Consider the following 50,958-nt stretch of genomic DNA (forward strand, 5'->3'; position numbering starts at 1 on the left):
GTTCACGGTCGCCTGCAACATACTGGTCCTGGCGATCCCGATCTATCTGTTCCAGATCTCGGATCGCGTTCTCACCAGCCGTTCCCCCGACACGCTGGTGATGCTGACGGTGGTCATCGTCGGCGCGGTGATGCTGCAGGCTATGTTCGATGCGCTTCGCCGCTTCATCCTGATGCGCACGGCCGTCGAGATGGCGGCCCAATTGGGTGCGCCGATCCTCAGCGCGGCGGCCAGAGCCTCGCTTCACAGCAACGGCAAGGAGTACCAGGTCCTGGGCGACCTGCAGCAACTGAGGACCTTCCTGACCTCCGGCACGTTGCTGTCGTTCCTCGATGCGCCGATGGCTCCATTGATGGTGCTGGTGGTGTTTCTGATCCACCCGCATCAGGGCTTCATCGTCATGACCTCGGCGGTGCTGCTGTTGATCATCACGCTTCTCAACCAGCGCGCGACGGCCGCGACCTTCGGCGAGGCGAACGCGCACCAGAGCAAGGCCAACATCCATCTCGATTCGATGTCGCGCAACTCGCAGATCATCAACGCGCTCGCCATGATCCCCGAGGCCGTGAAGATCTGGGGCAAGGACACCGCAAACTCGCTCAGGGCGCAGGTGATCGCACAAGACCGCAACATCGTCTTTGCCTCCATGTCGAAGGCCGTTCGGCTGCTGACCCAGGTGACGATGCTTGGCTGGGGCGCTCATTTGGCGATCGAAGGGCATCTCACCGGCGGCATGGTCATCGCCGCATCGATCATCGCCGGCCGGGCGCTCGGCCCGATCGAAGGCGCCATCGAGGGCTGGAACCACGTCGTGCATGCCCGCGCCGCCTATGGCCGGATCGCATCGCTGCTGCAATCGTCGCCGCTCAATTTCGAGCGGTTGAACCTGCCGCGTCCCGAGGGCCGTCTCGACGTCGAACGGCTCCTGTTCGTGCCCCAGGGAACGAAGCGGGTTGTGCTGAACGGCATTTCGTTCGCGCTCTCGCCGGGCGATTCGCTGGCCATCATCGGCAATTCGGGCGCCGGCAAGACGACCTTGGGCAAGATGCTGGTCGGGTCGATCCTGCCGACGTCAGGCAACGTACGGCTGGATCTGATGGATCTTCGCAACTGGGATCCACGCCAGTTCGGCGAGAATATCGGCTATCTGCCCCAGGATGTTCAGCTGTTCCCGGCGTCGATCAAGGCCAACATCGCCCGTATGCGTGACGATGCGACCGACGCCGAGATCTACCAAGCGGCGGCGCTGGCCGACGTTCATGAGATGATCTCCACCTTGCCCCACGGCTACGAGACCTTCGTCGCCGCCGACGGAGCGCCGCTTTCAGGCGGGCAGAAGCAGCGCGTCGCGCTTGCGCGCGCCTTCTTCGGCAATCCCCGCCTGGTGGTGCTCGATGAGCCGAATTCGAATCTGGATTCGGCCGGAGACGCGGCACTGGAACGAGCCCTCCAGCACGCCAAGGAAAACAAGATCACGGTGATCACCATCACCCAGCGGCCATCGCTGCTGAAGAGCGTCGACAAGATACTGCTGCTTGTTAACGGCACCGTCGCCCTGTTCGGCATGCGACAGGAAGTGCTGCAGGCCCTTGCAAACCGGGGCTTGAGCATCGAAGGCGGCTCGTTCGGCCATCAGATCCAGTAGCGGGGCCGCAAAGATGACGACCGACATCGCAAAAGTTCACGACATAGAGTGGTATTCCGAGGTGCCGCGCTCGATCTGGAAGCAGACCGCATTTGGCGCGCTGTTGATCACGGTGGCCTTCGGCGGCTTCGGCACCTGGGCTTTCACGGCGCCGCTCGCGTCCGCCATCATCGCCCAGGGCAGCTTTGTCGCAACCGGGCAAAACAAGATCGTCCAGCATCTCGAAGGCGGCATCATCAAGGAAATCCTGGTCAATGAAGGCGACCATGTCAGCCTCGACCAGCCGTTGATAAAGCTCGACGAGACCGCCGCGCAGACCAACGAACGGCAATTGTTCCTGCGCAAGGCGCGGCTCGAAGCGATCGCGGCCCGCCTCAATGCCGAGGTGCAGGGCAGCGGCAAGATCCGATTTCCCGCGATCATCCTCGACAACCGGTTCGATCCGGAGGTCTCCCCGATCATGGAAAGCCAGCAGGCCAACTTCGAGGCCGCGGAACGAAAGCGCGACAGCGACATAGCGCTGTTCGACCAGAACAAGAAGGCCATGGAATTCCGCAACGAAGGCATCGAGGAGCAGATCTCGTCGGTGCGCCGGCAACTGCAATTCCTGAAGGAGGAATATCAGGGCAAGCAAAGGCTCCTCGAGCAGGGCCTGATCCGCGGCACCGAGGTAAAGGCGATCCAGCGCGCGATGGCCGACGCCGATGGCCAGATCGGCAAGATGGTGGCGGAAGTCGCCGAGAACCGCGAACAGATCGTCAGGTTCGAGCAGCAGATCACGCAGACCAAGGATACCTATCGCCAGGCGGCGCTCCAGGAACTGCAAAGCCTGGAGGCCGAACTGGACGCCGTGCGAGAAAAGTCGCGCGAGGCGGAGAACGTGCTTCGCCGCGTAACCATCAAGGCTCCCGAGCCCGGCACGATCATACGCATGTACTATCACACCGCCGGCGGCGTCATCGAGAGCGGCAAGGCGATCCTCGAGATCCTGCCCTCGGATGTGCCTCTCGTCATCGAGGCCCAGGTGCCCCGCACCGACATCGACAACATCAAGGTCGGGCAGCAAGCCTCGATCCGGCTGATCGCGCTCAATCGCCGCACGACGCCGGTTCTGGAGGGCGAAGTCTACTATGTCTCGGCAGATGCGTTGCCGGAGATGAGCGGCCCCACGCCCAAGGAAGTCTATCTGGCGCGCGTGCGCGTGCCGGCAAGCGAACTGGCAAAGGTGCATGGTTTTACGCCGACCCCGGGGATGCCCGCCGAGATCCTCGTCGCGACGGAGTCGCGCACATTCTTCAGCTACCTGACGAAGCCGATCGCCGACAGCATGGCGAGAGCCTTCATGGAACAGTGAGACCTACGAACAGGCAATGATTTCGGGGGAACCATGCAGATCGACGTCATCACGAAACGGGAGGAGCTGAACCGGCTCAAGGAGAACTGGGATGATCTCTACCAAAAGGATCCCGAAGCGCAGTTCTTCCTCTCCTGGACGTTCCTGTCGTCCTATATGCGACGCTATGAAGACGCCTGGTCGGTCCTGGCGGCGCGCTCGGGGCCGCCAGGATCTTCCTATGTCGCCCTATTGCCTCTGCGACTGCGCACCAGGCTGAACAAGAAGACCGGTATCTGCCACAACGAGATCAACATGGCCGGCAACTACGCGGCCGACTATGCCGGTATCCTGTGCGCACCGGGCTTTGCCGAGCGCGCGATCCCGGCTCTTGCCAGGCATCTTCTGAAGATGAACTGGGCCAAGCTGCATCTCGAAAATCTGCGCATGTCGGAGAAGCGACGGCGCCTGCTCATCGACAACCTTGCCGACAAGCGGCTGACGGCCCACAAGATGCCGCGCGTCAACAAAACCGACAATGTCGACAATTGCATCTGCCCGGCCGCCGCACTGCCAGGCGATTGGGACAGCTATCTCGAACAAAAGACCAGCTCGAACACGCGCCAGAAGATCAGACGCTTCCTGCGCAAGCTCGATGGATCCGGCGAGTTCCGCATCACCCATGCAGACGCCTCCACGATAGATCGCGACATCGGCATCATCCTCGAAATGTGGCGGATCAAATGGGCGCCGCGGAAGGGCAACCTCCTGCCTGGCCTAGTCAGGTCCAACCGGATCCTGTTCAAGGACGCCTTCGAAAGCGGAACGCTGTTCCTGCCGATCCTGTGGCAGGGCGACAAGCCGCTCGGGGGCCTGGCATTCCTGGTCGACCGGGTCAAAAAAACGATGCTGTTCCATCTCGCGGGACGCGACGAGACCGCGAACGACATCCCGTCTGGACTCGTGCTGCATGGCTATTGCATTCGTCATGCGATCGAACAGGGCTTCCGCAGCTACGACTTCCTGCGCGGCAACGAGCCTTACAAGTACTCCTACGGCGTGGAGGAGACCACCATCCATTGCGTCCTGGTCAAGACCAGGACCGGTCGCAATCTCGGCGACCGGATCGACGAGAGGTCCGTGGGGAGCGTGCTGGAGCAGGCGACCAAATTCCACGAAGCAGGCAACCATGCCATCGCCGAAAATGGCTACCGCCAGATCTTGGAGGTCAACCCTCGCCATCCGCGCACGCTTTACGGATTGGGCCAGCTGCTGGCCGCCAAAGGCGACCACTGGTCGGCGGCCGATACTTTCGGATCGCTCGTGGAGATCGCACCGAAATCGGTCAAGGCTTGGTCAAGGCTTGCCGTCGAACTTCAGCTGCTCAGCCGGCACGCGGACGCCGCCGACGCCTTCCGCAAATTGCTTGAGCTCAATCCAGACCTGTCGGGGGCGCGATATGGTCTTGGCCGCAGCCTCGCGCAGCTTAGCCAGGTGGATGAGGCCACCAGGGTGCTGAGCGCCGTCGAGGACAAAGCCGACCCAATGCTTCGCGCCAAAATCCGTCTACAGCTGCGAAAGCTGAAGTCGGACGTAAGTCCGTGCTACATAAAACTGGAGCCGGCAAACGCAGGCGTCTCCAGACTGGAGCGGATGGACGCCTAGCCATAGCGACGCAACCCGGAGATTCGCTTCTGGTGCGTGCACATGCTGCTATCGGATTTGAACTAAAGGGTTGGATCTGATCGGTGTTGGGGGCGAACGGCGCGAGTCTATCCAGGTCCGCCGTTCCGATGAACGACGTCGCTGGCCCTCGGAACGAGCAGCAGGAAGAGACGACAAATTTCGCGCCACACAATCAAGCTGCGTTTGCTATTCTTGCGTATCTTCGCGCGCACGCGAAAACGGAAAAATCGACTCTAGCGTTCCTTGCGTCCTAACCTGCTGTTTGTCTGTGGCTTTCAGTCAGCATCCTCCGGCCTCTACCGTCCCTTGCGCATCGAAGCTCGACGGCGGGCGCGGTCGATAGAGATGTTGCTGGGCGCGCATCCGTACGCCGCCGCGTATCTGCGCCTGCCCATCGCCCGCAGCCGGCATCGAGACTTATTACATTTTTGACCTTCGGCTCGAAAGCAGGAGGGGGGAACGACTGGGCAACACCGTGGGACTTTCCGTGGGACTTTGCGTGCCGAACTCTGCCAATGTACGCCGTTCGTTCCGCTCTTCCATTTTGGGGCTTGCTCAAAATGGTTCGGAACCCTATGGGGATGCCGTTCGGAGTGTAGCGCAGCCTGGTAGCGCACCTGATTTGGGATCAGGGGGTCGCGTGTTCGAATCACGCCACTCCGACCATTAAAATCAAATACTTAGCGACTGCAGAAAATGTAGCCACGCATTTTGTAACCACCATGCAGCCACCACATATAAAGTCGCCGCTGCTGAATGGGTGAGGATCTTCGCTGTTCGTCGGGCTTGCCCCAGGTCAAAAAGCCATGCGCGTTTTGCGGATTACCTTGACCAGGTCGATATCACCGTCCTGCAGAGCGCGGGATATGGCTTTCGCGTTCACCTCTTTCGAGCCGTTCACCTCGATAATGTAGTAGCGCTCAACCGCCACTCGCAGATCTTCTTTCGTACGAGCAGAAATTTTGACGTCGTATATCATGGCTCCATCCTTTTCCTGCGAGCAGCGGAAGCTGTTGGGTCGGGCCCGCCGAATCGCACCGTAGGACGCGCCTGCCGAAAAAAGTCTTCGCGCACGAAAAAGCCCGCCTCCCTTTCGGAAAGCGGGCCTCGCGCGGCAACCGGTCGGTTACGGTGGTCAGTTTCTTGCTTCTTCGATGATTGCCCGAATGAAATCATCGGCATTGGCAAAATGCCGGTGAAAGCCGACCTGCTTCAGAAGTTCGGACTCAACTTCCACCACGCGGTGGGCGACATCGCTATTCCCGAGCGATTCATATTCAGCCACCAATTCGGGGTCGACGTCGCCAGCGTTGAACTGAGCCGCCAGGCTGTCCAATTGAGCGGCCGCCTCCAGGTTTCTTGCTGCGTCGTCGGGATACTCAGATGCCTTCTGCCGGCGCCAGTCAGCAGACCCTTCGAACGATTCAGCCCAAACCGACAGATCAACTGCGTTAAAACTAGTCATATTCTCACTCCTCAATGCGCAAAGCGCGAGTTGATGCCAGCCACACCATTGCAGCAGACACAATCAGTCGTCCCCGCCTTCGCGGGCATACGTTTTAAGCTGAAGTCTCGCTCAAATGGGCTGGCCCGAAGGCTGCGCGTGCGAGACATGGCCAAGCCAGGCACCGATCCAAGGACCAGCGCAGGACTTTATTAGGACCGCTCTACCAAATTAATGTCAAGCCAGTCTGGCCGATCGCCAGCGAGCCCGCAAATGTACAACTCGTCAGCATCCAGTTCCGCCGGCTCCAAATCCTCCTCGGCAACTATCGCGAATGAGCCGTTGTCGTCATAGACATTCTCGACCTGCCAAAATCCTGCCGCATACGCCGGAGCCAGGACAAATGCTTTCCATCCGTCGCCGTACTGGACGGTCTGGCCAGGGGTGAGTGATGTGCGTTGGGCTGCGTTAAACATGTTGGCGACTCCTCGTTGCGCTTCGATGTTGAACGTCATATAACGATGTTCAACAACCGTCAACAACAATGTTTAACATCGTTCAACAGGAGAGCAAGAATGGTCCGCGCAACGAGCATCGGGATCCGGTTATCTGAAGAGGTCAAGGCGGCGCTCGACAAGGCAGCCAGGGCGGACCGCCGCACTATCTCTGCGTACGTCGAGCTTCTCATCGTTGCTGACCTTGAGGCTAAGGGTCTCTTGCCCAAGGCTGATTAAAATGAAGGCGCGCCCTTATTATCAAGTTCGGGGCGCGCCTGACTGCTGAAGCGTCAGCAGTCGGTCCTCTCGAAAACCAGTCAGCCCGATCCCGGCCGACTGCTGAACAGCCTAGTGGTTCTGCCCGGATCCAGCAACCTTTTTCGGTAGCTAATTCGCCTCACAAAATTGGTAAATTGGTAAGAGATTCAATGGCTTGACCGCGCATCGTATCTTGACCGCTTATCGTATAACGTGCCATTCCCTTCCGTTATGGGTGGGTTAGAAGACAAAATTTTCACAGTGGACGAAGCTGCCGAATACCTGCGCTGGACAAGGCGCGGGCTAATCAAGGTCGCAAAACGACATGGCCTGTGCATGGTTCGCGGACGGGAAGTGACGTTCACCAAGAGCCACATATTGGGCATCATCGAGGCACTGCAGCCCGCGCCGAACAAGCCGCTTGCTTTGACAGTGCGCGGACACATCGATCGTCAGCCATCCGGTTCGGCTTCCCCTAAGATTCGCAAGCTGTTCCTCCAGCGGTCCAACAAGCCATGGGCAAAACGGCTCCTTAAAGAGGAGTTTGGCGAGTGACCGGCCGGCCCGACTGCCCCGATTGCCAGGGCGCCGGCGTTGTCTTCGTTTGCTCTGAATGGAGGCGCTCTGGCGGCGAGTGCTGCCCAGATGGCGCGGTCCGGATCGGCTGTCCTGGCGAGACCAAGAAATGTGACGAGTGCGACCACAAGGCACTTGCAGAACCGCAGCCCAAATAGGAATATAATCCGCAGATGGGGCGATCACCACGTTGGAGGCGATCGCATGGTACGACGCAGTAAACCGAAGGCTTTAGCCCAGCCCGATCTGGCTGCATTCTTAGCCGCCGCAGAGGCGCTCCATAATAGCATCGTCGGCCCGCGGATTTCGCCTCAGTGCGATCACTACAGATCGATGCAGGACTTACACGAAGTGCTGCTTAAGACCGTAAAGGACGTCACCGGCAAAGATGCCGCGTTCATTCGGTGGTTTGGGGCGGGATCGAAGTGAGGCGAGCCGCCTTACCAGCAGGAAGAGATCTCGAGACGACGCTGGCGCAAGCGCACCATGTCGCGTAGGAGGCTGCGGCACGCCCAGCGAGTGGCTTGGCATCCCGGTGGGTTACTTCGTGGGAGGGGATATCATGCTTAAGGGCGAATTCCATGCGGTAGTCCATTGCCCGAGTTGCCGCTCGCGCACCGATGTCTGGCTCTACGACGTCCCGGAGCAAGACGAGGTGTCCGGTGAGACAACAACGCAGGACATAATCGAGGAGTGCGAGTTCTGCGGCTGCGAAATGGATTTAGTGATTGCAGCTTACGGAGGGGGATGGACAGCGTTCCTAGCGGAGGATCCCGATGCAGCGTTCGAAATTGAACGTCTAGACTCTGGCTACGATGGTTGGCTCGAAGAATTGCAGCCCGAGCCACATCCGAGCGCCATCTTCTATCAGGCGATGCACGACTGGACGGGGCTCTTGTACTCAATGGGCGACAGGAGATCAGGAGCAGCGGCTGTTAACAGGATGCTGCTTATTCAGCTCTTTTCCATTGTGGAAGCATATTTGTCAGATGCCATCATCAAGCTCGCTTTCGACGATCCTAATGTGACCCAAGCCATTGTGAGATGGCATCCGGATCTGAAAGACGAGCGCGTCTCTCTTCAAAAGGTGGCGTCGGAACCGAATTTGGTTCGTGACATGCTCGTCAGCCAACTTCGCGTGAAAACTCAATTCCACAGGTTTGAGTTTCTTCACGGTATGCTTCGCGCGGCTATTGGGCACCACCTGTTGCCTGGCGACAAAGCCGAGCGGGATCTGATACTACAATCGGTGCACTATCGACATTACTGCGTGCACAGAAACGGTCGTGACACGGATGGCAATATCTTGACTGTCCTGACGCTCGCATATCTGGATGAGTTGGCGGCCCGCTTCAGAGCTCTTGTGGGCCACCTCGCGACAGCAATCAGCGACAGGAGGTAGCTGCCACCGGCCAACCGTAAACACCCGCCTTCTCCATCAGCTATGCAAGACTTCATAGCCCCGGCTATATAAGTTTCCGCTCCATGAACTCGTCAGAACGGGCAGAGAACGAGGGCGAAGGTTCAGGTAGCCCACTGGCTTCATTCGATAAGGAAAAGCCCGCCGCCTCGGGGGAGAACGACGGGCTTTTTGCTTAAGGGAGCGGCAGGGGGACAGGCCGCTCGGAGCATATAACTCCCGTCTGACTATTTAGTTCCTACTGAATTTCGCGTTGTGCCGCAGTGCCGGACATAGCGCCGATGACCGCCATCCGGTCTTATCGCATGATTTCTCCTTTTGCCAACGAGGCGCAGAGCGCGGCAGCGCGAAGCCGTTTCTCTGTATCGGTGAGAGGCAACGTTGGGGCGATTGACACTGGCGGATCTGGCGGCGCTGGGACGCTTAGAACGACTTCATTGGGATGCCGCGCTTGGCTTGGGCCTCGACCATTTCGTCTCTTGCGCTGGCGCTCTGACAAACTATGCCTCCATAGTCACAGCAACTTCCATTCTGCTTCTGTTGCGGATAACGATTGATTCTCAAACGGATTTAACGGATCAACGCTAAACGCGTGGTGCATATCCAACAGTTCGGGAAGTTGTAACCGCCAAACTGCGTATAAGCTACTAGGAGCTCATAAATGACAGAAGAAACAGATGCCCAAAACGTCGATCTAGTCGGCCTGACCGCCGACATCGTTTCGGCCTATGTGGGCAACAATCCCCTCCCCGTCTCCGGATTGCCTGAACTTATCTCATCCATCCATACATCGCTGTCCGGCGTTGGCCAGGCAACCGCAGTCGCGCAACCGAAGCAGGAGCCGGCCGTCAATCCGAGGCGTTCGGTGTTTCCCGACTACATCATCTGCCTCGAGGACGGCAAAAAGTTCAAATCCATGAAGCGGCATCTCGACCTGCACTATGGCCTGACGCCCGACGAGTATCGCGAGAAGTGGGGCTTGAAGCCGGATTACCCAATGGTCGCGCCGAACTATGCCGCTCAGCGGTCGACGCTTGCAAAGGCTGCAGGGCTTGGGCGTAACGCTCCTAAGAAGTCACCAGCGAAGTCAAAACGGTAACCCATCTGCCCGGAGCTTGTGCAAAAGGGTTGCAACTCCTTCACTATAAGCCGCTGCGGGTCTTGCATCCGGGCCGCAACAATGATTTGGTCGCGCGAGATTACTTGGGAGGGCAATATGAAAGCAGCAATTCTGGCCGCTTTGACGTCGGTGGCGATTTTTCTGTCGATCAATGCTTACGCGCACAGCGGCGGCACAGATTCGAACGGGTGCCACACGAACCATCAGACCGGTGAATACCATTGCCACTAGGCTAGCAGCCAACCTTAGTCGCTGGTCGGTTGCGAGGCACGCAAGCAACCTAGGTACTTGCGAATGAAAACTCGCGCGTTGCTGCCTGTGGCCGTTGCGGTTGCGACAGTAGCAGTGTTTATCACACCTTCCTTTGCTCAGCAAACCTTCGGAGGGAATGACTGCACTGTCGATTGTTCTGGTCACAAGGCCGGCTACGATTGGGCCGAGAAAAACCAAATTTCAGACGGAAGCGATTGCAGTTCCAACAGTCGGTCCTTCAACGAGGGATGCCAAACGTACCTCGATGATGCGAACCGCGGTTCTGACGAGGACGATGATGGCAACGAAATCGAGGACTAGGCCGGCGCGAGTGCCCGTTAATCCGTCACTCATCCCGCCAGTTCACCCACCTCTCCCCAACGGATCTGCACCAGGCGCCGAAACCGAGCACTGTGTGGAAGGCAACGGATGATCCGACCGCCAACGAGGTGAACTAGGCCCGCCAAGATGCAGCGGCGGGCCTAGCTATCCGGTTCGCTTCTCAAGTCGGTGACACCATCGCCGCAAACCGAACTATATCCCCGGCATCTAAGCAGCTCATTGGCAGACGCATCAACAAAAATTCATAGGCATTGGCCGTCATCCGCGTAAGCAACCTGTGTAATCGCGCAGGTTGCGGCACCGGCTTTGATCGGGCAACCTCAGGGTGCACGCAACTGAGGATCAGGTTTAGCTATGGCCGGGAAAAAGAAGATTATGAATCCGAGCGACGTTCCTGACTTTGTCGACGCTGTGATCGAAGCCGGTTGCGATATCTGCGCTATCGATGATTTTGGTTACGTCATGGTGGACATTCGTCCGAGGCGGCGGAGAGAGGTCGACCGGGTATGCGAAGAATTCGGCGAGAGGCGACATCTGAAGTTCGCGATCATTGCCTACCTTCGCTCAATCGGCCGTTTTGTCGATCTCGATTCGACGGCCGAACACTGGTCGGAGAATTTCCACTAGGCCGCCAAGCCGCCCTCGCGGTTCTGCATCGCCTGGAGAATCACCTCGAACAGGCTGCCGACTTCCTGGCTGATTTCGTCGGGATCGATGCCCTCGGCCTCCGCAGCGTTCATCGCTTCGTCGACTAGGTAGACGATGGCCATAGGATCATCAGTAATTGCGTTTGGCAGATGCTCTGCCATCCACCGGTCTAGGAAATTGATCCCACGCGTGCTCATGGCGAGAGAATCCGGGGGTGGCTTTAGGTTCCTTCATCTCGGAAAGCCTGCACGGTCGCATGGCGCAACTTGTGCTCACCGCGGAGAAACTTGACCCGCGCCTTGATACCGGGCTTGACCCACTCCACCTTGGCGCCGTCGAAAGCCACCGGCACTGGGCGCTGCGGCTTGACCGCCCTGCTCCGCTCTACACGGCGCCACAGACGCTCCTGCGCTTGCCGCGTGAGCGATATCGCAGCCGCACCGGCATACTTGCCCTCGCGAGCCATTAGCGCCGCCGTAGGCTTGCCCGGCTCGCGTTTGATGCCGAGGATCTCGAAGTCTCCAACCTCCCAGCATTTTGTCTTCACCCACGCGTCGGACTTGCCGCCGCGGTACGGGCTGCTGGCGCGCTTGGACACCATGCCCTCGAGCCCCATCTTGTCGATCGCCTGGTAGAACTCGGCGCCACCACCAACGACATGCTCGCTGTATTGAATGAGGCCGTCCGCCGGCTTCACCAGATCCCAGAGTATTGCCTTTCGATCCATCGCTGGCCGTGCGCGCAAGTCCTCACCGTCCAGGTGCAGGATATCGAAAGCCACGAACGCGAGCAGTTCGGCGTTCCACGTCAGTCGTGAGTGCAGCGCGTGGAAGTTCGGCCGGCCATCAGGTTCGGGCGCAATCATCTCGCCATCGAGGATAAATGACTTAGCAGGAAGCTTCTCCGCCGCCGCGACAACCGGCCAGTAGCGCTTTGACCAATCTATGCCCGTTCGGGTGAATGCACGGGCGCCAGCCCAATCGAGGATCACCTGCGTGCGGAAGCCGTCATATTTGATCTCGTGCAGCCACTCGTCGCTGACGGGAGGCGTCTCGACCTGGACCGGCTCGAGCTGACGAATGAACTTCAGCCGCTCAGTGGTGTTAGGCATGCACACACTCCAAAACCGGGATTCAAGCTGCCACGAGGATATCGGTTCCGGAGCATTTTAGCGGAAATTGCATGGAAGAGAGGTCATGACGAAGCTTTCCGACCTCGGGCCGCCCATAACCGGTAAACGCCACGGCGGACAACCTCCGTCGCCCAGAGACCATTTCTACAAATGCAGGAGGTGCGGCCAGCTGGTCGATCGCCAGGATCTCCGGCAGGTCATCTGGCATGAGCAGCCGGAGCACGAGCCGCTTGAAATGGATGCTTGAAACAAAAAAAGACCCGCTGCCGAAGCAGCGGGCCGTGGTGAACGGGGTTAGTCGTTCACCTGTCTAGGCAACGCTCGGAACATGGTCGACAGCGCCTGACTGAGACCTTAACCGGACCGATAGAGTTTTAACGATTGCCGCTGTGCCTGTGGAAATTCAGCCCAACAAAAAACCCGCCAACCTTTCGGATGGCGGGTCGTGTTGTGTGCGGTGCGTTCGGTGAACGGCGGAGGCTAATCCTCTAGTGGCACCACAAACTCGGCAAACTTTGCCTCAAAGTCGCCGGCTGTGACCCCTCCGGTTATGACCTTCTTGAAGTCGATGGCGATCTGAACGTCGTCAACGGCGGCATAGTCGAAGCCGTTTTCGTAAAGAAAAGCCAGACCGGACGTGAAGCCGGTACGCTTGTTTCCCTGCTCGAAAGCGTGAGCCTCAGCGATGCCAAACATAAGGGAAACCGAGAGCGTCACGATGTCATATACACCCTCATAGTAAAACCGGTTTTGAGGCCGAATAATTGCGGACTCGAGCTTTTCGGGGAACAGGAGAGCGTGATTCTCCCCTGTCTCCTCAACGTGCGCACGATTTATGTCTAGGACAGCCTGGTAACCAAGCCAGCGCGGCTCATTTGGCAAGTTCGGCGATTACCTTAGGAAAGCGCTTGATCACACGGCCCGTAAAAGCGGCGTAGTCTATCGGGCCAGAGCGCGGACGAGCAGCCAACACGGCGCGGGAATCCTTGCGCTTTGGATCCGGCCTTTTCGTGATGATCTTACCAGTACGCATCTTCGCGATCCTGTCCCCGTCGCCCGATATAGCGCGCATCCCTACCCGTTTCAACGTTTTCGTGAAACTACCCGTAGAGCAGTGAATTTGGCCCTAATGGGCATTTTTGAGGACGTATCCTCCCTACCCTGCCCGCCTCACCGGCCGCTCGAATGCGCGGTCGAGCCGTTCGTGCAATCCGTCGATGCGGCTGCCGACGCTTTCAATGGCGCGAAGCAGTTGCGCCGTCTGCTCCTGCATGCCGGCCTTCGTTGCGAATGTTTCTGCAGCGTGAAGTTTGTGCGCGGCCAGGTCGCGCTGCGCCTTATCGCCCTTCTCGCCCGCTTCCTTGATCAATCCCCACATTCTCCAGAATGCGCCAAAGATGAAACCAATCACGGTAATGCCAAAGGCGACCGCTGCCATGATTTGCTCAGCGGTCATTGGCCCACCTTCACGCCGACGATCGCGGCGTCGCGCTCTTGGTAGAAGTCGCGCAAGGCCTTCTTGCTGCGACCGCACTCAATGAGCGCCTTGCGGTCCGAAATCCAGAGCCGCTCCACCGTGACCTGCGTCAACACGCCATCCGGCGCCAGGCGCACTGGACGGAGGCATGCCGCTACCAACTTGCTGTCGGGCTGCGCCAGGACAGGAGGCGGCACAGTCACCTTAATGGACTGAGTCGATGCGCAGCCGGCTGCTGTCAGACAAAGCAGGCCGATCGCGATCAGGGTCAGCGTCCGCTTCATCTGATAGTCCCTTAATACGCTGTTCTAGTGCGGCGTTGTCTGCCGTGAGTTGCTCGAGGTGCTTGGCCTCGATGGCTTTGGCCATTGCGTTGGCCTGCGCCTGGCGGCTGATTTCCGATGCAGTCGCCTTGGCGATCTCCGCTTCCCGGTGCTCGTACTTGGCGGACCACGCGCAGGCCGCAGAGGCGTAGCCGGCATGGTAGGTGTAGCCAAAAGCGCCGACGATCACCGCGGCGACTAGTCCGTAGACGATAAGGCGCGCGTATCCGCCGGTGAGTTTATCCAAGATGGCGATCACGGTTGCGAATCCCCAATGCTTGTGCTGAGTTGCGCCGGCGCAACTTCGGGTGCAAATGTTCGACAAGGCCGAAATCGAGATTCCTTGCCCGAAATGCCGTCACAAGACGAGCAAGACTATCGCTTGGATAAAGGCCCACAGCGATTTCGTTTGTGCCGGGTGCGGAGTGACAATCGCATTTGAGAAGAAAAAGCTCCTCGCCGGCCTCAATGAAGTCGACAAGAGCCTCGCCAAATTCAGGAAAACGCTTAGCGGCCTCGGCAAGCGACGATAGGAAGATCGTCGCCGCCTCACCGTCAAAGGTGAACGTCACTTTGCTCATAGAAGCCACCATGCCGCAACGAGTAGGCCGCCGATGACACAAATCTCGGCGGCGTATTCCTCGATGATTGCGGTCCAGAGTTCATTCCAGCCCATCATTTGAGCCCCGAGACACAGAGCTCGGCCTCCCCAATTCGCTGAGCGTCGCCGTTCTCCCGGCGCTTCACCAAACCGGGCAGCACACGGCCACCCGCCTTGTTGAATGCGGTCTGGGCAAGACAGGCATCGTGATAGCGGCGGTCGCCAACGCGATCGGCCGTGGTCGAATCGATCTGGCGCTGGACACCGTAGTTGTAGGCGCCTGAGATCATCGACGCCTGAAGCGACACGGGCGCACCGATGTAGCCTGGCACGCCGTCGACCAGCGGGAGGTAATAGTCGAAGATCACGCGCTCTATGAGCTTGGCCTCGCACTCGGCCGGCGTGAACTTCATGCCCTTCTTAACGCCAAGCGTCTCTCCGTAGCAGACCGTCCACACGGGCTTCTTCGGCAGGGTGTCGAGATAGGCTTTGGTTCGCAGGCCCTCCCACGGCATGATCAGTTGCTCGACGGCAAGCTTGACCGCGGGTGGAACGTAGCCCTTGTCGATCGCCGCGCGGATTTCCATCGCCGGCGTGGCAACGGTTCGGTGGATGGCAGTAGGCGCAGGCGGTGGCTGATGGCTATAGCCCCATCCAGCTGCGGACGCGGCGACAAGCGCGGCGGCAATAGCCTTCCTCGCCCGCCCGGTCGGCAGGATCTTGTTTATCGGCATCAGTGGTGACCTTGTCTGGCTGCCAAATGAGGCGTGCCGTCCAAGCGGAGCCGAGCAGAAGCAGCGTTAGCCACCACGGCAGGAAGTCAGCGATAGACGGGACGACGTTGATGATGAAGTTGGATACAAATGCAAGCTCGATGAGCCGCATCGACCAGGCGCGCGCGAGCACGCGGCGCCAATCGGGTAAAAGGCGCATTGGAATGTTCTTTTAATTTCAGGCGATGTTTTTCTGAGGCATGCGGCGGTTCCGACTCGCATTCCCAAATGACTTGACCTCCCCGCGGCGGTCAGGTTGATTGCGAGGATCGGATGGGGGGATCACAGAAGGCCCAGTTGAGGAGAAAGCCCGTTGCCAAAACCCAACTGGAAACGCCTGCTCGATGACGAAATGATCGAGGAGTTGAGGCACGCATTCAACCTGGAGACGCGGGCGGAGGTCGAGGCGCTAATCGAGAAAATCGCCATGGACCTTGAGCAGTTTGCGGCGGATCGGGTCGGCAGGCATTAGGGGCCGCCGCCCTGTTCGGAGACGACAAACTTCCCGATTGCTTCTCCGATCGCATCTCGGTGCGCCGTTGCTTCCATTAGTTGTGTCTGAAAGCTGGCGATGTTGTCATTGATTTGATCGACAGCGGCCTGCGCCGCCGTAAGTTGATCAGCATAATAGGAGGTGATGCTGGCGATTTCGGCCTCTGTCGCACCACATGCGGCCAGAGCGGCAAGGATTTCCTGTTTCAACTGCATTTAGCTTCCTCTTAGTTGGCGGCCATGATGACCCAATTAGCACCGTCCGACCGGAGAATTGCCCACTTGCCGGTCGTTGCCGCAAGAATGGCCGTGCCGGCTGTGTTGGTTCCGATCGGCTTCACATTTGACGACGCGCTGTTCACCGCCTGCGCTACGATTGTCTTGACCGTCAGCCATCGGCCTGGATAAGCGGCGGCGGCCGGCAAGGTCAAAGTGATCGCGCCCGCCCCGTTGCAAATCACAGAGTCATCGAGAGCGGCGACGGTGTAGCTCGTCGTCACAATGGATGGTGGCAAAGTGGCGAACGGGCCGGAAACGGTGAACTTGGTGCCGACAACACCGGTGCTGCCGAAATCACCCACACCGACATTGCCGCCGTTCGGACAGAACACGGTGCCGAAGTTCGACGCATAGTCAGACGCAAGACATGGCTGCGACCACATCATGCCGTTGAAGTAGAACCCGAATCGCCATTGGACGCCACCATTGCCGGCGGTCAGGAACTGATTGGCATCGGTAGTGCCGGATGCGGCGGGCGCTCCGCCAGCGACGCCGGTCGTGACCAGGTTCGGTGGCGTGCTGTGACTAGTGCTGAAGCCGCCTGTAAAGGCCGACGTTCCCGAGTACGTGTTGTTCCCATTCAACAGGCCGAAGACCGAACCGCTTGTGCCACCGATCAGTGCTCTAACCTGCGCTGCGGTCAAATCCTCCGGATCGCCCGTGCCTGCTGTTGACCGCCCCTTGATGGTGGCATTGGCCATGTTCGCCAGCTTGGCATTGGTGACGCTGTCGTCGGCCAAGGAAATGGTCATCTGGCTGAAGTTGATGGCCGTGGTTCCGAGCGTGCCGCCGACATTGGAGGTGCAATACCAGAAGGATTCGGCAAGCGTCGTGCCCTCCTGCACCACGATCAGGGCGCCGGGATGCTCATTATAGGTATCGTATTCGCTCGATCGGGCAGGCGTGACGCCGACGCCATAGATGCCGTTTTCAGCCGGAGCGGTCTGGCTCTTCACCAGCACCAGGTCGCCGGTCGCGAGCACAACACCGTCGATCGTGTCACCACTGTTGAGCGCTGTCGCAATGGCGATGTTTGCCGTGGTCGCGGCCCGGACTGTGCCGCGACGGCCCACATTGGCAGCCGCTGTCGCGATTGATGAACTTAGAGCATCGAGAGCGTCCTTGACCTTTGAGCCAGAAACAGAACTGTCATTGCTGACCTCGCTGGCCAGCGCCGAGGCCCATGCGGAATCGCCATCGGCGCCGCTCGACTTGCGTAGGAACTGCGCAGCCGTGCCGCCTGCTGGGAGGCCGTAGCCTCCGTCACCCACGCCGGCAACGCCCCTTGTAGCAAACGGCCCGATCCACGCCGAACCAGACCAGCGGTAGAACTCGAAGTCGGAACCAAGCTCGGCATGCAGGAACAGGAAGCCCTTATCGCCAACAGCAAGCGTAAGTGCGTCGCGCTCCGTAAGCGTACCGCTTGCATCTGGCGTAATGCCCACCAGCGAAAGCTTGACCAGAACTTGCGACAGGCGATCGTTCAGGTTGACTATGTCCGCCGCTTCAGAATTCTCCCGCGCGATCGCATAAACGGCACCGCTGGCTGTCGTGCCGGGCCATGCGTACGCCAGCGTCAGGGACGTGTCACTCCCAACCGAGAGTATCGGCACGGACACGCCAGCGCTCGAGAAAATACCTCCGCTGATAAGCGCGACAGCCCACGCGGTGCCGCTGCCCGTAACCACAGCGTTGCCATTCGTCACGGAGACCGTGCCGGTGTTGTAGATGGTCATGGATTATCCTTGGGATGCTGCGTGCCCGCGGGATGGGCGTTAAAGGCTGCTGGGAATGCCGATGATGTAGTAGCGGAGGCCGAGGGCGGTCGACTGATGGTTTGAGCCGTCCCAATATTGATTGTAGGTCGTGCCGCCGGCGTTGTTTGCCGTCTGCGGGTTGCCGCCAGCCATGTAGAAGTCGACGGCACTCTCGTCCGAGTGAACCATCGCCCACGTGCTATCGGCGCTGCATCGGCCCGTCCAGCCGGAGGCATCTGTGAAGACTTTGTGATACCCCCACCGGCAGGCGGTAGGCGTCGTGCGGGTGTCAAACACGACCCCCTGCTTGACGAACAGCTTGAGCTTGGGCGACGGATTGGTGACGTTGACGGTCGCCATCCTCTCGCCTTTAAATTGGTTCGGCGACGTCACGACCGTCGGGAAATCACTCGTCCAGCTAAGGAAGCCTTGCGCCAGAATTGGCACGTAGGCGAGGCGCGTATCGACGATGATGTCGTTCAGGTTGGGTGCCGGGTCTGAAGATCCAGGCCGCTTGATCTGGACGAAGTCCCGCGTGCCGTCGTTACCTTTGTACAGCACCTTTTTGCCGCCGGTCGTTGGCGCCTGCTCGCTGTCGGCGAATATGATGTAGCGAATCGTAACCGCCGTCGCCTTCAGGTTGGTGATGGTGATTCTCTGATTGGCGACATCGACCAGATAGGTGAACTGCAGCGACTTGTCGGAGGCGATGCTGTCGAAGTACGGCGGATTCCAGAACTCTGTGTCGGTCTGGCGGCGGATCATAAAATCCATGTAGGTGAATGCCGTAATCGGCAGCGGACAGGCAATATTCGCCGTGCCGGATGCGGCAACGTTTACGTCGCCCGCCGCCATGATTTTGGCCGGGATCTTGTCCTCATGGAAAATGTAGTGGTCCAGGTTGGCGTCTGTTACGTCCCTCCCCGGCAGAGCCAATCGCGCCGTTGTCGGATTGAGCAGGAGAACCTGCTGTCCGCTGGACGGCGCGCCTGAATAATCAGGCATGGCGTCGTCGCGCGCCGGGAGTTGGAAGACGGAGGTCAGGTACCTAGACGTCGTATTCGGGCTGGATGACTTGACTTGCTGAGTGTAAGCCTCGCGTGTTCCGCTCGATCCATACAGATTGCTGTCGATGTGGGCGGCAGTCAGGCTGCGCTGCCCTGAGAAGCTCTCCACATAACCATTGGAAGTGGCAAAGGCCGAGTAATTGATGATCGGGCCGGTATATGTGTTTGCTGCCAACGCCGGATCGATAATGCGCCATTCCATGATGGGCATGTAGCCGAACGGGAACCATTCCTTGTAAACGTACTTGGTTTGCGTCCCTGTCCCAGACGTCAGCCAGATTATCAGCGCCTTTGATGTGGTGCCGATGTTGGTGGCAGTGTATGGGCTTTCCCAATCACCTTGCCCGGTGAAAAACCAATAGTTGGTATTCCATCCGCCACCCGACGCATAACGGCTGTCGTAGCTCCCCTTTTCGCCGATGTCGTAGACATAGCTGAGCTTTGTGCCGTTGAGACTGTCGAACTTGAACTTGCCGACATTCGAGGCCGACTCGTTCACTAGGTCTGTCGCATTGTCGAAGGCAATGCGGAGGGCGGGAACGCCCCCCGCCGTAAGGCCAAAGCCAAGATTCGGCATTACGCCACCGCGATCTGAATAAAGCTGTTGTTAAGGTCGACCTTCATTGTCCCGGCTGGGTTCTGCAGCAGACCCGCCGTCACTGTGCCGATGTTGGCGACGAGCAGCTTAAGTGCGCCCGACTCAAACGTCAGAGGCGTGCCATTGTTTGTGCCGTCCGTGACCACAAACTTGCTCGCGTTGATGATGAAGTTGGAGAACGGCGCCGCCGGGTTGCCGCCGGTAAAGCCCGCTTCAACGACCCATCCCGCCGACACCCACGCGTCAGACACCGACGCCCGAACCTCCGCCACCATGCGAGACACCACGTCCCCCGTGCCGGCCTCGGCGCGTAGCTGAAACAGACCATCAGCGGACACATTGTCGACCGACGCCTCAACCGCCGTGACCGAACTGGCGATGGCCGTCAATTCACCGTCGATTTCGGTTATGGTCGCCTCAAGCTCAGTGAACGCCGCCGCATTGGCTCGAGCATTGCGAACCGCAACGGCATTGTCCTGCGCCTGCCTACTGGCTGCATCGACAGCTGAGGCCGCCACCTGCGCAACCTTGTCGCGGATATCCTGCAGGCCCGCCGAAAGGCTGGCCAGGAAGTCCCTGACGTCCTGCTGCGTCTGCGCCAGGCCCACTGATACGTCGAACACATCCTCCGGCGTCGATACACTTGACCACGCCGTAAAGAACGTCGCTCGCGGTGGCGTCGTTATGATCCTGTGGCGGTACTCATATGTCTTGCTGGGCAGAACGCCTTCCGAGACAGTAAGCACCTGCACGGGAGTTTCGGCGCGCTTCACGAGGCTGTCGCGATAAGCACTATGGATGCCCGACTGCGTGCCGCTCGTGGCAATCGCAACGCCACCAGGCGTCAACGAAACGGTGAACGTGCCGCTGGTTAGGACCGTCTTCACGTAGAGCGGACTGTCGGCGGTAAGCCCGATCGGCAGGCTTCCTGTGGTCGCTAGATAGAGCAGATCGTTGGCAACCAGACCGTGGCTCGGCCATGTGATGACCGCCGGATTCGCGATGCTGACTGTGACGCCCGCCGCTTCCGGTCTGTATTCGACGTCGACAGCCGTAACGGTCACATCATCGAATGCATCCCAAAAGAAGCGGATGCCGGTCTTGCGCTCGGTCGAGCCATCCACTTTCAACTGTATGCCAACGGCGCCGAAGTCGGCCGCGGACACCGCATAGTCAGGATCGCCGGGCGAGCTCGCATCGATAGGAACGGTCACATAGTCCGTGCCGTCGAATATGCCTTCGCCAACCTCCTGCAGCGTCAGATAGATGTTCCGCGTAGCCTTCTCGCCGAATGGCCCAAGGCGCTTCTCGGTTATCTGGAATGTGCGCGTGCCGAATGCAGCCGAATCCCACTCAATCCATCGACCGACCTGCGCGTCCGCAAGAAACCGCGGATGGATGCAGATTTCGCCGTTGGCCTGGTAGCGGCTGGCCTTGAACTGGATATCGGCAAGCCGGTCCGCAACCTCGGAGCGGTTGACCGCGTCATACGGTATCGAGACCGCAAGTCGTTCGCCGTCCTCGGCCAGCGCAACGGAATCGATGCGCACCGCAAACGGCGTCTGTTCATAAAAATTGTCTGGCTCGAAATAGGTGCCGGACAGCGTGTTGATGAGCTCCGACTTTGAGCGCTTGACCGAGAACCGGAAAGGCTCGTCGACCATGATGTCATCGTCGGTGAACGTCAGAACAGTCGACTGCGCGGCGCCAACGATCGGATATTCGCCGGTAGCGTCCTCAACCCACGTCGAAGCGCACGACTCGAGCAATGGCTGCATGTTCTGGTCGTGCGTTACGCCAGATCCTGCCGCCGGAATAAGGCCGGCCGTGTAGCGCTTGCCGGTGCCAACGATTTCGTCGCAAATGTTGGCCGCAACAGTCCACTGCGCAATCGGCAGACGTGACGCCGAAACGCCCTTGCCCACCATCATCTCAGTGCCGTTGAAGACGCCGTGCTCGAGCGCGTAGGCCATCAGCACAGGATTTTCAGTGAACTCCCATGTCGTCTGGTCATTCCAACGATGTGAGCCGCTGCCGCCGACAGTGCTATCTTTGCGCCAGTCATAGAGTGGCGCGCCCTCAATCTCAAAGAAGGCCGGCCACGGCTGCTGAAGATGCTCGCGATTGAGCTCCTGCGTTACGATGGCGTACGCAATGCCCGCGCCACGGTGATTTGTCGCCCAGCGGCCGGCGGGATTTGACTGAGCAATCAGACCGGCGTCGGCCGTCTGCGTCATCGTGCCCTTGTAGAGCTTGACCCAAATCTTCGAGTCGATGTCCTGAATCTGGAAGCCTTTTGTGGCGTCCTCTGTGCCGCCAAGCGTCTTCCATTCGCCCTTGTAGCGAACGCGCGCTATGCCGTTAATCAGGAAGTTGGAGAGGATATAGACGTCTTGGACCTTGCGATTGCCGGATCCATAGGCGTTCCGGTAGACGAGGTGGCCAGCCGTGCCGACCTTACCCATGATGACAGAGCGCGCCAGGTCCTCGCCATAAGCGGTATCAAGTTGCGACGTCTGCGCCTGCTGTTTCGGCTGCGTAAGCTGGCCAATGAGGTACTTAGCGGCGAGGCCAAGGCCGAAGCGCGCAAGGCCGGCAAGAATGGTCGAGCCGCCGAGCCAGGACGCAACGCCACTCAGCCCGACCGCCCCAAGGACGGTCGAGAAAATCGGGACTAGAAATCCCATTCGCTACCCCACTTTGAAGGCTGACTTGATCTCGGTTTGGGGCAGGAACGACAGGCCGCGTTCGTCCTTCACGGCAAAGCCGCGATCGCAGATAAAGCCGCAGGAAAGAACGCCATCGCGCCGCACAACACCTGCGTCGCCGCGCTGCGCCATAAGAGGCGAGATGGGCGGGAACAGGCTTGCAAGCGCCGCCTCGACATCCGCCAAGCCGCGCCTACGCAGGATCTTGGTTGCGCCTGCCGCCGTGCTGTATTTGCCGCCTCGGATATCCTCTGCCGGGTCGAAGCCGGTTACAGCAACGACGGCATCCATGACGGTAAGCAAGCAGTCAGAGACGCCCCATTCGCCTGGCGTGCTTCTATGTTGATTGACCACGCGCGCAAGGCGCCGGTCCCAATCGGACAACCGGGTTAGGGTAAGCATATCGATGTCCTGCTGGCGTGAGCCTAATCGAAGCTGATGTCGAAGCTCTCGTGCTTCACCTTGCTGGCGTACTGGAAGAACATGTCGCCAGCCGACACCAGCTGCTGATCCTCGTGGCTTGCCGTGCGGTAGCCATCTCGGTGGTTTGCGATGGCGCCGGAGCGGACGTTGGCAATCAGCTTAGTTTCGCCGCTATCGCGCGAGTGATCGACGGTGTCGATATACCCATAAGCACCCGGCTCGGCATGCAGGAACGACCGGTCATCGGGATCGAAGTAAAAGTCGTAGACCGTAACCGGCGCATCCTTGTAGCCCTCGCTTTCGATAAGCAGGAGCTTGTCAGGCGTTAGGCCGGAATCGCGTTGCGCGACAAGCTCAGCCGTAAACGTCGACGCTGCAGTGCCGAGGCCATAAACCGGTTCCGAAATGGTGATCAGCGAGTTAGGCCAATAGGTTAGCCCGTCGACAACGATGTCGCCCTTACCGTTCCAAAAACCGTAAGTGCCGGTCGTGCAAGCGATCTTGATGCCGGAGCGGATAATTGCCCGCCCCTCGTCAAGTACTTGCTGAAGGCGTGTGGGAAATGCCATGGAGTGCTCCGCCAGCCAGGCCAGGAGTATTTATTGGTGGAATACACAGAACGCGATCGGGCAGACGACATCGCCGCAAACCTCGCTCTGCTTGAGCTGTTGCGGATTGTCATAGGCGAAATCTGCTATTCCGCAGATCCAGTTGAGTTTCGGCGTCGTGCGAGGGTCATTGAAGAAGCGGCAGTGAGCCGACTATCCGGTCGAACGAATTTTCATCAGGCCAATGCAGCGACGGAAACTTATATAAAGGAAGCAGCCTGCGCGCAGGTGACCAAGATCATGGCATCCATCAGACACCCCCAAGACACCAGCAACTGACGTTCCGAGGTTCGCATCCAAAATCGACAGCCTATTCGCGCTCACTTAGGAATCTCCACCAAGGTGAAACTGGCCGACGGGAATATCTCGTCATCGATAGAGAACGAGCCTGGTAGCACGCGCATGTTGGCGATCGGGTTCTTGAACCGGATGACTGCAGTCGCGGCGATGTAGACTGGCACGGTCGGTTCAACCGTAATCGTGATGCTATTCGATGCCGCAACGCCGCCACCCTGCACGCGGAATAGCGCGTTGTATTCGCTAGATGTCGCCGAAATCAGATCGCCAGGACCAAGCGTCAAGCCGTTGTCAACGCTGTTGATGACCAGCGAATTGCCGGTGATCGAAACAAGATTGCCGTTGTTGGATAGCGCTGCGTTGGACGCGTCGCCCCAATACGCTTTCGGCACGCACATATGCTTGGGCGTGTAGAGCACGGTTTGCAGCCCGCCGCGGCTCTGATCCTTGAACGCCTCGACCAAAAGGCGCTGTTCAGGCCGCAGCGGAACTGTGCGCATGGCGATTTGCCAATAGGCATCCGCGTATTCGACAAACGACATTGCGCGCGTACCGGAGCGGGAGACGGACACCGATTCCACAAGCTGCGGATACGCCGCCTGAAAGGGGACGTCAGGGAGATTTATCGTTGTCACAGCATCCCCCTGACCTTCGCGTCGCGGATCGACTTCACGACCTTCGGCGTGAATTCCTTCTCAAACTTCTTGAGCGCAGCAGTTACCTGCTCGCCGGCATCGTTGCCGCCGCCCTGCACCGAAATACTAGGCGCGAACGTCACGCCAATGTCGCCACCGCGTGCGGCTGGCGCCTGAATTGCGGGCATCTGTGGTGCGGCAATCGCTCGGCCACGGCGCATGGCCTGGACCGCGGCAACGCCGCCGTTTCGCGCGACGTCGTCCTGGCTGAAAACCACCTCGCCCTTGTGGACGAGACCGGCGACCTTTTTCTTGCCGCCGGGGCCGGTATAGCCGCCCGTGTCATAGAGGCCCATATCGCTGTTGAGGGCGCCTCCGCCGGGGAAGACGTTGCCGGAACTGCCGCCGCCGAAAATGGCGCTGAAGATGCTCCCGATGCCGCCGCCACCGCCTGCGGAGTTGGCCTGCATGATGGCGTCGAGAAGATCGTTTTCGATCTTGTCGATAACCTTATCGAGCGCGTTTTCGGCGATCTTGGCGAAATCCTGCCAATCAAGCTTGCCGTCGTCCAGCGCTGAGCGGAGATCGTCAAACGCACCCTTCAGCACATCGCGCTGAAGATCCTGCATTTCCTGCGCCTTGCGCAGCGCATCGGCCTGCCGGGCATAAGCATCCGAAACCGCATCGATCTGCGCGATTTGGGCTGGCGTGAGTTGGGCATTTTGCCAGTCAGTGTCGCCCTTCTTGCGGGCTTCCTCGCGAACCTGCTTCAGTGCCTGCTGCTCGAGGTCGAGTGCCGTGCTACGCTTGGTCTGCGCCTCGTAGGAGAGCCCAAGCGCGTTATATTCCTCGTTCAGAGCGGCTGTGCGGTCCCGGATGGACTGCAAATCCTCCGCAAAGCGATCGTCGGCAGTCTTCGGTTGTGCACGTGCTGCACGACGAGCCGCGGCATCCGCCTTGCGCTTTGCAGCTTCGGCCGCCTTGTCATATTCATGCCCAAGGTCTTCGCGGTTAGGTGCTGGCGTCGGAACGATATTCGCGCCGCGGGCGACTGCGTCATCCACCTGCGCGGCAAGCGGATTGTAGACGCGACCATTGGGTGAACTGCCAGCCGCTTTGGCGTATGCATCGGCCACAGCCTGCGAGGCGCCGTGCGCCTCAATGATGATACCGCGCAGGCCTGCAATGATGCCGGCGAAACTTGGGTTGGCCTGCTCAAGCGCGGCGATAGCGGCATTGATCTCATCAATGCTGGTCTTGCCGCTCTTGGCGTCGTCAAAGATGTCCTGCAGCGCCTTTTGTAGCGGCTCGGAAGTGACGCTGGCCATCTTACGATTGAATTCGTCAATCGTATCGGCGATTTCATCGACAGGCTGACCGAGACCGGGAATTTCTGCGGCGGTTTTTGCCGCCTCGGTAGCCAAATCGCGAAGCGCATCTCGAGTGGAGGCCAGTTTTGGATTGGCTTCCGCAACGGATTCTATTTGCGCGAGAAAAACCTTGACGTCGCTGGTGTTAGCCAGATCATCCAACGCCTGCTTGAAAGGCTCAAATTGCGACCGGAGAACTTTTTGCAGCGGACCTTGTCCGCCACCACCGGCACCAATCGTCTTATAAACTTCGTCAAAGATGCCCTTGATCTGCGTCGCGAGAAGATCCTTGGAGTTCTGGACTTCCTTGTCGTTAAGCGAATTGACCGAGCTGACCGGCAGGGCGGCGTATTTCTTCTTCTTGGCCGCCGCATCGTCCCACGCGTCGCCTAGCAACTTGATGTTGCCCTCGTGCGTCTTTGTGATCTCGTCCAGCGTTTTTAGGTGCGAGCCGCCGACCATCTCGTACGCGATGAAGGCAACGCCCGCCGCAGCAATGGCAGCCGTAGCCAACGGGAACTTGGTCGCCAGACCGATCGCGCCCTCGCCGATCGCCTTGATAGACGCCATTGCGCCGCCAGGGCCGCTCTGCAGTGCATCAAAAATCTGACCCGCCTGCGATGCAAAAATCTGCATCGGGTTAGCACCAAGAGCAAACATGGTGGCAAGGTCGTTACCCTGCCGCGTCAGGTTGAGGACTTGAGAGGAGGTAAGCTTTGACGTGTCGGCTACTTCGGCAAGCGCGCCTTTCCACTCCTTCACCCTTGAGGACACGGGAATGCCGATCATAGCGTTAATGCGCTTTTGGATCGGAGACATCGACTGATCGATACCCTTCCCAAGGCTGTCGAACTGCTTCTGAATTCCAGAAGTAGTTTGACCGACGTCCTGGCCGAGTTGCTTTAGCTGCCTCTTGATGGTAGTAAGGTCAGTACTTACACTAATAAGAAGGTCATCGGTTTTATCAGACATGTTTGAACCTTCTTGCGGGGGAGAGGCAATGAAGTGGCTGGTTGGTGCGGCTTGTGTGGCGATAATCGCGTCAAGTGCGGTCTACCTGGATGGCGCATATACCGCCTATGCCGCAGTCAAAGAACAGCAGAGAATGACCGCTATAGCCGCAGAGCAAGAGGCTAGCTTGGCCGCCTATCGCGAGTGCAGAATGACCGTCTCTGACTCGGTTGGCCCCGGATATCCGGGAACCAATATAAAGACCGTCTCTACAGCGGTACTTGCCGGAGACCGATGCATTCTGAAGTACCCCGAGCTCGGGGATTCCTATCCGGGATCCGCCTTGCAGACGGCGCAGATGCGCGAGCGAGTTAGGCAATTGCGCGCCGTCAGCAAGGACTAGCCATATTTCGCCAACAGCGCAGCCATATCCTCGTCGCTTGGTCCCGAATCTTTCTTCTCGCCGCCGCTGAGCGCGTTAAAGCCCTCGATCGCCATCATGTATTCGGTGAGCGTCGACCGCCAAAACACCTCTGGCGTCCAATGAAGGGCGCCGAATGCGCCCTTCATCCAATCTCGCCAGGGGAACGGCTTTTCTACCCCGCTGCCGGCGCGGCTTGCTCGTTTTTTTGCTCACCGTCGAAGTGGTGCGCGAGCGCCAGCGCGAACGCATCCGAACATGCCTTGAAGTGCTTGAGCCTAAGCGCATCAAGCGCCGCAGCCTTATCGCCGCGAACGGTAAGCAGTTCGATGGCAGCCATGGTGGCCGCCGCCTCAACGCCGGAAAGCCGCTGAAACAAGTCGCCAAGCGACTTGCATTCCAGCCGCGTGGAGACCGCGGCCAGCCCGGCCATAGTGGCGGCAATTACGAGGTCAACGTCACCCACCCTAAGGGCGACCTCTCCTCTTGCGCCGTTAACCTCTAATGCCATGCCCTACTTACTCCGCAACATACGTCAGTGCGCCGCCAGCCATGAAGGTAGCATCGAAGCCCATCGTGCCTTCCTGCTCGCCGTTTAGGGTGAAGTCGGTCACGTACCAAGGGCCGGTGTAGGAGCCGAGACCAGGCACAATAACCTTGGCATTGAAGGTCACGGCGTTGTTGACGTAGCCCATAAAGGTGGACTGGGCGGCGCCAGCCACAAACTTGCCGGAGCCGGAGAAAGTGCGGTTCTTGATACCGGGGACACCAGTCTTCTGCGGCGTGTCGCCAGGATTATTGCAATCCGGAATCGTGGTGTCGACATCGTTCGCCGACATGTTGAAATTGCGCGTCTGCAGGCCGCACAGATTGTTGAAAGTCTCAGGGCTTCCGCCATCGCCGATTTGAATCAGCAGTAGCCTGCCGGTCTGTTGTCCGTCAGCCATTGTAGGCTCCATAAATTAGGTTGCTAAAGCGCGGCCGAGGATTCGATTACCGCTTCGAAGTCGATGACCGCATGGCCGGTTACGCCATCCGCATCGTAGAACACGCGCTCGCCGCGGTGTTCCAGCGTCACCAGCCGCTTGCTGGGCAACGCTAGTGGGTAGTCATGCAGGGCGTTGGCGATCTCGTAGGCGATCGCCCTGGCGTCCTGCAGAGCGCCTCCGGTGTTCGGAAGCGGATTGCTTTCGTCCGTCCAGACATGGATTGTCATATCGGCAATCGTGCCGCTGACGCATTGCATGTCGACGCGCCGCGTCGAGACGTCATCGACCGTCACGTATGGTGGCGAATATGATGCTGGCGGACGATAGAAGATGTTGCTGGCAGGAACCAGGCTCGTCAGCGCCGTGTAGGATCGTAGGCGTGCGGTCGCAACGCCGACGAGCTCATGTGCCGGTGCGGCCATGCGCCCTCCAATGCTACTTATTGTTGGATGCTTTCACGGCCTTGCTGATCGCACGGCTGATCTTGGCCTTGGCTGCCTTGCGGAGCGCCTTCCACGTGTAGAATACATGTGGATGCGCTCGCGAGCCGGGATGCGCCACAGACGGCACAGAAACCAATCCGCCATCGGAGCCGGCAAACACGACGTTTCCGCCGTTCTTGCCCTTGATGACGTGCGGTGCCGTACCGAACTCAAGAAGGCGCCAGATGAAGTCGGCATAAACCGCTGTTGCGTCTGGATCCTTGGACTGCTTGCCGCCCACCGGCTGAATGCCGGGATTATCGGCCTGCCTGCCGCCTCGAATGCTGGCCTTGTAGTCGCCAGAATCTACAGGCGCACGGCTGGCAATTCTGCTAGCCAACTCTTGCGCCACCTCTAACTTGGCCTCTGCGGCGGCTGTCGCTGCCTCTGGCACCAGTTCATCAAGTCTCCGCTGGAGCGCCTCGCGGCCGATGATCTTCGTCTTGATCGCCATGACCGCTAGCTACTCTCGCCTTCTACGACCAGCATCTCAACCATTGCGCCACGCTCGTCAGGATTGACGATCGTCTTGATATTGAAGAACCGGAGCGGCTTACCGCCGACAAGGCCCTTGCGCGCGTCATAGGCGCGCCAGGCTGGCGTCACTGCGCGCGTGTCGGCGCAACTGCGAACCGTCAGGTTATACGGCTGCAAAGCAGCAAGGCGAGCCGCCGTCTTCGTCTCGACATCGGCGCCGAACTTCGGCTGCAGCCGTGCGGAGATGGAGAACACGTCGGCAAAATCGCCTGTGACGTCATTGCCGTACTCGTCCTGCACTACCGATCTTCGCTGGAAAACAACCCGGCAGTTAAGGGCGCCGGCCCCGCTTCGCTTGGCCATTCAACCGCCTCATCGTTCTTGTTCAACTTGCGCAGCCGCACAGCCGCGCCGGCGGTGGTGGCCAATTCAGCCGCCTCACGCGTCACGTTGAAGTCGCCAACCGGGTAAGCGATCGTGAAGCCCGGCTGGCGATAATCCCACGGATGGCTAAAGCGCACCCACGCCATTACAGAGCCGCGTCTGGCGCCTGGATGTCGACGTTGATTACGGTCGCGCTTGAGGCCAGGCCGATAAGCGCCGGATGGTCGCCGGTGGTCAGGTCGGCAACTGGAACAATCGAGCCTGGCGCGGCACCAAGATAGTAGGCAACGCCCGCCGTAACCGCGGCGCCGATGGTGATCGGGCCGCTGGTATGCACGGCGAGAGGCTGGCCAGATGCCGCCGCATGCAGCGCAATGCCCTTCGGCTTACGCACGATCGCCGAGGCGTCGTTGGTGTCGGCAAGCTTGTACGTGTTGTCCGCCGCCTTGTAGACAACTTGGCCGGCAGTGATGGCTGCGCCGGCAGTGCCGTTGTCGCGCGTGGAATTGGCTCCAGCGGCCACGTTGGCAGCCGTGATTACAAGTGCCGTCAATGCGGCCTCCTTATTGATTAGATTAGCTTGCTAGCGCAGCATTGATTGCCGCAGCGCTTATCGGTGCCGCATACTGCTCATAGGCCGAAGCCGACAGGTGCGTGCCGTCAGGGTAGATCGATGTGTCTGCGGTCGTGGCCACCAAGCCTAGAACCGCATCAGCCGCGAAGTCAGCGACCGTGTAACCGTTGACGCTGGCGTTGTTGCGGATTTGGGTGTTGAGGTCCTGCCTGTCCAAATCCTTGGCCGAGCCAGCGGCGCCAAAGCCCGTACGCGGAAGGCATGTACCAACCACACAGCGCACACTTGAGCCCTGCGCCTTTCGATTGGCGACCCAAGTCTGGATTTGGCCCATGACGGTCGATGCAACGCCGGTACCGGCAATGATATCATTAGTCCCGGCCCACAGGTGGAACACATTCTTGCCAGTTATCGAGCCGCTGTAGAGCGTCCCCTCCCTAGTTGCCTGATTGGTGGCAATCGTCGCCATCGTCTGGCCAGCAACGCCGAGGTTCCAAATCTGCTTGTTCGATGCAGATACGGCAGCAGACGCGAGACGCGGCAGGGTCTTGTTGTCGTCCGTGTAGACGCCTTCGGTTATGCTGTCCCCAACGAAGATAAGATTGTTATCGAACGATGTCGGCACGCCAAAGGCGGTGATCGCCGCCGTGCGAGCATCGGTTATCTGCGTATCGGTCAACTGCGATGGGTAGACGGCGAAGAGGCAATAGTCCTGACGCGCAGCTTTGTTCCAAGCGCTCGCGACAGAGCTGAACCCGAGATAACCACCCGTTATCGCCAAAGTAGTTGGCGCTGTAATCGTACTCTTGGTGCCAGTCGTCCTATAGATGCCGGAACCGGTTGCCCCCGTCCCCATTCCATAGAACTCAAGCACGTCCTTGGCTGCAGGTGTCTTGTCGTTGACTGCGCCAGGATACCAGCGGATCGACATCGCGTTGCTTTGTGAGAGCAGCAGCGCGTCAGACTGAGCGTTGTTCGGAAACTCGTATGGCGTCATGCCTTGCAATGACACCGAGGATGCAAACACCATTAGCTTCGTGTTGCCCAAACGATTGAACGCCACGCCGGCAGGAATGTCGAAGTACCGCGGCAGTGCGTTTGCCAGCGTGTTATCGGCCCGCCGCGTTCCAGCAATGATCGCATCACGGCCAGCCAGCAGCTTGGGCATTTTCGCTTGCGTGGTTTGCGTCGCGTGGTTGCCGTTGCCGCTCTGGTCGTACCAAGTCTTGACCAGAATGGCGTCTGACGGGGATGCCTTGAAGGCCATCGCAGAAGCAATGTCGATCTTGCGGCTGATCGTGCGGTAGCCGATGTCCATTTCGGCGCTGTCTGAGGTGCGCACGATGCGGCAGCAGGCAAGCGCCGAACCAGAAATCGCGTTTGTCGAGTAGATCGCCCCGCCTGCGCCTGTGGCCGGCAGGACGAGATCGACCCCTGCCGCCTCAGATGGCAGCATGCCACCATGCCTCGCCAGCGCTGGCCGCGCTAACGGCTCAAATATCGGATCGAACAGCTTAGCCACTGAACACTCCGCACGTAGCACCTGCAACGCGAGAGAAGCGGTAGGTGCCAGGTGCGGAAATCAGCGTTGACGGCGATGTTGACGTCAAAGAGCCGACAACATTGTAGGCGCCCGCGTCGTCCTTGAGCTTAATAATCACCAGTGCGCCGCCGTCCGCCACACCCTTAAGGCCCACCGCCAGCGGTGTCCCGGCGGCGACAATAACGTCTGCCGAATCGGCGGCGGTATTCGCCGTCGCAAGAATTTGAGTTGCCATAATCGGTCCTAACTCGGCCAATGTTTCAGCGGCCCAAGCAGGGCAGAGACGCCCGCAGGCATCTCGGTCAGCTTAATGTCGGATGCGTTTTCTCTGCGCTCATACCACTGCGCAACAAGCAGCAATATTGCGTGCTTAACCGCCTGCGGGATTGTCGCGTAGCCAGCCGTAAAGGTGATTTTCACCGCTTCAGGCTGGATGCGCGTATCCGGCCATGTCGAATTGTACGCCGGCAACACAAAGCCAGCAGAATTGACCGACGCGACGCCAAATTGGCGGAAATCGGTTATGGTCTGCGCCGCGCCATCGATGTCGACATACTCGAATGCATCGACCGACTTCAGCGGCGGCAGCGGAAGCGTAATGCGTCCGCACTTGCCAGCCGGGAAACCGTCAATAATGAGTTGCCATTTTCGCTCAGCGAAGCTCCGTCCAAGCCATGCCGGCTCCGGGCCGTCAACGTGATTTGCGGCCACATCTGCGAGTGATTGCAGATAATCGTCGTCGTCGCTGAAATCTACGGCACGAACGTGCCGCTTTACCTCGGCGGCAGTAACGAGCGGCGCCGCAGCGTCAGTAATCAGCTTAAGCGCCATTCGTTCCTACTTCCTGCGTCTGCCGCGAGGCTCTTCGGGGGCGGCAACCAGATGGGTGACGTCCGATTCTGGAGAAACTGCATCCTCGGCTACCGGCTCGACGGCTTCCGCTGCGATTTCCTCGATGTACTTCTCGAGAAGAAGGCCAGCCGTGGACGAGCCAAAATCCTCACGCTCGTCTCCGATAACCAGATCGACGGCGTGGATGCCGTCCGCCCCATAGGCGAACGGCCGAACCACTTTATACGCCATTAGGCGGGCGGATTGGCCGAAGGCTTGCTGCGCGCGTTGCCGAGCAACCAGACGCCAGCGACGCAAGCGTTGCCGGTGTTGTTGGCCGGGGTAATCGTCACGCGAACGTAACGCTTGATACCGACATAGCCAATCTTGAACACCTTGTCGTCGTCGGCAAACGTGAAGCCGGCAAGGGCCTCAGTGCCAAGCAGGAAGGTATCCGCAACAGCCGCAGCGTCGGAAAGGTTGGCGGCGTCGCCGTCCTCAACCAGAACGGTGAAGGTGGCGTCGGCATCAGCGAGCGAGCCGGTCAGGATGAGAAATTCAACCGAACCGTAGCCAGCCGTGTCAACAATCTGTGAAACAATCGCAGTGTTATCGGTCTGCGCGGCGGCGACGGGCGAAATGCCACGCTTCGGCGCAATGTTATTATGAAGGTCTTTCGTAGCCATATGGCTTACTCCTTTTCAGAATGGGAAGGGCGGCCACAAAGGACCGCCCGCCAATGACTAAGATTAGACCGAGCACTTCAGCTTGCGGATGGCTTCCGCCAGGGTGACCTGGCCGCCAAGACGCTTGCGGAAGATGAAGCGGACGTTTCCGCCAGTTGCCTGCGTGTACGGGTCGCGGAGCATCGACATCTGGATACGGTCAACCAGCGTGTACGCCTTGGCGAAGTCGCCATAAGCCACCGGATACAGGCCGGCGCCCTCGGACGGCATGTCCGGCACCTCAACGTAGGGGTCGCCGTCGATGGTGTTCGGCTTGCCGAGCGCAATACCAGGCATCCAGATGTAGTTTTTCTGACCATCCTTCAAGCGGCGAACTGAGCCGAGCGTATTGCGATTCAGAGCCCAAGTCGCGTTGCGGGTGTAAGCGGTCTTGACGCCAAATTTGAGCGACAGCAGGCCGTTGGCCTGGCCATCAGCGTCGGCGATCGTCGCGGCGGTGCCGGAGTTGGTTTCAGCAACGCCCGCAGCGGTCATCCAGCCTTCCGGCTTACCAATGCCGTTGCCCGAAACAACCGCAGCACCCTCGGCAACCGCGAACTGTTCGGTGGCCTCGGAACTGATCTCCGATTCCATGCTGAACGCCGAGTCCTCGAGGTTCTGCTCGCTGATATCGATCAGGGCATACATCTCATGGGTCGGGATTTCCCACATGCCGTAGCGCAGACCATCGGTCTCGGAGCGAGTGCCCTGCTCAGCAACCCACACAGCCGCATACTGGCCGGTGCGCTTCGGGATCTGGATGGCTTTGGCGGCGGTCGAGCGCACACGGACGAGCGAGCGAACCGGGCTGATTTCCGTCACGCTCTTGATAATCTCGCGAACGTACTCCATCGGAGCCAGGTAGCCGCCGGTCGTATCATTACCGACCGACAGCGCCTTGTATTCGGCCTCCACCTCCCTGAACAGCTTCTGCTGCTCGGCGGTCAAGGAAACACCCTGCGTGTGAGCGAACACAACGCCGCGCGCCCACGACTCGTGGCGCTTCTTCATCTCGGCGACCTTGTCGACCGAGGCACCACCACGAAGCTCAAGTTTGGCGAGCTTCTCTTCGATCTCGTCAACGTGCTCCTTTTCGGTGTCGGCAGCCTTCTTGGCATCCAACAGCGAAGCGGTCAGCTTTTGGTTTGCGTCTTCGAACTTCTGAAGGGCGCCCTCGATGCGGTCAACCTTCTCAGCCGTAATAACGTCGGCCGAGCCCTTCTTTTCAATTTCCTTCAGTCGATTGTCGTTGGCCGCTTTGAATTCCTCAAACGCGGTCATGACCTGCTCAATGGCGGTCTTCTCAGTCATAATGATGTCCTTTTGGGATGTTTAGATGCTCGCGCGGATGCGTTCCGCCAAAGCAATGAGGTGCGCGTCGCCAGCCTCGTCTCGAGGATCTGTGTCCGCTGCTTTGAAGCCCGCCGAGGCAATCGCCTTGGCAGCGCTGTGTGAGTACCCACCTACATCCCGTAGGAAGTCCTCGAATTCACGAATGGTTGTGATGCCCGCGGCCGCCTTTACCGCCTTTACGCGCGCTTTGTCGTTGGAGGGGTCATCAACAATGGAGACTTCATAAAGTTTAACGCTCTTAAGTCTCCTGCGCTCTTCGCCGGTTGGCGAAGGCGGCGTTACATCAACAGGCGAATAACCAATCGAAAGACCGTCAAGGATGCCATCCTTCATCAGGCCGTGGATTCGCTTGCCGTAGTCGGTGTCAAGGTTGGACAATTTGCCCTTAACGAACAGGCCGCGGTTGTCTTCCTTCATTTCCGTCCACTTGCCGATAGGCAAATCATCGAAAACAAATGGATTTCCCGCGCTGCCGTGCATCAATTTCATTGCCGGCAGGCGTCCGCGGTTATTCCAATCGGTAAGTGTCGACTTGAATGCACCAGGCTCAATGACGTCTTTATGGCTGTCAAGGTTGCCAAAAACGGCACCGTAACCACTAAAAACGCCGGTATCTGCGTCAATTTCGCTTGGCGCAAACTTGAATTCGCACCTAACGAATTCGTCGGTGTTCTCAATCGTCATTGATTGTTGTCCTTCGTCGGCTTCCCGCCATTGTCGCCACCTACGGGCGCCACATTGGTTGGCTTCGGCAGGTTTGCCGCATCACCGCCCTTGGGGTTTAATCCCTCCTTGGCGCGCACTTCGTCTTGCGTCATCCATGCTGGCGTTCCGCCGGCACCAAGGGCCTTAGTGAAGTACTCAGAGCGGTCCTTTGTGGCTCCGCGCTCGAGCGCCCACAGGTCGAATTTGGCGCAGTAGCCTTCTTGGGTGTCGTCGCCGAGCAAATCACAGTCGATGGACGCCTCAATTCTCTCGCACCACGGCAAAAGCGTATGCTTTATGTGCGCATCGAAGAAGGCTTCAGCGCTGGCAAACGTCGCCGTCTTGTCGGAATGCCCGACCATCTGCGGAAACACCTTGAAAGCACGACAAATCTCTTCGATTTGAAACTTTCGCGTCTCCAGATGCTGCGCATCGACGCCGGTCATTGACCGCTGCATCCAATTCAGACCGGAATCGATGACAAGCGGCTTATGTTTGTTGGCGCCACCAACCTGTGCGGCAATCCACTTCTGCAGTTCGATGTATTTCTGCGGATCAATCTTCTGATCAGTCGAAAGAACGCCCGACATCTGCATGCCGTTGGCGTGCAGCTCGCCCTGCGTCGTTTCCGTCGCCATTGCGAGGCCAATTGCCTCGCGTGCGCGCTTCGTGGCGTCCATTCCGAGCCACGTATTCCATGACGGCCCGCGGACATGCCAGACAAGTTGCTGCGGAACGACCATTGTCTGGCCGTTCGCACCTGTAATCGTATAAGTCAGCGAATAATCGTCATTTCTAACGACCGAAACGTTGCCAGGCTCAAGAGGGATAAGCCCCTTTACCTTGCCGCGAACCAGTATCTTGAAGAAAAAGGCGTCACCCGTAAGCATGAGATGAAAAATCATGGTCTCACGCATGCCGAAACTGGTTTGCCAGTCGTTCGGCTTACGAAAAAGCACCTGATAAAGCGGGTGCTCCGGTGCTACGACGCTGCCATTTCCCTCGGCCGTGTGCCGCATAACGTGCAACGGCACTTGCGCAATGCCATCGGCAACCGCCCGAACGCATGCAAGCACGGTCGTAACGTCTAAAGCAGTGTCCCAATTTACCGTAGTGCCGGCTTTGGAAACTCTGCTCGCGAACCAAGTATCGAATTCGCTGGAATACGAAACCTTCTTGGCCTCTCGGCCGAAAAGCCTAGCCCAAATGCCCATGCGGCAATTCTCGCTTCTATGAAAATCGCCGCGATATCGGCTTAGATTGGTGGCGGTTCGGCCGCGTAGTCGACGTTAGGGTCCAAAGTTTCCCAGAACGACGGACCGCTATCGGCTTCGACGTGCGTGCCGGCCATCGCCGTGGCCATCGCAAGCGCCACCGCGCCGTCGATACGGCCTCGAGACTTCTGTTTGTCGAGCTTTCGATTGCCGGAAGGATCCGGACGCACCGTTGCATTCATCATGCACATGGTCAGAACCGGGTGGCCGCCGTGCGCCATCTTCTTGTTGAGCAAAATGCTCTCAAGATCGCGCAAAGCCGGCGACATCGACGCATAGCCTTGGCCGAACGGCTCAAACACAGCCGCGTCGCCCTCAAGTTGCTCATCGGCAAAGCCCGCCGCCAGGAGCCACGGCTTCAGGTGCCTCCAGTTCCAGCGGTCAAAAGCGATCTTGCGGATGTCGAGCGTGTCGAAAAGGCCGCGAAGATGAGCCGCCACGAACTCGTAATCGACGGTTGGCCCTGGCGTCGCCTCAAGAAACTCGCCCTGCCACACGTCGTACGGCACCCGATCTGCCTTAGCCCGCTCACGCAGGCTATCACCAGGCAACCAGAATGTTGGCTTCACGTGCCAGATGCCATCCTTCGGCGCCATTAGCACCAACGCTGTCAAATCCGACACTTCCGACAAGTCCAGCCCGCCAAACACCGGCAGGCCCTTGAAGTCATCAACGACTGGCGCATCACATGCGCGCCAAATGGCCGGCGTCACAAACGGCGCGGAGGCGTCAATGCGCTGGTTAAGAAACAACCACCGGAAGCTCGCTTCCTTGGTCGGCATACGCGACGCAAGCAGCGAAAAGTCCTCTACGTCCTTGACGGAGCGGAACACGCCCAGCGCCGGATTGGCCGCGGCCCATGCTTTACGGTCCGTAAGTTCGCAGTCCGCCGGTGCCGTGTAGATGTGCGAGACAATTCGCGGATCCTTCGACGTCGCCGCGTCATCGATCCACCGGCTGAAAAGATCATTGTCTGTAGCCGCCTGCGTCGAAATCGCAAACAACATCGCGCGGCCTTCGTAAGCGCCTTGCGATGTTTCGATGGCCTCAACGAAATCATCAGTCGGCCCTTTGATCTGGCCAACCTCGTCCAGAATCGCCAGGATGGGCGAGCCGCCATGCGCGCTCTTCGCCTCGGCCGAGCTGGCCTGGTATTCGACGTTCCGCGCCAGCCCTACAATCATCTTGCTGGACGGAACGATGCGCGCGAGCTTTGAAAGCTCAGGCGACATCATGATCATTTTTGCGGCGTAGTTGAATACTTCCGCCGCCTGCTTGCGCGACCGCGCGCCGGAAACAATGCGCCCGTTCTGGTAGGCCTCCGGGCCAACGATGTGCGCCAGCAGGAGACATGCAATCAAACCAGTCTTGCCGTTCTTTCTGGCAATCGACAGATACGCGCGAGAGGTGCCGTGCGGGTTGTCGTAAACGTCCAGAATGAACTTGCGCTGGAACGGCAGTAGCTTGACTGGCTTGCCGAGCAGCGTCCCTTCAGGGACCAGACAAAAACGCTCGATAAACGCAATAACGCGCTCCCCGCGCGTTAGCGTTTTGCCCTTCTTCGGCTTTTTGGCCATGCGCTTTCGATGCTATTCTGGTCGCGCCAGAAGATCGTCCTCTAGAGGGTTGTCGCCCTCGATTTCCTTCGCGGCTGCGCGCCGCTTAGCCACATCTCTGGCCTCGCCCGCTTGCGCGCGTGCGTGAAGCGACAGCGATCTACGGAATGAAAGGATCGAGCTCGCGTGCATCTGCACGATCGACTTGCGCGGATTGGCGACAGGCGTGCCTTTTTCTGAGTAGGACACGCCACCTTCGTCGCGCAGGAGCTTCTGCTCGCGCGTTAGGTCGGCCATTGTCCTGGCCAACATCGCCGCAATCTCAAGCTGGTGTGCCGACCATTCTGACCTTGCGTACTCGGCGATGACGTTGTAGAAGAACGGCATGTCTTCCGCGTCTAGCGGGACGTTTGCGGGCGGCTCTACCTTCGAGGTGGCCTTGCCCATAACGCGCACAGCCTCAGCCGCGCTATCAATGCGCGCTTTGCGCTTCGCCATGACACCACCCTATGGAAAAACCTGTATTAGCGCTAACGCTAAGGGGACCACGCCGGTCCCTGGTGGATTCGGCCAAGGGATTGAGACACCCCCCCCCCAACCCTCGATTGTACCACGCCTGATCGTCGCCGTCGAGCACAAATTGCGAAATATTCTTGCGTTTTGCAATAAATCGTGCGGTTTTCGATGTATTGATGTTTGGTCAGTCGAACTCGATCGGGTAACCATCCAGACCATACATCACTATCTTTGATCCTCGTTCGAGCCTTTGCTTTACTGAGTCGTGATGATACTTGCATAGAGATTGCAGGTTCGAAGGATCATAGAATAACGCTGCGTCTCCTCTATGCGGCTTGACGTGATCAACTGTGTCAGCAGCAGTCACATCCTCAATGAGGAGGCACATACCGCATAGAGGCTGTGCAGCCAACTGACGCTCACGCAGTCTCAGCCACCGCGCCGTCTTGTACAGGCGACGATATTCGGCCGCCTCAGGCGAGCGCCTGTCTGGCTTTGGCATTTTGCGGATAACCCAAACAAAACGATCGCCGACCACTTATCGATCGAGCAAATGTCGATTAATTATGTCGGCAGATTCGACCGGCAACAAATTGGAGCAAACAATGCAGACTGTGCTTTTAGGCGCATCTGGAACACTGACGGTTGCAGCGATAATTGCAGTGGTGACGCTGGCGTTCAAGAACCCAGAAGCTTACTGGAAGCTCTTCAAAGTCCTGGTTATTCTGCCCGTCGGCGGCTTGGTTGGTTATCTTGGTTATGCGCTTGGGTCTGCGGATGGCGGCAAAAACGCGGTCGCGCAAATCAAATCAGGCATTCCTATGGACACTGTCAGCACGGGGACGGTGCCGGGCTGGCCCTTGACTGTGGCTTCGGTAGTGTTCAGCATTCTCGCCCTCCTAACATGGTTCCCGGAATACCTAGGAATTAAAGGCAGGAACGACGGCGACAAGAAGCTGAACTAGCGCCGCCAGAGGAACCCACTTCAGGCCGAACATCGCGGCAGCCAGATACGGGCTTCCGGCGCCGTTTGGCCATTCGGTGAGCCAATTCATCGCGCGCATCCGCTCTATCCCGTCGCGAGGTGTCGTACATCATAGGCATTGAGGTGATACCAGATCCATGCTCGCATCACCCACTCATCAAACCACTGACGTACCTTGTCGAGCAATCGGGTGATGCTATTCATCAGGGTCTACCCAGTGGACGAGCGCTTCCTCCGGCAAGTCCTGCACTGACAGGCTAGAGCCATCGAACCAGGCAACCTCAACCGTACCGCAGTCGCATGCATTGAGCACGGTAAGCGGCGGCCCGCCACTGATGAGTGTGACGATGTCGCCTACTTCGAAGGCGTCATCGGTCTCAGGAATGGGCGTACCGTTGAACCAAGGGCTGAATGCGTTCATGTGTATTCTCCTCCGTTGACCTCTGGCGCATCGCTAAGACCGACTTCCAGAACGGTCAGGCAGCGCGTATCCCAGACGTACCGAGTGTTGGACTTGCCCGGTCCGACGTGAACCGTGTCAGCCTCAACCCACGCACCGCCGGTCAAGTCGTAGTTGATTACGCGAGCTCGATAGCTGGCGTCTTCTGGCACTGTAACCACAACTGCAGTTGTCATGTATTCTCCTCTCATTGAATTGGTCAGGGTGCGGTGTTCCGCCCACCGGCATCCGGCTTCCAAGGCCGGTACTCTTCTGCACGAGCTTCACCCTGCTAGCAGGGTCGCGGTCGATCCTCAGACATCGTTGCTTCCTCTGTGATTGGCGAAGGTGGCTGGAATCGAACCAACACGGAGGCGGTTTTGGAGACCGCTGCTCTACCGTTGAGCTACACCGACATTTGGCTGGAGAGGCAGGATTCGAACCTGCGATAGCGCGGTTAACAGCCGCGTGCCTTACCTGCTTGGCGACACTCCAAAAATGGAGCGGATAGGGAATATCGAAATCCCGCACATAGGGTGGAAACCTACTGCTCTGCCTCTGAGCTATATCCGCGTTGTTTGGTTGCGCTGGTCGGATTTGAACCGACGTTCTCTTGGTTATGAGCCAAGCGAGATAGGCCGCTTCTCTACAGCGCTAAATTAAAGGCCAGGCGTGTCGCAACTCACGCATCTCTTTGCGCCGTGGGCGCTACTAGCCACCTTCGATACGAACAGTGGCGTGACGGAAAGCCGTTCCGTCCTCTGGCAATCGCTGGTTAGGTCGGTCTATCAAACACGCAACCGTCCAGCCTAGAATTGGTGCCTCGCTCAACCACAGCCAGGCGCTAGGCGACCAGCAATAGGAGCGAGGCAGAAACGCCACAACGCTGCGGGAGGAGGGCGCGCGAAGTGGCGATGAGCGACAACAAAGTAGGCGCGGATGGCGCACCAAACCGCTATATGGCTGTTGTCGTATAGTTACGCCCGGTTCAGCGGTGGCGCCGCGATGCACAAGCATCTGTTCCGCCACATAACCGAGCGTCCGCATTGCGGAAGGTGTGGGGATGTCAAAAACATCCCTTCATCCTTCCACACCATGGCAGTCGCGAATTGCGGCACTAGGCAGCAGATTTTTTGAGTGCGGCAAGCAAATTATCATTCGCTGCCTGCAGTTTACGGCGCCCTTGCCTTTCGCGCGTGCGCCTATGGCCACCATCGCCAAGCTCGGCCAGGCTGCCGGCCTCGAGCGCCTTGTCCAGCACAGTGGTCTCGGCCTCGGTCAGGTATGTCAGCGTTGCCTCCCAGACCTGGCGGTTGACGATATGCGCAGATACGTCCTGCCAGGCCACCGACCCGCTTTCGCCTTTCTTGCCCTTCTGCATGCCAAGGAAGCTTTCGGCTACTCGCTGGCTGCCGCATGGCAAGCCCTTCCGGTACCGCTTCACATGCGGCAGCACTGGCGTGTTAGCGTAGGCCTCCGCAAGCATTGTGCGGGCTTCCGCGGCCGAATACGAGCGCCCGTAGCGGCGCCCGGTTCCCTTCACGTACCGTGGCTCAATGGCGCCCAGCATTTGGGCAAAATACAGGTTCGATTGCTCAATGTAGGCTTCGCTGACGCCATTACCGCCGAGCATGCGCTCTTGCTGTTCCTCCGTGCGCAGCATGGCGCCAACGGGCATTTCTAAATCTTTGATGACCAACTTGCCGTCCAGCCCTTTTGCAAAACCTTTCTCGGTTTGCGTACCGTCGCTGAAGCGCAGCCTTCCGATGCGGACTACGACCCGATGCCGCTTTCCGTTATCGTCTGTAGCGAAACCGTACTCCACATCCCGAGCGACAGGATACAGTTCAAGGTCATGTTCGCCTTTTGCTTTGCTCACGTCAGCGACTGGAACTGGACGACAGTCGACTTCCGCGGACTCGCGCAAAATCTTTGAGATCGTTGGCCTGATCGCCAATCGCCTCTCCACGTGCGTGTTTGCGATTTCCTCTGGATTGGCGTTGTCGTTGGCGGGAACGATCGTCCAGTTCGTGCGGGCAGTCTCAACTGGTGCATCGATGTCGGCACGGTTGCGATAAGCCAGCATCGCAGAAAGCTGATCGGCCAAAGATCCTTTTTTCAATGTGTGCTCCCACAATCAAAAAGTTCGAGTGCCGCTCGGCCTTTGACATTGGCAGCCAAGCTGAACGTTCCATCACCGGCTGGCCGCCACGACAACATTTTCCGCTGTTCGAGGCTGCGCCGAGTGCGGTCAGCGAAAGCGGCCGACCAGTGATGTACAAAGCCTCGCCGGAGAAAGTCGGCCTGGTTTTCCGTGATCCGTAGTTGCGGGTGGCTCCATGTCTGGATCATGTCACCGCCCGACCTGGCGTTGGCTTTCTGTTCTTGCGCACCGTTTGGTCTGCATCTCTGGTCCCCGAAATGTGCGGTTCGTGCTGGGATTGGTGCGGCAAGGAATGCGCGCACTACATAAAAAGCGCCAGGCCGTGGTCGGTAAAGGGAACCTCGAAAAAAAATAGGCGCCGGCTCGCGGCGGCCGTGCTCGCGCTTTTTGCGACGTTCTTGATGAGGTCCGAAATGCTAACCTCCTGAATGGGTCCTTCCTTTCCTTCGATGTTCCGCAGGGTCTCACTTTCTTCGTGAGCCACGTGCCGCCCACCTCTTCCTGAGTGACCTGTTCACTACCTGCCTCCCCCTCCACCACTACACCACACCCTCCCCTTAAAAGGGGGGAGGGGTGGTAGTGGGAGGTGGATAAATACTTGCGGTGGGGTGATTTTTATCCACCCACGCCCACGTGATGTGGTGAGGTGGTGGCTGCCGGGCGAATATACTTGATTTTTCGCTCGACGTGTTTGGGGTCCGGTCTGGTCTCGATGGATATAATTCCACTGCCCAGCCATGCGTCGAGGACCGCCTTCATCCGCTTCTTTTCGGCCGACATGACCTTTTCTCTGACGACATCGACGCCCATCGCCTCGGCCAGCACGTAGCCCGCCCATTCATCCGACTGTGCGCTTTCGCGATGATCCTGGTTGCCCAGCGTGACCAGGACGCGGTCCTTAATTTCCGCAGACACGGTCTCTGCGACTTCCTCGTCAGACGGCCAGTCCCACTTTGTGACGACGCCGGCATGGTCCTGCGGGCTAGTCAGCCCGACGCCGTTGCCGAGCGCCACGGATTCCAGCTTGCGCCAGTCTGCCCGGTGGTCCTGCTTGGTGAGATTGGCTTTGCCTTGAGTGATGTAGAAATAGCTGAAGCGGTCGTTTCGATCGATGCCGGCCTTCGTGGCCTGCTCTGCCGTCATTCGGTTCAACACGCGCACCGATCGCGCTGCGCCGATCAGGGACACCGCACCTCGAGCATCTTCCACCGTTGCCTCACGGTCCGAAAGTTTCTTCAGGTGATGCACGATATCGATGGCGCAGTTAGTCTCGTCGGCTATGTGTCCCCACAGTTTGGCCACCTTATCGATGGCCCCGTTGTCATTCTCATTGACGCTGTGAGTGGACACAAACGGGTCAACGATCATGACGTCAATCTTGTGCCGCTGTATCTGCTCAACGACAGCCTCGACGATGGGCACCTGTATCTTGACGCCTTTCTTATCGTCCACCGCGACTACGAGTTCCTGCTCGCGTCCCGTGTCCACGAACAGATAGCCGTTCATGTCGTCCGGACTGAGGTTGTAGTGCTTGGCCGCAGCCTGAATTCGGCGTTCGAGCTCGTCGCGTGGGTCCTCCGCATTGAACAGCCACACGCGCAGGCGATCGTCTGGCTTGGTGCCTGTCAGCATCTTGCTTGACGTCATGGATAGCGCCTCAACGATGCTATTGCTGGTTTTGCCAAGTCCGCCAGGCGCCACCGTCACGGACACGTACTTGCGCACGTAGTGCTTGCCGAAGGCGAATTCGCGCCGTGGCAACGTGCGTGGATCTTTCCACATGTACGGCGTGATGGTGATGGGCGGTGCGTCCTTGTGGCGCGCCTCTGAAACGGCATCAGTAATCTTGTCTTGAACTTCCGTCTCAGTGGTCGGCTCGACAATGGCGTCTATCTTGGTTGGCTTCCTTCCCTTAGCCAGACCATTGGCGATCATTCGCTTGACGTCGACCAGCCGCGTGTTGTCCTGCGCAAAACCCGGCTCTGGTATGTGCCGCGGCTGCCGCTCGCCAGCGTCCAGCCCGCGCCGAATCTTGGCAAGCGTCTCGCGCTCGCCGTCCTTCTGGGCAACGCCGCACGCCATGGCGGCATCATATAGCCGTCCTTCAGCGTCCGAGCGCGATACAGCGCCGGCGCCGACCAGTTGGCCCACGCTGAAGGCACTGGCGTTGAGCGCATAGCCTCGGCCACCTGGTGGCGTGGTGGCGAGGCCGCGTAGCTCGTCCTCAAGCGCACGCTCGACGTATGGCGTGTTGCCGCTCGACTGATAGTGATATTCAACCGGGTGATGGTGCTCGCGCTTCGGCGGTAGGACGAGCGAAAGGAGCCACTGCGGTGCGTCAACAATGTGCTCCGGTCCGTAGCCGTCGACCCATTCATAGCCGCGACCGTCGCCTGCCACACTACCAGGCGCAATGACGTATCCGCCGGTTCCTCTGACGTCCACGCAGAGACCGAGGCCGCCACGGTTCCGAATGCCGTCAACGTATTTGAAGAATAGATGCGTACCGCCGCCCATGGTGGTCGCGCGAGCCGTGTCAGGTAAGGGCCCGTGCCGAGCCTCCATCTCGTCCAACCACTCATGACCGTCACCAACGCCTGCTTTTTTGTCGAGATCCAGCACCCACACGCCAGTTGGCTTGCCGGTCGGTAGGCCGATCATTGCGTCCGGTGTGCGCCGCCACCATTCCCGTACGATGCGCTCGTTTTTGGTTGCGCCGCGTAGACCATTCGAAGTCAGCGGCGTCTTGGGTGCGAGGTAATCTCCTGTATGGTCATCCCATTCCTCTTTGCCGCGGCAGGGGAAAACGGGAAAGCCTTTTGCTATGTAGAAAAGGGCACGGTCTAGCGTTGCGAGATTATCGCAGGCTGTCATTTTGCTACTCGCTTTTGTGCGGAATTACAGGGCTGCTGCTGGGCTTGTCTTAACGGAGCCACTTCTGTGAGGATAAGTTAGGCGGCGCGCGATGCCGTAGCGTTATCGTTAGCCACGCGATGATCGGCCGCCCACTTGTCTAAGTCATCAGTCGAGTAAACGACTGCATTTCCGAAGCGTATGAACGCAGGGCCGCCGCCGTAGCATCGCGCCTTGTCTAGAAACGATTTTGACAGCCCGAGATAGTCAGCTGCCTGTTTTACTCTAATCAGTGCCATATTCCCTCCTTTTGCTTGCCGGTGCACTGGGATATATGGGATTTCCGTATTTTTCTGTAGTTGCTTTAAATCAGCGCTCACGCATTTCATTAACGAGGGAGCGCGCCACATCCATCGCAGCCTCGTACTTCGCGATCGCAGCCTTGACCTTGCTCTCGTCACCCAATCGATACTTCACACTGAGGGCAGCCAGGCGGGCCTCATAACTCATGCCTGCAGACCGCAATTCGTCATTCTCTGCCCCGATTTCCGCCCAGCGATGCTTTGCTCCGAAGGGCTGGCGACCGCGGGGCGCGCTGCGCAAAAAGCTGGCAAGTTCCATCGTATCCGCGCCGGCCGAACCGCTTGCAATGACTGATTCCAACAGCTGTAGCGCCTCCAAGCGCAGACCCGCGTGGAGGAGGTCGCGAATCTGGTGCGCCTTCGCGTCAAACTTTTTGGGAAGGGGTGCCATTTCAGCTGGTCCCAAGTGCCGCCGAGATTTTCTCGCCAATCATATCCGCCGCACGCTTGGCGGCATCGTTGGCGACGTGCGCATATCGTTCTGTTGTCTTCTGGTTCTTGTGTCCAAGAAGGTTTCCGATAACCGGCAAGCCCAAACCACTCCCCGCGCCTACGCTGCCAAAAGTGTGCCTCAAGTCGTGAATGCGAATCCCGCTAAGCCCCGCACGCTTAAGGATAGCAGCCCAAGGCTTTTTCAAGTCGTGGCGCGGTGCCTCGTCATCCGTGCCGGCGACACGGCCAGCGATGACAATCTCTCCGATGCGGGGCAGTGAGCGAAGCAACTCCTGCGCCGCAGTCGGCAACATGACCGGCTTTTTCCCCGTCTTCGAATCCGGAAGGAAAAGCATCCCGCGATCAAGGTCGACCTCATTCCATCGGAGGTTCAAGATTTCTCGAAGCCGGCAACCCGTGAGCATCAACAGCCTGATTGCGCCTACAGCGTGTGGACCGTAAACAATGCGCCTGTTCGCTCGCTTGCGTGCATGCTTGGCGTTCGGCCTATCTTCGTCGACATCATAGGGCAGGCCTATCGTCTCTGCCTCGCGCATGGCGTCACCAAGGCGCTGCAACTCTTCGTTTGTCAAAAAGCGTTCGCGCCCATCCTCCTTGAACTTGCGAACGCCCTTCACCGGATTGTCCATTTTAGCCCAGTTAAACACCGCAGACGCCACGGCAAGCGCGCGGTTAGCGATGTACTTCCCTCCCGTCTTGCCAATCGCACGGTGCATTGCGCCGATATCATCAGCGGTGATCGTGTTCGCGCGCTTACTGCCGATGTGCGGCGTAAGATGCTTGTCGATAACGTATGTGTAATAGTCAGCCGTAGCGGACTTGCGGTGGGTCCTCATGTGATCCTCCACGTAAGTCGCGGCCAGTTGCGAAAAAACCTGTGTGGCGCGCTCCTCCGCCTTTGCCTTGGCGGGATCCGCACCTAATTCCACACCGGCTAAAATCTTCTTCGCAGCCTCGCGCGCCTTGTCCGCCTCGAGCTTATCAAGCCGTCCAATTTTGACGCGCTTCTTCGCGACTCCTCGTCCGCCTGCACCAGGTCGGTATTCAACGATCCAGGTAGCGACACCGGAAGGCATGAAGCGCAAACCGAAGCCTTTTAGATCTTCATCCCAATAAAAAACCGGTGCCGCGCTACCTGGCTTTTCGATAGCTTCGACGTTCCGCTTGGTCAGCTTCAAAATCGGCATCTCACCCCTCCGTGTAACCACAATGTAGCCACCGTGTACGGGTTTGCCAAAATAAAATCAACGGGCCTTCAGTCACACATCATTGGATAGAGTTGCATTTATCATGGTAGTTCAATGTCTTAAAACCAGCTGCGTGCAATGACATGCAACGCAATATGTAGCCACGCAACGCAGATGATATGATTTGGGATCAGGGGGTCGCGTGTTCGAATCACGCCACTCCGACCAGTTTCCTGAACATCCTAGAGCCCGCGCTTCGGGAACCCTGTCGGCCTTCAGAAGTTCTGTTGCCATGGCCGACACTAAAAGGACCCCCACCATCGCCCGCATCTGGCGCGGCCGGACCTTGCCGGAAAAAGCCGACGATTATGAAGCTTACAATTACGAGACCGGCATCAAGCCGCTCATCGAAAAGGCACTCGGCGTCCAGACATTTCGCGAGGACACGGCGACCCATTCCGAGTTCGTGACGATCTCCTATTGGGAGAGCATCGAGGCAATGGCGCGCTTCACCGGCGGCGGGCCGACCCAGGTCCACCACCTCGACCGCGACGCGGAATTCCTGATCGAGCTGCCGAAGAGCGTGCAAGTGCTGCGCTTGCTCACCAGCCATGGCAAGACGGGCTGAAGGTGTCCAGCATCGAGCAACGGCTTTGATCTCTGAAGGGAGCCTTCGGCGTGGAACCGAGTAAACCCGCCGGGCGAGTCCCCAACAACCTCGAGCCCGGCGAGCCTACAACCCGATCTGCAATGTGACCGGGACCGGGATCAACCGGCGTCTTCCACGCTGCAAGATGGATGCCAGGGCGATGGCTCGAAATGGGACAGCCACGATCGTCCCGCAACTCCGGACGGAAAACCGCTACGCACTTTTCCCGGAGTTGCTCTAGACTCCGGGCAAACGGGGCAAGGGGGACTCTGGATGCCTGTTCTCGAGGCGCTGCTGTCGCTGATCGGCCCAGCCTATTTGGCTTATTATGGCTTCGCGGTTCCGGTCGCGGTCGCCTGGGCAATCCTGTGCGCTGCTCTGTGGGTTTGGAACAACCGGCCGAGCAAGAGGCAGAATGGCAGCGTCGCCCGGTCGCGGATCGCCAGCCTGGTGTTCTTCGTCTTTGTCGGCGCATGCTACGTGGCAGCGCATACGGGGGTCTATCTGCTGGCTCGGCATCTGGCCGGACTATGGGCGTAGAGAGCGCACAATCCCGGAGCAGCCTTCCTCGACATCCTAAATATCGAACTCGCCCTGGCCCTCGTCCATGGCGCTGACGGTCTCGGCGGCGAGCGCTCGGGTGATCGGCGTCTTGCGCTCGAGAGCGGCGCGGTCGAGGCGCTCCACGACCCGCATGGCAGTCGCCAGCGAGCGTTCGATGCGCCGCACCAGATATTGCACGACATGCGGCTCGACCTCGACCTGGCGGTCGGCGAAGAGCTTGGTGATAACGCCGGCGAGCAGCAGGTCGTCCGGCTCGTGGATCTCGATGGTCGTCGCCGCTTTCAGCCGCGAGATGAGGTCCGGCAGCGCGACGCGCCAGGCCGAGGGAAAGCGCCGCGCCGTCAGAAGCAGCGTGGAGCCGGCGCCGCGCACGGTGTTGATCAGGTGGAACAGGCCTTGCTCGTCGATCGGGAGCTTGTCGATGTCGTCGATCAGCGCGGGGCTCGCGCCAAGCCCGCCAATGTGCTCGCCGATGCGATCGGGAGCGATGGCGACAGCGTGCGCATGCGCTTGCCAGATCTGGGCGAGATGCGTCTTGCCGGACCCGGGAGGGCCGGCGAGCACCACCACCGGCGCGGGCCAGTCCGGCCAGCGGTCGACCAGTGCTGCGGCCTGCGCGTTGGCGCCGGAGACGACGAGCTCGTCGCGCGAGTAGCCGGTACCGTGGCCGAGATCGAGCGGCAGCTGGCGCGGTGGACCGGTTCGTTCGCCAGCCATTTCAGCCACGCGGCTGTGAGCGGTGGCCGCCGCCGCGCTCCGCCGGCAAAGGAGGTGCTGGCTCGGTGGAATGGCCGTTGTAGAGCGGCGATTCGAGGTAGCGGGCAATCGCAAAGCGCACCAGCACGGCAATGGCCGCCGAAGCCGGCACCGCAATCAGCAGGCCGACGAAGCCGAACAGCGCACCGAAGGCAAAGAGCGCGAACATCAGCCAAACCGGATGCAGGCCGACGCTTTTGCCGACCAGCCTCGGCTGCAGGATATTGCCCTCGATGAACTGGCCGACGAAGAACACGCAGGCCACCGCCACGATCATCGTCCAATCCGGCCAGAACTGGACGAAGGCGACGCCGACCGCCAGCACCAGCCCGGTCAGCGAGCCGACATAGGGGATGAAGGAGATCAGCCCGGCGAAGAAGCCGATGAGGATGGCGAAGTTCAGCCCCGTCAGCGTTAGGCCGGTGGCGTACATGGCGCCCAGCACAAGGCAGAGCGTGCCCTGCCCGCGCACGAAGCCGGCGGTGGCGGTGTTGATCTCGCGGGCAAGCGCCCTGACCGTCTCTACATAGTCGCGCGGAACCCAGCTGTCGACCACGGCCACCATGCGGTCCCAGTCGAGCAGCATGTAGAAGGCCACGACCGGGGTGACGACGAAGAGGCTGACCACCGAAACCAGCGCCACGCCCGAGCTCCAGATCGAGGTGAAGACGGTGGTGAGCAGCCCGAAACCGGTGGTGAGCAGCGAGTTCAGTCCGTCGCGCAGGCTGGCCGCGTTGACGCCAAAACGCTGCTCCAGCCACTTCGGGTCGAAGCTGGTGATGAGCGACTGCAGGCGGGTGAGATATTCCGGCAGCTTGCGCGCGAAATCGGCCATCTGCGTGGCCAGCACAGGCACCAGGATAACGAAGGCGAGCACCACGACGACGACGAAGGCAATGAGGATCACCACCGTCGCCATCAGCCGGGAGAGGCCGAGCCGCTGCAGCCGATCGGCCACCGGATCGAGGAAATAAGCGAGCACCATGCCGGCGACGAAGGGCAAGAGGATGCCGGAGAAGACATAGAGGAACAGCGCCAGAAGCACGGCGACGATCAGCCAGAACGCGATTTGCCGGCGCAACGCGGTCGAGGCCGCGGCCGTCCAGGCTTCGCCGTCAGGTGTCCGTGCTGGAATTGCCCGACTTGGTGTTGCTCGTCCGGGAGCCTTCGCCATAGCCACTCATATGCCTTAGCCAGGCCACGAGATAGGCCGCGGCCGAAGCCACGGTCAAGACCCCGGAGAGCAATATGAGCGCCGGCCGGAGCGGATAGAGATGCATGGAAAAGGCAAGCTCGCCCAGCACAAGCGCCGCCAGCGCGATCTGCACGGCGGTGTTCACCTTGGAGACCAAGAGCGGCTTCATCTCGACCGGCTGCGCCATCACGCTGGACAAAAGCACGGCGCAGACGATCAGCGCGTCGCGCGAGACCATGGTCACGACAAGCCAGAGCGGCAGTTCCCCGGCATAACCCATGACGACGAAGACCGAGACCAGGAGAAGCTTGTCGGCGACCGGATCGAGATAAGCGCCGAGCCGCGAGAACAACCGGTAGCGGCGAGCGATGAAACCGTCGATGCCGTCGGAGATGCCGGCGACGAGGAAGCCGGCAAAGGCCCAGTCCCAGCGCGCCTGCAGCATGGCCAACACCACGGCCGGCACCAGCAGCAGCCGCATGATCGTGATCATGTTGGGTATGGTCACGTGATGTCCCATCATGGGTTTTGTTGGAAGATAGTTGATGGAGATGAGAGGCGCACGCAAGGGAGGAGTTGCGGATCTCCCCGCTCGAGGGGGAAGATGGTCTCTGGCGCACATGGCGCTGGAGCTCCACGCGAGGCGACCCCTCTGTCGCCTCCGGCGACATCTCCCCCTCAAGGGCAGGGGAATCGCAGATAAGTTGATTGGCTATTGCCAAGCCGCAAAAGAAGGATTCTTGAGAGGCTTTCTCGTAGCAGAGGAGGCCCGAGTGCGGCTTGTTTTGTCGATCCTGCAAGCAGTTCGC

Annotated in this window: 65 protein-coding genes, 4 tRNA genes and 1 pseudogene; 19 read left to right on the plus strand and 51 right to left on the minus strand. The window is 59.2% G+C overall.

What is annotated here, in order from left to right; all coding sequences use genetic code 11:
* The 4 genes from EOA32_RS03050 to EOA32_RS03065 form a co-directional block, all read left to right on the plus strand.
* Positions 1 to 1,645 (plus strand): type I secretion system permease/ATPase (locus tag EOA32_RS03050; protein ID WP_145971269.1); only part of this gene is annotated, 1,645 nt, incomplete at its 5' end.
* A 13-nt stretch (positions 1,646 to 1,658) separates the two neighbouring features.
* Positions 1,659 to 2,999, plus strand: coding sequence for an HlyD family type I secretion periplasmic adaptor subunit (locus EOA32_RS03055; RefSeq protein ID WP_095828785.1), 1,341 nt, complete (start codon positions 1,659 to 1,661; stop codon positions 2,997 to 2,999).
* Between the two features lie 33 nt (positions 3,000 to 3,032).
* Positions 3,033 to 4,643 (plus strand): GNAT family N-acetyltransferase, encoded by a 1,611-nt coding sequence (locus EOA32_RS03060; RefSeq protein WP_128370827.1) that lies wholly within the window; start codon positions 3,033 to 3,035, stop codon positions 4,641 to 4,643.
* Positions 4,644 to 5,253: 610 nt separating this feature from the next.
* A tRNA-Pro gene (locus EOA32_RS03065) sits at positions 5,254 to 5,330 on the plus strand.
* A 130-nt stretch (positions 5,331 to 5,460) separates the two neighbouring features.
* Here EOA32_RS03065 and EOA32_RS03070 read toward each other — a convergent pair.
* The 3 genes from EOA32_RS03070 to EOA32_RS03080 form a co-directional block, all read right to left on the minus strand.
* Entirely contained in the window at positions 5,461 to 5,643 is a 183-nt protein-coding gene (locus EOA32_RS03070; protein ID WP_095784220.1) for a hypothetical protein, read from the minus strand.
* Between the two features lie 156 nt (positions 5,644 to 5,799).
* Entirely contained in the window at positions 5,800 to 6,129 is a 330-nt protein-coding gene (locus EOA32_RS03075; RefSeq protein ID WP_128370828.1) for a hypothetical protein, read from the minus strand.
* Between the two features lie 191 nt (positions 6,130 to 6,320).
* Entirely contained in the window at positions 6,321 to 6,623 is a 303-nt protein-coding gene (locus tag EOA32_RS03080) for a hypothetical protein (RefSeq protein ID WP_128370829.1), read from the minus strand.
* Positions 6,624 to 6,683: 60 nt separating this feature from the next.
* Between EOA32_RS03080 and EOA32_RS38355 the strand changes: the two genes are divergently transcribed.
* The 7 genes from EOA32_RS38355 (at position 6,684) to EOA32_RS03115 (ending at position 11,200) form a co-directional block, all read left to right on the plus strand.
* A complete protein-coding gene (locus tag EOA32_RS38355; protein ID WP_176478053.1) occupies positions 6,684 to 6,842 on the plus strand; it encodes a DUF1778 domain-containing protein in 159 nt (52 codons plus the stop codon).
* 282 nt (positions 6,843 to 7,124) lie between these two features.
* Positions 7,125 to 7,418, plus strand: coding sequence for a hypothetical protein (locus tag EOA32_RS03085; RefSeq protein ID WP_128370830.1), 294 nt, complete (start codon positions 7,125 to 7,127; stop codon positions 7,416 to 7,418).
* A gap of 583 nt (positions 7,419 to 8,001) precedes the next feature.
* A complete protein-coding gene (locus EOA32_RS03095) occupies positions 8,002 to 8,841 on the plus strand; it encodes a hypothetical protein (RefSeq protein ID WP_128370832.1) in 840 nt (279 codons plus the stop codon).
* Between the two features lie 679 nt (positions 8,842 to 9,520).
* Positions 9,521 to 9,958, plus strand: coding sequence for a MucR family transcriptional regulator (locus EOA32_RS03100; RefSeq protein WP_128370833.1), 438 nt, complete (start codon positions 9,521 to 9,523; stop codon positions 9,956 to 9,958).
* A 117-nt stretch (positions 9,959 to 10,075) separates the two neighbouring features.
* Positions 10,076 to 10,210 (plus strand): YHYH domain-containing protein, encoded by a 135-nt coding sequence (locus tag EOA32_RS40740; RefSeq protein ID WP_095784213.1) that lies wholly within the window; start codon positions 10,076 to 10,078, stop codon positions 10,208 to 10,210.
* A gap of 63 nt (positions 10,211 to 10,273) precedes the next feature.
* Positions 10,274 to 10,552, plus strand: a complete 279-nt coding sequence (locus EOA32_RS03110) for a hypothetical protein (protein WP_128370834.1) — start codon at positions 10,274 to 10,276, stop codon at positions 10,550 to 10,552.
* Between the two features lie 375 nt (positions 10,553 to 10,927).
* Complete coding sequence (locus tag EOA32_RS03115) at positions 10,928 to 11,200, plus strand: hypothetical protein (RefSeq protein WP_245499135.1); 273 nt, start codon at positions 10,928 to 10,930, stop codon at positions 11,198 to 11,200.
* Here EOA32_RS03115 and EOA32_RS03120 read toward each other — a convergent pair.
* Together EOA32_RS03120 and EOA32_RS03125 are read right to left on the minus strand one after the other, a co-directional pair.
* A complete protein-coding gene (locus EOA32_RS03120; RefSeq protein ID WP_245499136.1) occupies positions 11,197 to 11,343 on the minus strand; it encodes a hypothetical protein in 147 nt (48 codons plus the stop codon). The genes EOA32_RS03115 and EOA32_RS03120 overlap by 4 nt on opposite strands.
* 98 nt (positions 11,344 to 11,441) lie before the next feature.
* Positions 11,442 to 12,332 (minus strand): RNA ligase family protein, encoded by an 891-nt coding sequence (locus EOA32_RS03125; RefSeq protein WP_245426311.1) that lies wholly within the window; start codon positions 12,330 to 12,332, stop codon positions 11,442 to 11,444.
* A gap of 85 nt (positions 12,333 to 12,417) precedes the next feature.
* Here EOA32_RS03125 and EOA32_RS03130 point away from each other — a divergent pair, with 85 nt between their 5' ends.
* Positions 12,418 to 12,600, plus strand: coding sequence for a hypothetical protein (locus tag EOA32_RS03130; RefSeq protein WP_095784209.1), 183 nt, complete (start codon positions 12,418 to 12,420; stop codon positions 12,598 to 12,600).
* Positions 12,601 to 12,833: 233 nt separating this feature from the next.
* On the opposite strand, the gene EOA32_RS03135 is transcribed toward EOA32_RS03130, so the two are convergent.
* The 8 genes from EOA32_RS03135 to EOA32_RS03165 all read right to left on the minus strand — a co-directional run bounded on the left by EOA32_RS03135 (position 12,834) and on the right by EOA32_RS03165 (position 15,687).
* Positions 12,834 to 13,235 (minus strand): type II toxin-antitoxin system death-on-curing family toxin, encoded by a 402-nt coding sequence (locus EOA32_RS03135; RefSeq protein ID WP_128370836.1) that lies wholly within the window; start codon positions 13,233 to 13,235, stop codon positions 12,834 to 12,836.
* Positions 13,225 to 13,386 carry a hypothetical protein gene (locus tag EOA32_RS38360; RefSeq protein ID WP_189406868.1) on the minus strand — a complete coding sequence of 54 codons (162 nt, stop codon included), beginning with the start codon at positions 13,384 to 13,386 and terminating at the stop codon, positions 13,225 to 13,227. Before EOA32_RS38360 ends, EOA32_RS03135 begins: the two co-directional genes overlap by 11 nt.
* A gap of 123 nt (positions 13,387 to 13,509) precedes the next feature.
* A complete protein-coding gene (locus EOA32_RS03140) occupies positions 13,510 to 13,791 on the minus strand; it encodes a hypothetical protein (RefSeq protein WP_245426309.1) in 282 nt (93 codons plus the stop codon).
* Positions 13,792 to 13,805: 14 nt separating this feature from the next.
* Entirely contained in the window at positions 13,806 to 13,943 is a 138-nt protein-coding gene (locus tag EOA32_RS39600) for a hypothetical protein (RefSeq protein ID WP_245499137.1), read from the minus strand.
* A 91-nt stretch (positions 13,944 to 14,034) separates the two neighbouring features.
* Positions 14,035 to 14,412, minus strand: coding sequence for a hypothetical protein (locus EOA32_RS03150; protein WP_128370838.1), 378 nt, complete (start codon positions 14,410 to 14,412; stop codon positions 14,035 to 14,037).
* On the minus strand, positions 14,393 to 14,734 hold the full coding sequence (locus EOA32_RS03155; protein WP_128370839.1) for a hypothetical protein: 342 nt from the start codon (positions 14,732 to 14,734) through the stop codon (positions 14,393 to 14,395). The genes EOA32_RS03150 and EOA32_RS03155 overlap by 20 nt, the downstream gene beginning before the upstream one ends.
* Positions 14,735 to 14,828: 94 nt before the next feature.
* The gene (locus tag EOA32_RS03160) at positions 14,829 to 15,341 is read right to left on the minus strand and encodes a lysozyme (RefSeq protein ID WP_245499138.1); all 513 of its coding nucleotides are present in this window, start codon (positions 15,339 to 15,341) and stop codon (positions 14,829 to 14,831) included.
* 55 nt (positions 15,342 to 15,396) lie between these two features.
* Positions 15,397 to 15,687 carry a hypothetical protein gene (locus EOA32_RS03165; protein WP_189406880.1) on the minus strand — a complete coding sequence of 97 codons (291 nt, stop codon included), beginning with the start codon at positions 15,685 to 15,687 and terminating at the stop codon, positions 15,397 to 15,399.
* A 153-nt stretch (positions 15,688 to 15,840) separates the two neighbouring features.
* Here EOA32_RS03165 and EOA32_RS38365 point away from each other — a divergent pair, with 153 nt between their 5' ends.
* Positions 15,841 to 15,999: a hypothetical protein gene (locus EOA32_RS38365; protein ID WP_189406870.1), complete on the plus strand. Its 159-nt coding sequence runs from the start codon at positions 15,841 to 15,843 to the stop codon at positions 15,997 to 15,999.
* On the opposite strand, the gene EOA32_RS03170 is transcribed toward EOA32_RS38365, so the two are convergent.
* The 6 genes from EOA32_RS03170 to EOA32_RS03195 all read right to left on the minus strand — a co-directional run bounded on the left by EOA32_RS03170 (position 15,996) and on the right by EOA32_RS03195 (position 23,420).
* Positions 15,996 to 16,235: a hypothetical protein gene (locus tag EOA32_RS03170; protein ID WP_128370841.1), complete on the minus strand. Its 240-nt coding sequence runs from the start codon at positions 16,233 to 16,235 to the stop codon at positions 15,996 to 15,998. The genes EOA32_RS38365 and EOA32_RS03170 overlap by 4 nt on opposite strands.
* 11 nt (positions 16,236 to 16,246) lie before the next feature.
* On the minus strand, positions 16,247 to 18,034 hold the full coding sequence (locus EOA32_RS39605; RefSeq protein ID WP_245499139.1) for a hypothetical protein: 1,788 nt from the start codon (positions 18,032 to 18,034) through the stop codon (positions 16,247 to 16,249).
* A gap of 39 nt (positions 18,035 to 18,073) precedes the next feature.
* A complete protein-coding gene (locus EOA32_RS03180) occupies positions 18,074 to 19,699 on the minus strand; it encodes a hypothetical protein (RefSeq protein ID WP_128370842.1) in 1,626 nt (541 codons plus the stop codon).
* Entirely contained in the window at positions 19,699 to 22,185 is a 2,487-nt protein-coding gene (locus tag EOA32_RS03185; RefSeq protein ID WP_128370843.1) for a hypothetical protein, read from the minus strand. The genes EOA32_RS03180 and EOA32_RS03185 overlap by 1 nt, the downstream gene beginning before the upstream one ends.
* A gap of 225 nt (positions 22,186 to 22,410) precedes the next feature.
* A complete protein-coding gene (locus EOA32_RS03190; protein WP_128370844.1) occupies positions 22,411 to 22,830 on the minus strand; it encodes a hypothetical protein in 420 nt (139 codons plus the stop codon).
* Positions 22,831 to 22,853: 23 nt separating this feature from the next.
* Positions 22,854 to 23,420: a DUF2163 domain-containing protein gene (locus EOA32_RS03195; protein ID WP_128370845.1), complete on the minus strand. Its 567-nt coding sequence runs from the start codon at positions 23,418 to 23,420 to the stop codon at positions 22,854 to 22,856.
* A gap of 33 nt (positions 23,421 to 23,453) precedes the next feature.
* On the opposite strand from EOA32_RS03195, the gene EOA32_RS03200 reads away from it, so the two are divergent.
* On the plus strand, positions 23,454 to 23,738 hold the full coding sequence (locus EOA32_RS03200) for a hypothetical protein (protein ID WP_128370846.1): 285 nt from the start codon (positions 23,454 to 23,456) through the stop codon (positions 23,736 to 23,738).
* Positions 23,739 to 23,779: 41 nt separating this feature from the next.
* Here the strand turns inward: EOA32_RS03200 and EOA32_RS03205 are convergent, their stop codons facing one another.
* Positions 23,780 to 24,220, minus strand: a complete 441-nt coding sequence (locus EOA32_RS03205; protein WP_128370847.1) for a hypothetical protein — start codon at positions 24,218 to 24,220, stop codon at positions 23,780 to 23,782.
* A gap of 167 nt (positions 24,221 to 24,387) precedes the next feature.
* Entirely contained in the window at positions 24,388 to 26,733 is a 2,346-nt protein-coding gene (locus tag EOA32_RS03210; RefSeq protein WP_128370848.1) for a phage tail length tape measure family protein, read from the minus strand.
* Between the two features lie 28 nt (positions 26,734 to 26,761).
* On the opposite strand from EOA32_RS03210, the gene EOA32_RS03215 reads away from it, so the two are divergent.
* Complete coding sequence (locus EOA32_RS03215) at positions 26,762 to 27,115, plus strand: hypothetical protein (RefSeq protein ID WP_128370849.1); 354 nt, start codon at positions 26,762 to 26,764, stop codon at positions 27,113 to 27,115.
* Here EOA32_RS03215 and EOA32_RS03220 read toward each other — a convergent pair.
* The 11 genes and pseudogenes from EOA32_RS03220 to EOA32_RS03265 form a co-directional block, all read right to left on the minus strand.
* A pseudogene (locus tag EOA32_RS03220) lies at positions 27,112 to 27,288 on the minus strand (phage tail assembly chaperone); the annotation flags it as partial. The gene EOA32_RS03215 and the pseudogene EOA32_RS03220 sit on opposite strands and share 4 nt — an antisense overlap.
* A 20-nt stretch (positions 27,289 to 27,308) precedes the next feature.
* The gene (locus EOA32_RS03225) at positions 27,309 to 27,566 is read right to left on the minus strand and encodes a hypothetical protein (protein WP_245499140.1); all 258 of its coding nucleotides are present in this window, start codon (positions 27,564 to 27,566) and stop codon (positions 27,309 to 27,311) included.
* An 85-nt stretch (positions 27,567 to 27,651) separates the two neighbouring features.
* Positions 27,652 to 28,080, minus strand: a complete 429-nt coding sequence (locus EOA32_RS03230) for a phage tail tube protein (protein WP_095784187.1) — start codon at positions 28,078 to 28,080, stop codon at positions 27,652 to 27,654.
* 23 nt (positions 28,081 to 28,103) lie between these two features.
* Complete coding sequence (locus EOA32_RS03235; protein ID WP_095830225.1) at positions 28,104 to 28,544, minus strand: DUF3168 domain-containing protein; 441 nt, start codon at positions 28,542 to 28,544, stop codon at positions 28,104 to 28,106.
* A gap of 13 nt (positions 28,545 to 28,557) precedes the next feature.
* Positions 28,558 to 29,058, minus strand: coding sequence for an HK97 gp10 family phage protein (locus tag EOA32_RS03240; protein ID WP_128370850.1), 501 nt, complete (start codon positions 29,056 to 29,058; stop codon positions 28,558 to 28,560).
* Positions 29,059 to 29,063: 5 nt separating this feature from the next.
* Complete coding sequence (locus EOA32_RS03245) at positions 29,064 to 29,381, minus strand: head-tail adaptor protein (protein WP_189406872.1); 318 nt, start codon at positions 29,379 to 29,381, stop codon at positions 29,064 to 29,066.
* Entirely contained in the window at positions 29,381 to 29,611 is a 231-nt protein-coding gene (locus tag EOA32_RS38370) for a hypothetical protein (RefSeq protein WP_189406875.1), read from the minus strand. The genes EOA32_RS03245 and EOA32_RS38370 overlap by 1 nt, the downstream gene beginning before the upstream one ends.
* Positions 29,611 to 30,018, minus strand: a complete 408-nt coding sequence (locus tag EOA32_RS03250; protein WP_128370852.1) for a hypothetical protein — start codon at positions 30,016 to 30,018, stop codon at positions 29,611 to 29,613. The genes EOA32_RS38370 and EOA32_RS03250 overlap by 1 nt, the downstream gene beginning before the upstream one ends.
* A 22-nt stretch (positions 30,019 to 30,040) precedes the next feature.
* Entirely contained in the window at positions 30,041 to 31,561 is a 1,521-nt protein-coding gene (locus EOA32_RS03255; RefSeq protein WP_128370853.1) for an SGNH/GDSL hydrolase family protein, read from the minus strand.
* Complete coding sequence (locus EOA32_RS03260) at positions 31,554 to 31,817, minus strand: hypothetical protein (RefSeq protein WP_128370854.1); 264 nt, start codon at positions 31,815 to 31,817, stop codon at positions 31,554 to 31,556. The genes EOA32_RS03255 and EOA32_RS03260 overlap by 8 nt, the downstream gene beginning before the upstream one ends.
* An 8-nt stretch (positions 31,818 to 31,825) precedes the next feature.
* Positions 31,826 to 32,413, minus strand: a complete 588-nt coding sequence (locus EOA32_RS03265) for a head-tail connector protein (RefSeq protein ID WP_128370855.1) — start codon at positions 32,411 to 32,413, stop codon at positions 31,826 to 31,828.
* 51 nt (positions 32,414 to 32,464) lie between these two features.
* On the opposite strand from EOA32_RS03265, the gene EOA32_RS03270 reads away from it, so the two are divergent.
* A complete protein-coding gene (locus tag EOA32_RS03270) occupies positions 32,465 to 32,668 on the plus strand; it encodes a hypothetical protein (protein WP_128370856.1) in 204 nt (67 codons plus the stop codon).
* Here the strand turns inward: EOA32_RS03270 and EOA32_RS03275 are convergent.
* The 7 genes from EOA32_RS03275 to EOA32_RS03305 form a co-directional block, all read right to left on the minus strand.
* Complete coding sequence (locus tag EOA32_RS03275) at positions 32,665 to 33,099, minus strand: hypothetical protein (protein WP_128370857.1); 435 nt, start codon at positions 33,097 to 33,099, stop codon at positions 32,665 to 32,667. The genes EOA32_RS03270 and EOA32_RS03275 overlap by 4 nt on opposite strands.
* A 63-nt stretch (positions 33,100 to 33,162) precedes the next feature.
* Complete coding sequence (locus EOA32_RS03280) at positions 33,163 to 34,449, minus strand: phage major capsid protein (protein ID WP_128370858.1); 1,287 nt, start codon at positions 34,447 to 34,449, stop codon at positions 33,163 to 33,165.
* Between the two features lie 21 nt (positions 34,450 to 34,470).
* Positions 34,471 to 35,175, minus strand: a complete 705-nt coding sequence (locus tag EOA32_RS03285) for an HK97 family phage prohead protease (protein ID WP_128370859.1) — start codon at positions 35,173 to 35,175, stop codon at positions 34,471 to 34,473.
* Positions 35,172 to 36,410: a phage portal protein gene (locus EOA32_RS03290; protein ID WP_128370860.1), complete on the minus strand. Its 1,239-nt coding sequence runs from the start codon at positions 36,408 to 36,410 to the stop codon at positions 35,172 to 35,174. Before EOA32_RS03290 ends, EOA32_RS03285 begins: the two co-directional genes overlap by 4 nt.
* Positions 36,411 to 36,451: 41 nt before the next feature.
* Complete coding sequence (locus EOA32_RS03295) at positions 36,452 to 38,047, minus strand: terminase TerL endonuclease subunit (RefSeq protein ID WP_210214804.1); 1,596 nt, start codon at positions 38,045 to 38,047, stop codon at positions 36,452 to 36,454.
* A gap of 12 nt (positions 38,048 to 38,059) precedes the next feature.
* Positions 38,060 to 38,524: a terminase small subunit gene (locus tag EOA32_RS03300; RefSeq protein ID WP_128370861.1), complete on the minus strand. Its 465-nt coding sequence runs from the start codon at positions 38,522 to 38,524 to the stop codon at positions 38,060 to 38,062.
* Positions 38,525 to 38,726: 202 nt separating this feature from the next.
* Entirely contained in the window at positions 38,727 to 39,044 is a 318-nt protein-coding gene (locus tag EOA32_RS03305) for an HNH endonuclease signature motif containing protein (RefSeq protein WP_128370870.1), read from the minus strand.
* Between the two features lie 103 nt (positions 39,045 to 39,147).
* Here EOA32_RS03305 and EOA32_RS03310 point away from each other — a divergent pair, with 103 nt between their 5' ends.
* On the plus strand, positions 39,148 to 39,507 hold the full coding sequence (locus EOA32_RS03310; protein ID WP_128370862.1) for a hypothetical protein: 360 nt from the start codon (positions 39,148 to 39,150) through the stop codon (positions 39,505 to 39,507).
* A 216-nt stretch (positions 39,508 to 39,723) separates the two neighbouring features.
* On the opposite strand, the gene EOA32_RS03315 is transcribed toward EOA32_RS03310, so the two are convergent.
* The 9 genes from EOA32_RS03315 to EOA32_RS03360 all read right to left on the minus strand — a co-directional run bounded on the left by EOA32_RS03315 (position 39,724) and on the right by EOA32_RS03360 (position 46,985).
* A complete protein-coding gene (locus EOA32_RS03315; RefSeq protein WP_128370863.1) occupies positions 39,724 to 39,948 on the minus strand; it encodes a DUF2158 domain-containing protein in 225 nt (74 codons plus the stop codon).
* Positions 39,945 to 40,163: a hypothetical protein gene (locus tag EOA32_RS03320; RefSeq protein ID WP_128370864.1), complete on the minus strand. Its 219-nt coding sequence runs from the start codon at positions 40,161 to 40,163 to the stop codon at positions 39,945 to 39,947. Before EOA32_RS03320 ends, EOA32_RS03315 begins: the two co-directional genes overlap by 4 nt.
* A gap of 222 nt (positions 40,164 to 40,385) precedes the next feature.
* Positions 40,386 to 40,461 (minus strand) — tRNA-Asn (locus tag EOA32_RS03330).
* A gap of 4 nt (positions 40,462 to 40,465) precedes the next feature.
* Positions 40,466 to 40,539, minus strand: a tRNA-Gly gene (locus tag EOA32_RS03335).
* A 6-nt stretch (positions 40,540 to 40,545) separates the two neighbouring features.
* Positions 40,546 to 40,622: transfer RNA gene (locus tag EOA32_RS03340), tRNA-Met, on the minus strand.
* A gap of 461 nt (positions 40,623 to 41,083) precedes the next feature.
* Positions 41,084 to 42,088: a hypothetical protein gene (locus tag EOA32_RS03345; protein WP_128370865.1), complete on the minus strand. Its 1,005-nt coding sequence runs from the start codon at positions 42,086 to 42,088 to the stop codon at positions 41,084 to 41,086.
* Positions 42,089 to 42,745: 657 nt separating this feature from the next.
* Complete coding sequence (locus EOA32_RS03350) at positions 42,746 to 45,004, minus strand: bifunctional DNA primase/polymerase (protein WP_128370866.1); 2,259 nt, start codon at positions 45,002 to 45,004, stop codon at positions 42,746 to 42,748.
* 348 nt (positions 45,005 to 45,352) lie between these two features.
* A complete protein-coding gene (locus tag EOA32_RS03355) occupies positions 45,353 to 45,736 on the minus strand; it encodes a hypothetical protein (protein WP_095784167.1) in 384 nt (127 codons plus the stop codon).
* A gap of 1 nt (position 45,737) precedes the next feature.
* Entirely contained in the window at positions 45,738 to 46,985 is a 1,248-nt protein-coding gene (locus EOA32_RS03360; RefSeq protein ID WP_095784166.1) for a site-specific integrase, read from the minus strand.
* A gap of 292 nt (positions 46,986 to 47,277) precedes the next feature.
* Here EOA32_RS03360 and EOA32_RS03365 point away from each other — a divergent pair, with 292 nt between their 5' ends.
* Positions 47,278 to 47,613, plus strand: a complete 336-nt coding sequence (locus EOA32_RS03365) for a hypothetical protein (protein ID WP_066995878.1) — start codon at positions 47,278 to 47,280, stop codon at positions 47,611 to 47,613.
* A gap of 294 nt (positions 47,614 to 47,907) precedes the next feature.
* Entirely contained in the window at positions 47,908 to 48,174 is a 267-nt protein-coding gene (locus EOA32_RS03370) for a hypothetical protein (protein WP_095779127.1), read from the plus strand.
* A 36-nt stretch (positions 48,175 to 48,210) separates the two neighbouring features.
* Here EOA32_RS03370 and hdaA read toward each other — a convergent pair whose 3' ends face one another.
* From hdaA to EOA32_RS03385, 3 genes are read right to left on the minus strand one after another with little or no spacing between them, the layout of a single operon-like run.
* A complete protein-coding gene (gene hdaA, locus EOA32_RS03375; RefSeq protein WP_128370867.1) occupies positions 48,211 to 48,915 on the minus strand; it encodes a DnaA regulatory inactivator HdaA in 705 nt (234 codons plus the stop codon).
* Position 48,916: 1 nt separating this feature from the next.
* The gene (locus tag EOA32_RS03380; RefSeq protein ID WP_128370868.1) at positions 48,917 to 50,128 is read right to left on the minus strand and encodes an AI-2E family transporter; all 1,212 of its coding nucleotides are present in this window, start codon (positions 50,126 to 50,128) and stop codon (positions 48,917 to 48,919) included.
* Positions 50,070 to 50,657 (minus strand): CDP-alcohol phosphatidyltransferase family protein, encoded by a 588-nt coding sequence (locus EOA32_RS03385; protein WP_066995921.1) that lies wholly within the window; start codon positions 50,655 to 50,657, stop codon positions 50,070 to 50,072. Before EOA32_RS03385 ends, EOA32_RS03380 begins: the two co-directional genes overlap by 59 nt.
* Positions 50,658 to 50,958: the final 301 nt, after the last annotated feature.

The organism is Mesorhizobium sp. M1A.F.Ca.ET.072.01.1.1, assembly GCF_004023325.1.
Classification (GTDB): Bacteria; Pseudomonadota; Alphaproteobacteria; order Rhizobiales; family Rhizobiaceae; genus Mesorhizobium.

Coding starts and splice junctions, on each gene's coding strand:
- EOA32_RS03055 (WP_095828785.1), top strand. CDS start 1,659: ATGACGACCGACATCGCAAAAGTTCACGACATAGAGTGGTATTCCGAG.
- EOA32_RS03060 (WP_128370827.1), top strand. CDS start 3,033: ATGCAGATCGACGTCATCACGAAACGGGAGGAGCTGAACCGGCTCAAG.
- EOA32_RS03070 (WP_095784220.1), bottom strand. CDS start 5,643: ATGATATACGACGTCAAAATTTCTGCTCGTACGAAAGAAGATCTGCGA.
- EOA32_RS03075 (WP_128370828.1), bottom strand. CDS start 6,129: ATGACTAGTTTTAACGCAGTTGATCTGTCGGTTTGGGCTGAATCGTTC.
- EOA32_RS03080 (WP_128370829.1), bottom strand. CDS start 6,623: ATGACGTTCAACATCGAAGCGCAACGAGGAGTCGCCAACATGTTTAAC.
- EOA32_RS38355 (WP_176478053.1), top strand. CDS start 6,684: ATGGTCCGCGCAACGAGCATCGGGATCCGGTTATCTGAAGAGGTCAAG.
- EOA32_RS03095 (WP_128370832.1), top strand. CDS start 8,002: ATGCTTAAGGGCGAATTCCATGCGGTAGTCCATTGCCCGAGTTGCCGC.
- EOA32_RS03100 (WP_128370833.1), top strand. CDS start 9,521: ATGACAGAAGAAACAGATGCCCAAAACGTCGATCTAGTCGGCCTGACC.
- EOA32_RS40740 (WP_095784213.1), top strand. CDS start 10,076: ATGAAAGCAGCAATTCTGGCCGCTTTGACGTCGGTGGCGATTTTTCTG.
- EOA32_RS03110 (WP_128370834.1), top strand. CDS start 10,274: ATGAAAACTCGCGCGTTGCTGCCTGTGGCCGTTGCGGTTGCGACAGTA.
- EOA32_RS03115 (WP_245499135.1), top strand. CDS start 10,928: ATGGCCGGGAAAAAGAAGATTATGAATCCGAGCGACGTTCCTGACTTT.
- EOA32_RS03120 (WP_245499136.1), bottom strand. CDS start 11,343: ATGGCCATCGTCTACCTAGTCGACGAAGCGATGAACGCTGCGGAGGCC.
- EOA32_RS03125 (WP_245426311.1), bottom strand. CDS start 12,332: ATGCCTAACACCACTGAGCGGCTGAAGTTCATTCGTCAGCTCGAGCCG.
- EOA32_RS03130 (WP_095784209.1), top strand. CDS start 12,418: ATGACGAAGCTTTCCGACCTCGGGCCGCCCATAACCGGTAAACGCCAC.
- EOA32_RS38360 (WP_189406868.1), bottom strand. CDS start 13,386: ATGCGTACTGGTAAGATCATCACGAAAAGGCCGGATCCAAAGCGCAAG.
- EOA32_RS03140 (WP_245426309.1), bottom strand. CDS start 13,791: ATGGCAGCGGTCGCCTTTGGCATTACCGTGATTGGTTTCATCTTTGGC.
- EOA32_RS03155 (WP_128370839.1), bottom strand. CDS start 14,734: ATGAGCAAAGTGACGTTCACCTTTGACGGTGAGGCGGCGACGATCTTC.
- EOA32_RS03160 (WP_245499138.1), bottom strand. CDS start 15,341: ATGGAAATCCGCGCGGCGATCGACAAGGGCTACGTTCCACCCGCGGTC.
- EOA32_RS03165 (WP_189406880.1), bottom strand. CDS start 15,687: ATGCGCCTTTTACCCGATTGGCGCCGCGTGCTCGCGCGCGCCTGGTCG.
- EOA32_RS03170 (WP_128370841.1), bottom strand. CDS start 16,235: ATGCAGTTGAAACAGGAAATCCTTGCCGCTCTGGCCGCATGTGGTGCG.
- EOA32_RS39605 (WP_245499139.1), bottom strand. CDS start 18,034: ATGACCATCTACAACACCGGCACGGTCTCCGTGACGAATGGCAACGCT.
- EOA32_RS03180 (WP_128370842.1), bottom strand. CDS start 19,699: ATGCCGAATCTTGGCTTTGGCCTTACGGCGGGGGGCGTTCCCGCCCTC.
- EOA32_RS03185 (WP_128370843.1), bottom strand. CDS start 22,185: ATGGGTAAGGTCGGCACGGCTGGCCACCTCGTCTACCGGAACGCCTAT.
- EOA32_RS03190 (WP_128370844.1), bottom strand. CDS start 22,830: ATGCTTACCCTAACCCGGTTGTCCGATTGGGACCGGCGCCTTGCGCGC.
- EOA32_RS03195 (WP_128370845.1), bottom strand. CDS start 23,420: ATGGCATTTCCCACACGCCTTCAGCAAGTACTTGACGAGGGGCGGGCA.
- EOA32_RS03210 (WP_128370848.1), bottom strand. CDS start 26,733: ATGTCTGATAAAACCGATGACCTTCTTATTAGTGTAAGTACTGACCTT.
- EOA32_RS03215 (WP_128370849.1), top strand. CDS start 26,762: ATGAAGTGGCTGGTTGGTGCGGCTTGTGTGGCGATAATCGCGTCAAGT.
- EOA32_RS03225 (WP_245499140.1), bottom strand. CDS start 27,566: ATGGCCGGGCTGGCCGCGGTCTCCACGCGGCTGGAATGCAAGTCGCTT.
- EOA32_RS03230 (WP_095784187.1), bottom strand. CDS start 28,080: ATGGCTGACGGACAACAGACCGGCAGGCTACTGCTGATTCAAATCGGC.
- EOA32_RS03235 (WP_095830225.1), bottom strand. CDS start 28,544: ATGGCCGCACCGGCACATGAGCTCGTCGGCGTTGCGACCGCACGCCTA.
- EOA32_RS03240 (WP_128370850.1), bottom strand. CDS start 29,058: ATGGCGATCAAGACGAAGATCATCGGCCGCGAGGCGCTCCAGCGGAGA.
- EOA32_RS38370 (WP_189406875.1), bottom strand. CDS start 29,611: ATGGCGTGGGTGCGCTTTAGCCATCCGTGGGATTATCGCCAGCCGGGC.
- EOA32_RS03260 (WP_128370854.1), bottom strand. CDS start 31,817: ATGGCAACTCAAATTCTTGCGACGGCGAATACCGCCGCCGATTCGGCA.
- EOA32_RS03265 (WP_128370855.1), bottom strand. CDS start 32,413: ATGGCGCTTAAGCTGATTACTGACGCTGCGGCGCCGCTCGTTACTGCC.
- EOA32_RS03270 (WP_128370856.1), top strand. CDS start 32,465: ATGGGTGACGTCCGATTCTGGAGAAACTGCATCCTCGGCTACCGGCTC.
- EOA32_RS03275 (WP_128370857.1), bottom strand. CDS start 33,099: ATGGCTACGAAAGACCTTCATAATAACATTGCGCCGAAGCGTGGCATT.
- EOA32_RS03280 (WP_128370858.1), bottom strand. CDS start 34,449: ATGACTGAGAAGACCGCCATTGAGCAGGTCATGACCGCGTTTGAGGAA.
- EOA32_RS03285 (WP_128370859.1), bottom strand. CDS start 35,175: ATGACGATTGAGAACACCGACGAATTCGTTAGGTGCGAATTCAAGTTT.
- EOA32_RS03290 (WP_128370860.1), bottom strand. CDS start 36,410: ATGGGCATTTGGGCTAGGCTTTTCGGCCGAGAGGCCAAGAAGGTTTCG.
- EOA32_RS03295 (WP_210214804.1), bottom strand. CDS start 38,047: ATGGCCAAAAAGCCGAAGAAGGGCAAAACGCTAACGCGCGGGGAGCGC.
- EOA32_RS03300 (WP_128370861.1), bottom strand. CDS start 38,524: ATGGCGAAGCGCAAAGCGCGCATTGATAGCGCGGCTGAGGCTGTGCGC.
- EOA32_RS03305 (WP_128370870.1), bottom strand. CDS start 39,044: ATGCCAAAGCCAGACAGGCGCTCGCCTGAGGCGGCCGAATATCGTCGC.
- EOA32_RS03310 (WP_128370862.1), top strand. CDS start 39,148: ATGCAGACTGTGCTTTTAGGCGCATCTGGAACACTGACGGTTGCAGCG.
- EOA32_RS03315 (WP_128370863.1), bottom strand. CDS start 39,948: ATGAACGCATTCAGCCCTTGGTTCAACGGTACGCCCATTCCTGAGACC.
- EOA32_RS03320 (WP_128370864.1), bottom strand. CDS start 40,163: ATGACAACTGCAGTTGTGGTTACAGTGCCAGAAGACGCCAGCTATCGA.
- EOA32_RS03350 (WP_128370866.1), bottom strand. CDS start 45,004: ATGACAGCCTGCGATAATCTCGCAACGCTAGACCGTGCCCTTTTCTAC.
- EOA32_RS03355 (WP_095784167.1), bottom strand. CDS start 45,736: ATGGCACCCCTTCCCAAAAAGTTTGACGCGAAGGCGCACCAGATTCGC.
- EOA32_RS03360 (WP_095784166.1), bottom strand. CDS start 46,985: ATGCCGATTTTGAAGCTGACCAAGCGGAACGTCGAAGCTATCGAAAAG.
- EOA32_RS03365 (WP_066995878.1), top strand. CDS start 47,278: ATGGCCGACACTAAAAGGACCCCCACCATCGCCCGCATCTGGCGCGGC.
- EOA32_RS03370 (WP_095779127.1), top strand. CDS start 47,908: ATGCCTGTTCTCGAGGCGCTGCTGTCGCTGATCGGCCCAGCCTATTTG.
- hdaA (WP_128370867.1), bottom strand. CDS start 48,915: ATGGCTGGCGAACGAACCGGTCCACCGCGCCAGCTGCCGCTCGATCTC.
- EOA32_RS03380 (WP_128370868.1), bottom strand. CDS start 50,128: ATGGCGAAGGCTCCCGGACGAGCAACACCAAGTCGGGCAATTCCAGCA.